Below are 57671 nucleotides of genomic sequence, written 5' to 3' on the forward strand. Positions count from 1 at the left end.
AGCAACGCAGGCGGCGGTTCATTTATCTACCACCTTGAGAATAATCAGGTTTACTTGGGCTTTGTGGTGCACTTGAACTACAAGAACCCGCATCTGTTTCCCTACATGGAATTCCAGCGGTTCAAGCATCACCCCATCGTGGCGAATCTTCTGGAGGGCGGTAAACGCATCGCTTATGGCGCGCGCGCGATCTCGGAAGGTGGATTCCAGTCGATGCCCAAGATGGTGGCGCCGGGTGTGGCGCTCTTGGGGTGCTCTGTGGGTATGGTCAACGTGCCGCGCATCAAGGGCAATCATAATGCCATGCTCTCAGGTAAAGCCGCGGCAGAGGCGGCGATGGATGCCATCGCACAAGAGCGCAGTGGCGACGAGTTGAGCGCCTATGAGGCCGAAGTGCGCACCGGCCAGATCGGCAGCGATCTGCGCAAGGTGCGCAATGTCAAACCGCTATGGTCCAAATACGGCCTGACCGCGAGCCTGATCTTGGGTGGGGTTGATATGTGGACAAATACACTTGGGTTTTCGGTTCTGGGAACATTGGGGCATGGCAAGTCAGACGCCGACGCCACAGAGGAAGCGTCCAAACATCAAACGATTGAATATCCCAAGCCAGACGGCAAGCTGTCCTTTGACCGGCTGACCAATGTCGCATTTTCCTTTACCAATCACGAAGAAAGCCAACCTGCGCATTTGACGCTCAAGGATGCGGACGTGCCCGTGAACAGTAATCTGCCAAAATTTGCCGGCCCTTCGGCGCGTTATTGCCCGGCGGGCGTCTATGAGTTTGTCGAGGAAGAGGGCAAGGACACGCGGTTTGTGATCAATTTCCAGAACTGCGTGCATTGCAAGACGTGTGACATCAAGGATCCGGCGCAAAATATCGTCTGGACGACTCCGCAAGGCGGCGATGGGCCAAATTATCCAAACATGTAACTGGATCACGCAGACGTGTGCCGGCGATGATCTGTACCAGCAGTAAAACATCGGGCGACGTCGCGATATACGGGCCGCCGGCCATTGCGCTTAAGGCTCAGCATGCTACCTTTATACAAAGGGTTGTAACCGAAAAGGCTAGGTCTCGTGTTGCGTAGAATGATGACATCCGCGGTTGCAATCGCGCTGTGCGTGGCCTGTGCTGCGCCCTTGGCGGCACAATCGAATTCGGGCTCCTATCTCGCGGCGCGCTCGGCTGCGATGCAAAGCGACTTTGATCAGGCGGCATCCTATTTCACCCAGGCGCTGACCCGCGATCCGACAAATGTCGCTCTGATGGAAAGTGTTGTTGTCTCGCAACTGGCCTTGGGGCGTGTCGATCGGGCATTGCCTGCGGCGCAGTCGCTGGTGGCTTTGGGTCAACCCAGTCAGGTCGCCGGGCTGGTTCTGACGGCGCATCGGGTCATGCAAGAGGACTACGCGGCGCTGCAGGTCAAACCGGAGGAAGGTGAGGGCATTGGGCCCCTTGTTGATGGTTTGTTGCAGGCATGGGCCTTGATGGGTGAGGGGAAAGTCTCCGACGCCCTTGTGGTTTTTGACACGGTTGCATCTGAACCGGGGCTTCAGGGTTTCGCAGCTTATCACAAGGCAATGGCTCTGGCATCGGTCGGTGACTATGAGGGCGCTGAGGATATTTTTAACTCAGATACAACAGGCACCATCATTCAGACTCGCAGGGGCGTTCTGGCCCGGACCGAAATCCTGTCTCAGCTTGGCGAGAACGAGAAAGCCTTGGCGCTCTTGCAACAAATGTTTTCGGGCGCAACCGACCCTGAAATCGAGCAAATCGTGGAAACGCTGCAAAGCGGTGAGCAACTGCCGTTCCAGCATGTGAACTCTGTCCAAGACGGCTTTGCTGAAGTGTTCTTTTCGGTGGCGGCAGCGCTGCGCTCTGAAGCCGGGCCAGAATATACGATCCTCTATGCTCAGGTTGCATTGAACCTGCGTCCGGATCATGTGGACGCCCTGCTTTTGACCGCGGAACTCTTTGAAACGCTTGAACAATACGATCAGGCAATCAACATCTACAAACGCGTCCCGGCTGACGACCCGTCTTATCACGCCGCGGAGTTGGGGCGTGCGGCGGCATTGCGTCGCTCGGACAGACCTGAAGCGGCGATTGAGGTGCTCGAGCAATTGGCACGCAGTCACGGTGCGCTGGCGACGGTTCATTCCTCGCTGGGGGATGCGCTGCGCCGCGAAGATCGTTTTGCCGAAGCCGTCGCGGCTTATGACAAGGCCGCAGCGCTTGTGGTGGATAAGGGCGGTCCGAGTTGGTTCCTGCTTTATGCTCGCGCGATCTCGCAGGAACGTCAGGGCAATTGGGAGGAGGCGGAAGCTGATTTCCGTGCGGCCCTCGAGATCAATCCAAATCAACCACAGGTCTTGAACTACCTCGGCTATTCGCTGGTTGAGAAACGCGAAAACCTGGACGAGGCTCTGGAAATGATCGAGCGCGCGATCGGGCTGAGCCCCGACAGCGGCTATATTATCGATTCGCTGGGCTGGGCGCTCTACCGGTTGGGACGCTTTGAAGAAGCGGTGCCCCATATGGAGCGCGCGGTGGAATTGATGGCGGTGGACCCGGTGGTGAATGATCATCTGGGCGATGTCTACTGGGCTGTGGGTCGCAAGCGAGAAGCGGAGTTCCAATGGGCGCGTGCGTTGTCGTTTGTGGATGAAGACGATCCCCTGGGCGAGGCCAAACCCGATCGCATCCGTCGCAAACTTGAGGTCGGATTGGATGTGGTGCTCGAAGAAGAAAGTGCCGGTCCAGAGGACGTTGCCAAGGATTGACGCCGTATTGTGACTGACATGGCGCTGCAAGCGCAGGTGTTTGCGCCTGCAAAAATCAACTTGACCCTGCATGTTACCAGGCAACGTCCTGACGGGTATCATCTTCTGGACAGTCTGGTGGTTTTTGCGGACGTCGGGGATCAGCTGACCATCGGTCCATCGGGCGCGTGTGCTATGCATGTCGACGGTCCTGAAGGCGACGCGGTTCCAGAAGGAGCGGACAATCTGGTGCTGCGCGCAGCAAGATTGTTCGGTGATCTGTCGAGTGCGGAATTTCGCCTGATGAAAAACTTGCCCGTCGCTTCAGGGGTAGGTGGGGGATCGGCGGACGCAGCAGCAGCCTATCGGGGTCTCGCGGCGCTTTGCGCCCATCAGAAGGGTACGCCCAAAGCTGATCTGCGGGACGACTCAAAATTGGAGGCGCTGCTGGCTCTGGGGGCGGATATTCCAATGTGTATAGACTGCTCCCCGGCGCGGATCAGGGGAATTGGCGAAAACATCACACCCGTGAGCAATGTACCGCCGCTGCATGCGGTGTTGGTTAATCCCCGGCGTGGCGTCTCCACCCCATCTGTTTTCAAAGCGCTGCATTGTCGGGACCACCCCGCGATGCCCGACGTTATTCCAACATTTTCAGATGCTCGCGACATGGCGTCGTGGCTAACGGGTCAGCGCAATGATCTTGAGCTTGCGGCGATGTCATTAGAGCCCGCAATTGCACAGGTCAAAGCAGCGCTTGCTGCGTGTCAGGGATGTCTTTTGGCGCGCATGTCAGGATCAGGTGCCACATGTTTTGGACTATTCTCGGACCACAGTTCTGCACAAGCCGCCGCGGCTCAGCTTGATATGTCACATCCCAATTGGTGGATAAAGCCCACGCAGCTCGGTGATCAAAGCGCGCAGGCGCGACCTCAGTTGATACGTTCAACCACGTAGTCGGCCAGATCGTTCAGCATGTCTTTGACCTCGTGATCGGGCAGGGACGTCAGGGCTGATTTTGCCACCATGGCCCATTCGCGCGCCACTGCTGCGGTATCTTTCAAGGCACCGTATTTGTGCAACAGCGCGACGGCTGTTTCCAGATCTGCGTCAGTCTGTTTGCCTTTTTCGATGGTGCGTTCCCAAAAAGCGCGCTCCTGCGTATCGGAAGCCGCCACGGCTTTGATCAGCGGCATGGTCAGTTTTCGTTCGCGAAAATCATCACCAATGTTCTTACCAATCGCGCCGATATCTCCTTGAAAATCAAGCAGATCATCAACGATCTGAAATGCGACACCCAAGGCATCCCCATACGCGAAGAGCGCGCGAACCTGTTCTTCGGGTGCGTCTGCAATCACGCCGCCCACTTGCAGGGCGGCCGAAAACAGCGCCGCCGTTTTGCCCCGCACTACTTTGAGATAAACGTCTTCCGTGGTTGCCAGATCCTGGCTCGCGGTGAGCTGTAACACCTCGCCCTCCGCAATTGTCGCAGAGGCATTTGCCAGAATATCCAAAACCCGCAAGCTCCCGGTTTCCGTCATCAATTGGAAACTGCGGGCAAAAAGATAATCACCCACCAGAACCGAGGATTTATTGTCCCAGAGCAGGTTCGCTGTCGGTCGTCCCCGCCTCTGCCCGCTCTCATCCACCACATCGTCATGCAGCAGCGTCGCCGTGTGAATGAACTCCACCGTCGCCGCCAAATTGATGTGGTAAGGACCCTCATACCCACACAAATGCGCCGCCGCGAGGGTCAGCATCGGGCGCAGGCGTTTTCCTCCGGCCTCAACCAGATGTGCGGTCACTTCGGGGATGCGGGGGGCATGTTCGGACGCCATGCGGGAGCGGATCAGATCATTCACCGCCGACATATCCTGGGCTAAAAAGCGGGCCATTCGGTCGTGGGGTTTTTGTGATTTTTCGGTCATCGTCATCAACTTCCCGTTTGCAGGCTCGACAACATGGCCAGCTTGCCCTTACATCCCTGATATGAAGGAACTTTTGCGCAGCACCGACCCGACGATCATTGCCTTTGCCACGGCCCTTCTTCAAGGCGAGGATATAGACTGCTTTGAATTGGACGTAAACATGAGCGTGCTCGAAGGCGGCATCGGAATTTTCCCGCGCAGATTGATGGTGCGACCGGATGATCACATCGCTGCCTCGCGCGTCATGCGAGATAACGACATTCCCTTGGGAAAATGACTAACGACCTGACGCAGGACGCTTTTCTGGGCGGAATGGTGCAGCTTCTTCAACCCCGCAAAGGGTATCGGGCGGGCGTCGACCCGGTTCTGTTGGCGGCCAGCGTGCCCGCTGTTGCAGGGCAAAGTGTTTTGGACCTTGGATGCGGGGTAGGCGCTGCGGCGTTATGTCTTGGCGCCCGGGTTCCCGGGCTGGCGTTAACAGGTGTGGAAATACAAGCGGATTATGCAGGCCTCGCCGAGCGCAATGGCGCGGACAGGTTAGAGGTGATTCTGGCCGATCTAAACGATCTGCCGGCAGGTTTGCGGGCACGCCAATTTGATCATGTGATTGCCAATCCACCCTATTTTGATCGCGAAGCGGGCCATGCCGGTCCGGATCTGGGCCGCGAAACCGCCCTCGCAGAAACCACCCCTTTGGCCGTTTGGATCAAGGTTGCGGCGAAACGGGTCAAGCCAAAAGGTCTGGTCCATTTTATTCACCGCGCCGAACGCATTCCCCAGATTTTGAGAGAGTTGCCCAAGTATATGGGCAGCATTGAAATTCTGCCGATCAGCCCGCGCGCGGGTCGTTTGGCAGAATTGGCGATCATACGGGCGCGCAAGAATGGGCGGGCGGCCTTTCGACTTTATCCGCCCCTGATTCTGCATGAGGGGGAGCGCCACCTCAAAGACGCTGACAGCTATGTCACGGCGGTCAAAGAGGTACTGCGCGATGGCAAGGCGCTTGATTTTTCAGCCTCGTTAATACAATCTTAACGAGAGTTGTGTGCATGCTGCTGATGCGGCGTGACTCGAAGCGCAAGGTGTGCTCCACTCGACGTCGTACCGATGCAAACAGGAGGAATGAATGAGCGTTACTGCACATGTCGAACAACTGAAGAGAAAACATCAGTCCCTGAGCGAAGCCGTAGAAGAGGCGCAACGCGCCCCCGGCATCGACGACCTTGCAATCGCTGACCTTAAGAAACAAAAACTACGGCTGAAAGAAGAAATATCGCGACTATCGGCCTAGAATCTAGACGGATAAGCTGGCGCGGGCTGCGATCACCGCCCCGCCAGTCACAAGTATTGCCGCGATACCCAGCGTGGCGGAAAGTGGCGCAACGCCAGCAACAACAAGAACCAGAGTTGAAAACAATGGTGCCGCATAGGATGCAGCGCCCAAGAGTTGTATATCGCCCTGTTTGACGCCGATATCCCACACAAAAAAGGCAAGACCCACAGGTCCGAGGCCCAGTAACACAGTGGATGCCCAGCTGGTTGCAGTGGTCGGAAATATCGTTTGTTCAAAAATAAGGTGCAGCGGTAGCGAGAGCGCCGCAGCAACAAGACAGAAAACCGTTACAGACTGAGTCGGAGCTTCGCCAACGAGACGGGAGAGGACCGAATAACTCGACCAGGTCAACGCGCAGATCAGCGCCAGAATATATCCGGGTAGATGGCTGGCCTGAAATCCATCAGCACCGCCCGAGATGAGAAGGGCTGCACCGGCAAATCCTATGGCGGCTCCGAATAGGTGTCCGCGTTTGACATGCTCCCCGGGGAGGAACCCGGAGAAAACAACGATCAACAGGGGCCAGAGATACGCGATCAACCCCGCCTCTGCGGCAGGGGCCAGCCGCAGTGCCGAAAAATACAGCGCATGGTATCCAAAAAGGCCCAGCGATCCAAAAAGGTAAACGCGCAAAGGGACCTTTCGCAATACGCCCAATCCACTTGAAAAATGTGTCCATATCAGGCCGCAACAGCCCCCGATGGCAAAGCACACTGTGTTGAGCAAGAGCGGTGGCGTTGGCGCAGTTCCAACAGTCAGCAGCGCCAACAGCGACCATAAGATCACCGCCGTGAACCCTATCAGTGTCGCGCGACGTTTCGTCATTCCTGATCCTCGCCGGATTCGAGGACTCGCATTTTGTCCGTGATATGAGTGGTTTTGCTGATCTCATACAACATCCAGTCGCGAAAAGCTTTGACCTGCGGGCGAGTCTCGGTACCTTCCGGGCATAAAAAACGAAACAGTGCGCGCGTTGAAACTGCGGTGCCATAAGGCATGATCAATCGCCCGTCGGCCACATCCTTGATCACCAGCGCACGGCGTCCGAGCACCACACCCACCCCGGCCAAAGCGGCATCAACGGCATGGTCCGCCTGACTGAACCGGGGGCCGTGGCGCGGATCGAAATCTATGCCCATGGCTGCAAACCAGGCCTTCCAATCACAGCGGGGCCGCAGGAAACTGATCGAATCATCAAAGATCAGGGGGGCGTTTCTCAGGCTCTCGGCATCAGGGTATTTTTCTGCCAGAGCTGGGGTCATGACCGGTGTCACCCACTCTTGAGCCAGAGCCAGCGAGTACAACCCGCTTTCGACGTCATTTCCGAACCGGATGGCAACGTCGATCGCGTCTCTGCCGAAGTCCATTATTTTGAGTGAGGCAGAGAAGCGCAATTCGATTTCGGGATGAGCCTGAGCAAACTCATAAAGCCGGGGCGCCAGCCATTTTGCGGTAAACGCGGGTCCGGCGGTGACAGTCAGCGTTTGTTCATCTTGCAGCCGCTGCGCCGCGCGCCATGCGTTGGACAGGGTTTGAAAACCATCAGCTGCCCCGGGCGCCAATGCCGTTCCGGCTTCGGTCAGTTCAACCGCGCGGTTCAGCCTGACAAACAGAGGAGCGCCTAAATGCTCTTCCAGTGATTTGATTTGAAAGCTCAGCGCCGCAGGTGTGACCGACAGTTCCTCGGCAGCCTTGGCAAAGGACATATGTCGCGCGGCCGCTTCAAAGGCGCGCAGGGCTGTCAGAGGCGGTAGGCGGTCAATCATTTCACACAAGTATATCTTAACTGAATGGATTAAAAGTCTCGTTTGTCAGAACTGTTTGCGAATGACATATTGAGTTCAGATCAAATGTACTGAAGTTGGAAAGGAATGACACAATGTTTGAAGCATCCACAAACACCACAACACGCAACGCAATGCAACGTGCTCACGAGGAGCGTGCGCAAGCCATGAAAGACGCATGGCACTGGTTGTTCCCCTCTTCCCGCTGACGGACTGCAGCCCTCTTACGGGATGCGAAAAGGGCCGGTTGTGATGACCGGCCCTTTTTGTCTTGTGATTTCGCCGTGCAGTTAAACGAAAAATTGCGCGCCATTGGCAGAAATCGTCGAGCCATTGATGAATCCGGACTCGTCTGATGCGAGGAAGACGACGCATCGCGCGATTTCTTCTGGCTCGCCCAAGCGCCCTGCCGGGATCTGCCCGATGATGGATTCGCGCACCTTTTCGGGGACCGCCATCACCATCTCTGTTGCGATGTAGCCGGGACAGATCGCATTGGCCGTGATGCCCGCGCGGGCCCCTTCCTGCGCCAGTGATTTCACAATCCCCAGATCGCCGGCTTTGGTAGCTGCATAGTTCACCTGTGCAAACTGACCTTTCTGGCCGTTGATCGAACTGATCACGATCACACGACCGAATTTACGCTCGCGCATGCCGGGCCAGATCGGATGAACTGTGTTGAACACGCCCGTCAGGTTGGTGTCGATGACTTCCTGCCATTGCTCTGGTGTCATTTTGTGAAATGGCGCGTCCCGCGTGATGCCCGCATTGGCCACCACCACATCAATTGGTCCAAGATCCGCTTCCACGCCCGCGATGCCCTCTTTGCAAGCGTTATAGTCTGCCACGTTCCATTTGTAGGTCTTGATGCCAGTATCTGCGGTGAATTTGGCGGCAGCTTCGTCATTGCCTGCATAGGTGGCAGCGACCGAATAACCGGCGTCTTTCAACGCGTTGGAAATCGAAGCGCCGATGCCTCGGCTGCCTCCGGTGACAAGTGCGACGCGGGACATAGGGGGTTCTCCTTTGAATTTCTGATAATCTTGTTACGCATTGATTGCTGCGTGCGCAAGATTATTGCGCACGAAAATACGTTTTCTTGCACGTGGAGCGGCGCGTCTCAGCACCGCCCGCGCGTCTCAGGGGCGCTCAAGACACATCGCAACGCCCATACCGCCACCGATGCACAGAGTCGCAAGACCCTTTTTCGCGTCGCGACGTTTCATTTCAAACAAGAGCGTGTTCAGGATGCGTGCGCCGGATGCGCCAATCGGGTGACCGATCGCGATGGCGCCGCCATTCACGTTCACAACATCCGGGTTCCAACCCATGTCTTTGTTCACGGCACAGGCCTGTGCTGCAAAGGCTTCGTTGGCCTCAACAAGATCCAGATCTTCTGCTTTCCAACCGGCTTTTTCGAGGGCTTTTCGGCTGGCGTAAATCGGGCCTGCGCCCATGATCGAGGGGTCAAGACCAACGGTGGCATAGCTCGCGATACGTGCGAGCGGCTCAATGCCACGCTTTTCCGCTTCATCTGCGGACATCATCAAGGCTGCTGCGGCACCGTCGTTCAATCCGGATGCATTGGCCGCCGTGACCGAGCCATCTTTGGTGAAGGCGGGGCGCAGTTTTTGCATGGCTTCCATCGTTGCACCGTGACGAATGTACTCATCCTGATCCACGACGGTGTCACCCTTGCGGCCCTTGACCGTAAAGGCCATGACTTCATCAGCAAACTTGCCGGCTTTTTGCGCGGCTTCGGCTTTGTTCTGGCTTGCAACGGCGAATTCGTCTTGCTGATCCCGGCTTATCTGCCATTTTTCCGCAACGTTTTCAGCAGTTTGACCCATATGGTAGCCGTTGAACGCGTCCCACAGGCCGTCCCGGATCATGGTGTCGATGTATTTCATGTCACCCATTTTGTGGCCCGCACGCAGCGCGGCGGCATGGGGTGAGAGCGTCATGTTTTCCTGACCTCCGGCAGCCACGATCGTGGCATCGCCCAACTGAATGTGTTGTGCGGCAAGTGCGACCGAGCGCAGGCCCGATCCGCAGACCTGATTGATCGACCATGCGGCACTTTCCAGCGGCAACCCTGCGTTGACATGCGCTTGGCGTGCCGGGTTTTGCCCTTGAGCGGCAGTCAGAACCTGACCAAGGATTGTCTCGGAAACCTCGGAGGCGTCGACGCCGGCCCGTGCTACAACTTCTTTGAGCACAGCAGCACCAAGATCATGCGCGGGGATGGTTGCGAAAGATCCGCCAAAACTGCCCACAGCGGTACGGGCTGCGGATGCGATTACAACATTTGTCATAGAGATATGTCCTTTGCCATTTCTGGTAAGGGACGTGTCAATCGGACCGCGTTGGTGAAGCCCGGCACCCCTACCGATAATGAACATTTCCTTAACTCATTCGCTGCGGGGCGGCAACCGAAGGAAGTATGACAAAGGAGCATTCCCGGCATGCTTTGCCGGGAGAAGGACTAGGATGCTTTGCGTGTCGCCTTCGCCTGCATCCAATAGGGACGTGTTGTCGGTTTGGCGAAATGATACCCTTGCAGGCAATCTAAACCCAGGCCGATGAGCGTTTCAGTGTCTTCCTGGTCATCTACAAACTCAGCTACAGTCAGCATGTTAAAATGCTGTGCGATGGAAACCAGTGCTGCAGTGAGAGCCTGATTGTCAGGATCATGGGCGATCCCCTGGATGAAATGGCCATCGATTTTTAGAATGTCGAAGGAGAAATCCTTGAAATAGCGCAGCGCGGTAAACCCGGCGCCAAAGTCATCCAGCGCAAAGCTGATACCTTTGGCCTGAAGTTTTTTCATGAAACTCGCCACAGCGTCTGGCGCTTTCATCGCGGAGCTTTCGGTGATTTCGATGATCAACCGTTCCGCGATCAACCCGTCGCGCGAAAGCCATCTGTTCAGCGTGCGGTGCCATTGTCGACAGTGGATCGTGCGCACCGACATATTGATCGAGAGGCGCAATTCAGGATTTTCGTGCAAGGTTCGCAACCCCTCGCCAAGGGCGAGGGTGTCCAGTTGTCGCCCCAGTTCCGTCGCTTCAACTGAATCCATGAATTTATACGCGGGAATAATCTTCCCGGTCTCATCCAATACGCGCACCAACCCTTCGTAAAAGGCGACTTTCTTGGGGTCACGCGCTTGCATGATCGGTTGATAGGCCAGTGTGACATCTTGAAGCGCAATGGCTTGGCGAACCATTTCAATAATGTTCTGATCCTGCCCTCGCCCCGCGCGAGCATCGGGATTGCAAGCGCCGTGAATCATGTCCGACCACTGTGTTTGTGTTTGAACCTGCATCGAATCCCCGCAATCAAGTGTCTCGTTACACTGACGCAAAAAACCCTACAAAATTCTAAATATTCTCATTTTGTTCTAATTTGACTCGTGCTTTAGTGCCTGAATTCTTGATCTGCATGGGGGGTAAACAGGATGGAACGATGCGGCTGGGCGGGACCGGATGAGCTCTACTTGCACTACCACGACACGGATTGGGGCGTGCCGGAATACGACAGTCGTGCGCTTTGGGAAAAGCTTGTGCTCGATGGGTTTCAAGCTGGGTTGAGCTGGCTTACCATTCTGAAAAAACGTGAAAATTTCAGATCAGCCTTCGCAGGGTTTCAGCCCGATGTTGTGGCTACGTGGGGACCGGATGATGTGGACCGTTTGCTTCAGGACGCTGGGATCATCCGTCATCGCGGCAAAATCGAAGCGACGATTTCCAATGCGAAAACTTGGCAAAAACTGGAGGCGCGTGGTGGGTTTGACCAGTTCTTATGGAATTACATGGGCGGTACTCCACTCCAAAATAGTTGGCAAACGCTGGACGATGTCCCCGCCCATACCCCGCTTTCCACGCAGATTTCAAAGGACCTCAAGAAGGAAGGCTTCAAATTTTGTGGCCCGACAATCGTATATGCGTTCATGCAGGCGGTGGGGATGGTAAACGATCATTTGGTCACCTGTCCGCGCCACGCAGATGTCGCTGAAATGGCGCGCGCAAAGACACGTTGACTCTGTCAGATAGCTGCGTATAAGCGCGGCTTCATTGGTGTTGGTGGCTCCCGCAAGGGACAGCCTGTCAGGTGCAAGCCAGAGGACAACGCCCTTCACAGCCCAACAGGGCACACACAGAAGGAGAACAGCCGTGACAAAACGCACGTCTGCCAAGCACAAAATCGACCGCCGCATGGGCGAAAACATCTGGGGCCGTCCGAAGTCCCCGGTGAACCGACGCGAATATGGCCCCGGCCAGCACGGTCAGCGCCGTAAAGGCAAGATTTCCGATTTCGGTATCCAGCTGCGCGCCAAGCAGAAGCTTAAAGGATACTACGGCGATCTGACTGAAAAACAGTTCCGCCGCATCTACGCCGAAGCTGAGCGCGTAAAAGGCGACACAGGTGAAAACCTGATTGGTTTGCTGGAGCGTCGTCTTGACGCGGTTGTGTACCGTTCGAAATTCGTAGCGACTGTTTTCGCGGCGCGTCAGTTCGTGAATCATGGCCATGTCAAAGTGAATGGCAAGAAGGTTAACATCCCATCTTACCGTATTCAGGAAGGCGACGTCATCGAAGTCCGCGATCGTTCCAAACAGATCGCTGTTCTTTTGGAAGCGACGCAATTGGCCGAACGCGATGTGCCCGACTACATCGAAGCGGATCACTCAAAAATGACGGCGAAATTCGTGCGCACCCCGGCGTTGGGCGATGTACCGTATCCGGTCATGATGGAACCAAATCTTGTGGTGGAATTTTACGCCAAGAACTAATTTTACCCGGGCCAACCGGGCAGGATTTGAAAAGGCCTCGGAATTCCGGGGCCTTTTGCATTTGGAGGGTCTGCCAGGACCTGCCGCGAAAAGTGCGATCGTTGTGAAGGTCTGCAATTCTGCACAGTGAGCGATATCCGCTGCCAAGCCACAGCGTGTCGACCCTGCAAGAGCGTGCCACGCATCTGAAGACGCAGGGTGCCAATTGCCTCTGGTGGATAATTCGACGCTGCGTTGCCTGCGATGACCCGAACAAGGCAAAAATGATCCGACACTGCCATAATCTGGCCATCTTTTACTGAAATCAACGCTCTACTGTCTTTTGATGTTGATTTCGAAACAAACCGTTGCGGGAAATGCGACTTGTTCACGAACAACTCAACGTTTAAAAATTGCGATTAGTTTCGTGTAAATCGTGTGGAGTAAGTAATGAGTTTTCTGGGTAAAGCCATGGTTTTGGCTACGACTTTCGCCTGTGCGTGGGGTGCAAATGCCGCCACGATTAGCGTGCAAAGCTTTGATGCGGCCTTGTACAACAGCAGCTTCAATACGTCCGGTGGTTCTGGCGAAGACTTTGAAAGCCTTGGCGCAACATTGGGCGAGGGCGAGGTTGGCCCGATATTTTCAACGACTGTCGGGACATTTGAAAGCCTCGGCGGCACCGGAAGCGGCGGATCCGTCATCGGGTCGGGCACCGAATTGGCCTTGCGCGACGGTTCACTGTTTGGCCGCAGCAACACGGTGCCGCAGGGCGGGTCGTGGTATCTCGACAGTAACGACACATGGGGCATCAAATGGATGGTCGATGTGGGTGGAGCGTTCAGCAGGATCTCTTTTGTAATCAATGACGCCAGCGACGCAGGTGCCTTTCTGCGGATTGATGCAGGCGGCACATCGGAGGAGTTGCGCACAGGCGGGGCTCTGGCAAATGGCAATGCTCGCGCAGTGGTGATTGATTTTGGTCAAAAGGTGACCTCCGCCGAGATCACGCTTGGCAATTTCTCAGCCTTTGGTGGTGATGAGTTCCGGCGCAATGATGGGTTCTCCATTGATGGCATTGACGTGGCCATTGTGCCGTTGCCTGCTTCGATCCTGTTGCTGGGCGCTGCCATCGGCGGGCTTGGATGGGCCGGTCGTCGCAAAGCGCGCAAGGCCTGAGCGAGCTGTCGTCACAGACACTTTCGCTCTACTGGCGGTCCCTGTGACACAACTCGCATCGAAGCGATCCGGAAAGCAGACGGGTTTTCATCTGAGATCCAAACATCCTTTCAAATCACCGATGACGACTCGACGTTGACGTGAGACCGTCCGCATCCTGTCTTGCGCGCAACCGAAGTGAGAAGGCTCGAAAAAAGGATCAGGGTTTACGCCAATCTCAGTTGTTAAAAAACCATGACCAACTTGTCTCATAAGGCGGTTTGATGGTGGTCCTCCGCGCGGCACCTCGCTAAGGTCCGCCCGGACAGGAGACTACCCGATGACCACAGCCCTTCGCCCGCAACCTGGGATCATGGACATTGCCCTTTATCAGGGTGGTGCGTCACATATCGAGGGTCAAACGGACCCGCTGAAGCTGAGCTCCAACGAGAATCCGTTTGGCACCAGCACGGACACAATTGCTGCTGTTGCACAGGCTGCAGCCGGATTGCATCGCTATCCCTCAACAGATCACGCGAGCTTGCGCGCAGCGATCGCAGAGGTGCATGGATTAGACGCGCAGCGCATCATTTGTGGTGTCGGATCGGATGAAATTCTAACGCTTTTGGCCATGGCCTATGCGGGGCCGGGCGACGAAATACTCTACACCGAGCATGGGTTTTCCCTTTACCGCATTTTTGCACTGTCGGCGGGGGCGACTCCCGTTGTGGCACCCGAATCCGATCGACGGGTTGACGTCGATGCGTTGATCGCCTTGATCACCGACGCCACGCGCTTGATCTATATTGCGAATCCAGCAAATCCGACGGGCACCGCGCTGGAGGTTGCCGAGTTAAGCCGACTGGCTGATGCCGTGCCGGCCGAGTGTTTGCTGGTGCTGGATGGGGCCTATGCGGAATTCTTTGACGGGTATGACGGCGGTGCCGCACTGGTTTCCGCGCGCGAAAATGTCGTGATGACGCGAACGTTTTCCAAACTCTATGGATTGGGCGGTTTGCGTGTCGGATGGGGGTATGCCTCGCAAGAGGTGATTGACGTGCTGAACCGGATACGTGGGCCGTTCAACATGTCCAGTGTCGCTCTTGCCGGGGCCGAATCCGCGGTTCGGGACCGAGGCTTTGTAGAGATGTGCCTGCATGAAAACGCGGAGCAACGCGCGCGCCTGACGGGCGGTTTGCACCAATTGGGCATTGCTTGCGATCCAAGTCAGGCCAATTTTGTGTTGGCGCGTTTTGCCAGTGAGGACGAAGCCATTGCCGCAGATGCGCACCTTAAATCCGCCGGGATCCTTGTGCGGTTGGTCAAAGGGTACGGCTTTCCACAAGCGCTCCGGATCACCGTGGGGCGCGCCGAAGATGTGACCCGTGTCCTTGAGGCTCTTGGAACATTTAAGGAGCCGACATGAGCGTGATTTACAACCGCGTGGCGCTGATCGGGCTGGGTCTGATTGCCTCTTCCATGTTCTGGGCGATGAAACGCAAAGGCTTGGCGGGTGAGGTCGCCGGCTATGCGCGCAGCGTCGAAACCCGCGAGACAGCGCGCCGCATTGGCCTGTGTGATCGCGTGTGTGACACCGCGGTCGAGGCCGTCGAGGGGGCTGATCTGGTGGTCCTCTGCGTTCCCGTCGGTGTGATGGGTGACGTCGTGGCTGATCTTGCCGGGGCGTTGAAGCCGGGCGCGACCGTCACGGATGTGGGATCGGTCAAACGCGACGTGATTGCCAATGTATCACCGCATCTGCCGGATCATGTCCATTTCATTCCCGGCCATCCGGTTGCAGGCACGGAACATTCCGGGCCAGAATCGGGCTTTGCCGAACTCTTTGACAACCGCTGGCTGTTGTTGGTGCCGGTGGAGGGGTCAGACCCCGACGCGGTCGCCAAACTGCGCCACCTTTGGGAAGAAATCGGCAGCAATGTGGAGGAAATGGAGGCAGATCACCATGATCTGGTTCTTGCCGTGACCAGCCACGCACCGCACCTGATTGCCTATACAATGGTGGGCGTTGCAGATGATCTGCATCGGATCACGGATACTGAGGTAATCAAATACTCCGCGGCGGGGTTTCGCGATTTCACGCGTATTGCGGCGAGCGATCCGACCATGTGGCGCGATGTCTTCCTGACAAACAAAGACGCGACGCTCGAAATCCTGGGTCGTTTTACCGAAGAGCTGTTTGCGCTGCAACGGGCGATCCGGACCGGAGACGGAGAGCACCTACACGACTATTTCACCCGTACGCGCGCGGTTCGGCGCGGTATTGTCGAGGCGGGCCAGGACACGGATGCGCCGGATTTTGGGCGCGGCAAGAGCAGCACATGAGGGTTTGGGCGCTTCTGTTTTTGCTGCTTGCGGGCATGGCATCGGCGAAGGCACCGGAAACATCGCTGCGCCCTGAAATTCGACCCGAACAAGCAGCCAGTGGCACGCAGCCGGTTCAACTCCAGGACTCTGGTGCAATACTGGCCCCCGAACGCTCAGCGGCGGCGAATGAGGCGACGTTGCGCGGCAATGGCCCGCGCATGTCTTTACGCCCGCAGTTGCGCACCCGCGCAGTGAAACGAGCAATCCGCAAACAGCAACGCCTGCGCGCCAAGGGGGCGATCTGCGGTGATCCTGACATACAGGGTGAAAGCGTCGGTCGGGTGCCGGGCCGGATTTCCGGGTGCGGTGTGCCTCAGGCGGTCAAAGTGCGCTCGGTGTCGGGCATCACGCTCAGCCAACGCGCGGTGATGGATTGCGCAACCGCTCAAGCGCTGAAAACCTGGGTGGATACCTCGGTCAAACCTGCGTTTCGCAAACAAAGGGGCGGTGTCAAAGGCCTGCGCGTGGCGGCGCACTACGCCTGTCGCACGCGCAATAATAAAAAAGGCGCGCGCATTTCCGAGCACGGCAAGGGGCGTGCGATTGACGTGTCCGGGTTTCAGATGGGTGATGGCTCAACGATCTCGGTTCTCAAAGGATGGAACGCGCGCGATACCAATCAGGCCATGCGCAAGGTTCATAGAGGGGCTTGCGGACCGTTTGGCACTGTCCTGGGGCCGAACGCGGACAGCTATCATCTGGATCACTTCCATTTTGACACGGCGCGGTATCGCAACGGCACCTATTGCCGTTAGCGCAAGATCAGGCGCGGGGCCGGGCCGAGCGGTAAGAACCCTAAAAACACCGTACCGCCACGCAAGGTCAGGGCCAGATCAAGCGTTTCAGGATTACCGGCCAACCCTGCGAACGTTGATAAGGCCTGCTCAATCTGCGGGCGCAGCGCCCCGCTGGTTTCCGCCAAAATCAGCATCGACCGCCAGTTGCGCGCCTGAACATTCAGGGTTCCGCTCGCCGTTCCTTGTACATCCACATCCAAAGCGGCGGCAAAACGCAGTTGCAAAGCACCCCATGCCGCTTCTGCGCTGTGGATGACAATCTGGCGCGGTTGCGGGCGTGATACTTCCAGTGCTGTAATGTCCCAGGAGCGGTCAAATATCACTGTGGTGTTCAGCGCAAATTGGTCAAATGTCACTGGCCAGTCCAGCGGGATGTAAAGAGCGCGGCGCGGCACCTCACCGGGTCGCAACGCATCAATACCCATCTCAAACCGGTATTTGGCGGCCATTTCGGGGTCTTGAACCACGCTCAACCGCGATGTGCCCCCGGCCAGTATGTCGCCCGCTTCCGCGTCCAGCAACCACGCGTCTGCGGTGGCCTCCATTTGTTCCAGCGCCAGGGACGCTGTGGGTGTCACCGCCAATCGCGCTTGGCCCTTTTGCATCAACAGGCGGCTGCGCCCTTCAGGGCTTGCCAGAAGGATCGGATCTTTGGGCAGATCAAGCGTCACGGTGCCCGGATCCCAGACCGGGGCCTGCACTTGCAGGCTGGATGCCTGTACTGCTGCGCCAGTGTCGGGATCGGCCAGGGCAATATCCTTGACCGTGACGCGAATGTCCTTGGGATATCCACCCGACGTAATCGCGGAAGTCTCTGCCTGCCACCCTTCGGTTTGTCGCGCGCTCAGCCAGCCCTCGATCCCGCGCGCCACACCAAATGTCGCAACGCCCCACCAGGCGCTCCAGAGCAGAGCCACCCCTAGTATCAGCCAGATAACACGCCGCATGACAGAGCCCTTTCCCTTGCCGCTGAATTGAGGTTTACGCAAAGCAGACAAGGAGAACCAGCAAGATGACAATGTGGGTATTCGGATATGGCAGCCTGTTGTGGAATCCCGGGTTTGATGTGGCTGAAAAGGTCGTGGCGACGTTGCCCGGCTATGCGCGGTCCTTTTGCATGTGGTCGATCCATCATCGCGGGACCGAAACGGATCCGGGCCTGGTGTTGGCGCTGGATGAAGAACCCGCCCATGCCTGTGAAGGCGTGGCCCTTGCTGTGGCTGCCGGGCGAGAGGCTCAAACGCTGGTCTACCTGCGCGAACGGGAATTGATATCTTCGGCCTATCTGGAGCGGGAGTTGGACATCGATCTGGTGGATGGTCGCAGGGTGAACGCGCTTTGTTATGTCATTAACCCGGGTCATGTACAGTATTGCGGCGGGATGGCCCTTGAAGAACAGGCGCAGGTCATTTCGCGCGCAACAGGAGGCATGGGGCCGAACACGGAATATCTGTATAACACGGCATCGCATCTGAGCGAGATCGGACTTCATGACCCGGATCTTGAATGGCTAAGCCAGCGGGTGCGCCACCTCACCACATAAATCCATGGCTCTGGGCTGGGTTTTCAGGTTAAGCTATGGCCAGAGCAGAACAATAAGGCGCGGGAGCAACAGCGCATGGTATTGCCAGATCACGAAGTTCGACCGGTTTTTTCACAACCGGTGCGGCAAATCTCCCTGATGTTGATCGTTCTTGGGTTGTCAGGTTTCGGCAGTTTTCTGGCCTTGCCCCGGGTGTTGCCGGTTTTTGAGGCAAACCCGTACCTCAACGGCTTTATCATCTTTGTCTTCATCCTTGGCGTTTTTGCCTGTTTTTATCAGGTGTTCCAATTGATCGGATCGGTGCGTTGGATTGAACGCTTTGCCACGGATCGGCAAGACACGAGCGTCAAGGCACCACAATTGCTCGCACCGCTTGCCTCGCTTTTGCGCTCACGTGGGGCGCGGATGCAGGTCAGTGCTTCTTCTACCCGATCCATTCTCGATTCTGTGGTGAACCGGATTGAAGAGGCGCGCGAAATCACGCGCTATATCGTCAGTATGTTGATTTTCCTGGGTCTTTTGGGGACATTCTATGGCCTTGCGACCACGGTCCCGGCCATTGTGGAAACGATTTCCAGCCTTGCACCCGAAGAGGGAGAGGGCGGGCTCGAAGTTTTTAACCGCTTGATGAGCGGGCTGCAAACGCAACTCGGCGGCATGGGTGTCGCCTTTGCCTCCTCACTTCTGGGGTTGGCAGGATCCTTGATTGTCGGTCTTTTGGAGCTTTTTGCCGGTCACGGGCAGAACCGGTTTTACCGCGAACTTGAAGAGTGGCTCAGTTCGATCACCCGGGTCGGCTTTACTTCTGGCGACGAGGCGAGCGGAGATCAGGGCGCTTTGGCGGCCGTCGTTGAACATATGGTTGAGCAGATGGAAAGCCTGCAGCTGATGTTCCAGCAATCCGATGTGAGTCGGTCTGAAGTGAACGAAAACCTTGGCACCTTGGCAAATTCAATCGAACGCATGACGCAGAAAATGGACGGGATGGACCCGGCAAGTGTGGCCCTGGAGCGGGTCGCCGCCGGTCAGGAACGGCTGATTTCTGCGTTGGAGACCCAAACCCACGGTGACGGCGGCATGGATGCGGAAAGCCGGATGCGCCTGCGCTCGATTGATGTGCAGATGTTGCGGATTCTCGAAGAGATCTCTGCCGGGCGTCAGGAAAGCATGGCTGAATTGCGCATGGATCTGTCAAAACTGACGGACGCGTTGCGGGCGGGTCGACCGCGCGCCAGTATCAAGATGAAATCCGGGGACAGCTAACATGGCTCTGTCGCGACGCACCGGTGCCCGCTTTCAAGCTTCGATCTGGCCGGGGTTTGTGGATGCGATGACCGGCTTGTTGCTGGTTCTGATGTTCGTTCTGACGATTTTCATGGTTGTGCAATTTGTGTTGACCGAACGCATCACCGGGCAGGAATCCGAGCTCGATCAACTCGCCGGAGAGGTCGCGGCTTTGGCACAAGCGCTTGGATTGGAACAACAAAGCAACAGCGATCTGAACAGCCGTGTTGGCGAATTGAGCACCTCTTTGAACGATGCGCAGGTGCGGATTGAAACACTGACGGCGACGCGGGATGCACAGGCGGCAGCACTCGATGCCGCGCAATCGCAAATCACGAGTTTTGAAGCGCAGGTTGCCGCCCTGATCACACAACGAGATACGGCACTGGGTGATGTGGCGACGTTGGAACAAACGCGCGACGCTTTGGAGCAGACCCAGGCGGAGCTGCTGAGCGAACAGGAAGCCCTTGATCTCGCACTGGCCTCGGCGCGCAGTGAAATTGATGCACAGACCGAGGCCGCGCGCCTTGCAGCCGCGCGGCGCGCGGCGCTGGATGCTCTGGTGGCGGACCTGCGCGCGCGCAACGCCGAGGCTGTGGGACAGGTTGGGCAATTGACCGCGGACTTGGAAAAAACGCAAGAGGCTCTCAGTGCAGAAGAAGCCGCAAGGCTTGCGGAGGTCGCGGCAGCTGAGTCGTTGCGGGCGCGATTGGCCGATGCTGATGCGGAATTAACGGCGATGACGCTGGCACTGGAAGCGCAACGGCAGGATGCCGAGGATACATTAACGCTGCTGGCGGCCGCCCGTGCCGCACAAGGCGATCTGGATCAGCAGTTGGCGTCGGCGCTGATCAGTCTGGAAAGTCTTGAGGAAAACGTTGCGAGCGCTGAGCAGGAAGCGGAAGCGTTGCGTCGCGCCGAAGCGGCTCTGGAAGCCGAATTGCGTGCTGCAGAAGCGGCAGCGCAGGAAACTGAGCAATCCCTGCAAGCGGGTCAAGCGGACCTGCGCGCTGAACAAGACAATTTGCGGAATCAATTGGCTGCAGCGCTTGCGGCTAAACTGGCCGCCGAAACGCTCGCCGAGGACTCCAGCAGTGAGGCCGAACGCCGCGCTGCTCTTTTGGCGCAGGCGCGTCAGTCGCTGGCACAGGAAGGCGAAATCAGTGCTGACGCCCAGCGTCAGGCTGAATTGCTCAATCAACAGGTTGCTGCATTGCGCGCACAATTGGGTGATTTGCAATCGCTTCTCGATGATGCCGTGGCGCGTGACGCTGCGTCTCAGGTCCGACTGCAATCTCTGGGGTCCGATCTCAACACCGCGCTGGCACGGGTGGCCGCAGAAGAAAGGCGCCGCGCAGCGCTTGAAGAAGCGGAAAGGATCAGGCTGGAAGCCGAAGCATTGCGACTGGCAGAGGAAGCGGCGCGTCTGACGGAGGAAACCAAGGATCTTGAGCAATACCGTTCTGAGTTTTTTGGCCGCCTGCGAGAAGTTTTGGGACGTCAGGAAGGTGTGCGAATTGAGGGAGACCGCTTTGTCTTTTCTTCCGAAGTTCTGTTTGCGCCGGGTCGCGCGGATCTTTCGTTGGAAGGGCAAAGCGAAGTTGCCAAGGTCGCGCAAATTATTTCAAGCGTAGCGGATGAGATACCGCCGGAAATCGACTGGATCATCCGCGTGGATGGGCATACGGATGACGTGCCCTTGTCAGGTTTCGGTGAATTTTCTGACAATTGGGAGTTGAGCCAAGGTCGGGCACTTTCGGTTGTGAAATTTATGGTAACTGCCCTGGGTATTCCGCCAAACCGCTTGGCCGCCAACGGTTTTGGCCAGTATCAACCCGTCGCGACGGAAGACACCGAAGCAGCGCGCGCGCTGAACCGACGGATTGAACTGAAATTCACTGAAAAATAGGTCGTGGAGCGGTTCAGGCGGGCATGGTCCCATCACCCCATCAGGTGATAGCCACAGCATTTACTCGGATGCTCAGGCCAGTCTTACGTAAAACTAATAAAACGCCCCGCTGTTGATTAACACAGCGGGGCGTTTCAGTTTGACTTTGAACAGCTTACTCTGCGGTGAGCAGAGGCGGCTTGTTGCCGGAGAGGCGCGGTTTGTCGGGCCCCTCGATCTTGAGATCAATTTCGCCGCCTTTGATGCCAACTTTGACAACGCCACCCTTTGCCAATTTGCCAAACAGCAGATCTTCGGCGAGAGGCTTCTTGATATGCTCCTGGATGACTCGGCCCAGTGGGCGCGCGCCCATTTTGGCGTCATAGCCTTTGTCGGCCAGCCATTCAGCGGCAGGTTTGGTCAGCTCAATGGTCACGTTGCGATCCATCAATTGCGCTTCCAACTGAAGCACAAACTTTTCGACCACCTGCAAAATGACCTCCTTGGGAAGCGGTGCGAAACTGATGACCGCATCCAGGCGGTTTCGGAATTCAGGTGTAAAGGTGCGCTCAATGGCGGCCGTATCTTCACCCTCGCGCCGATCTCGCCCGAAACCAATGGCTTCCTTGGCTTGTTCCGCGGCGCCGGCGTTTGACGTCATGATCAACACCACGTTACGGAAATCCACTGTGCGGCCGTTGTGATCGGTCAGTTTGCCGTGATCCATCACCTGCAACAGGATATTGTAGACATCCGGATGCGCTTTCTCCATTTCGTCAAGCAACAAGACACAATGGGGGTGTTGATCCACACCGTCCGTCAGCATGCCGCCCTGATCGAACCCGACATAACCCGGAGGGGCACCGATCAAACGGCTGACCGCGTGTTTTTCCATGTATTCCGACATATCGAAACGCAACAGTTCCACACCAAGGGTATCCGCCAATTGCTTGGCCACTTCGGTTTTGCCCACACCAGTTGGGCCTGCAAACAGGTAATTCCCAATGGGTTTCTCAGGTTCACGCAAGCCTGCGCGCGCCAGTTTGATGGCCGAGGAAAGCGCTTCAATTGCATTGTCCTGCCCAAAGACCACCCGTTTCAGCGATCCTTCGAGATCTTTCAGAACCTCGGCATCGTCCTTTGATACGTTTTTCGGTGGAATACGTGCGATCTTTGCCACCACATTTTCGATCTCTTTCGTGCCGATGGTTTTGCGACGTTTAGCCGCGACCACCAGATGTTGTGCCGCGCCTGCCTCATCAATTACGTCGATGGCCGAATCCGGCAATTTACGGTCATTGATATAGCGGGACGCCAGTTCCACGGAGGATTTGATCGCATCCGCTGTGTATTTTACCGAATGGTGATCCTCGAAATAGGGTTTCAAGCCACGGAGAATTTTCACCGCATCCTCGACAGAAGGCTCATTGACGTCAATCTTCTGGAACCGGCGGCTCAGCGCACGATCCTTTTCGAAGTGTTGACGGAATTCCTTATATGTGGTCGAGCCCATTGTCCGCAATTTCCCACCCGCAAGGGCTGGTTTGAGCAGATTGGATGCATCCATCGCCCCGCCTGACGTAGCACCGGCGCCGATTACGGTGTGAATTTCGTCGATGAACAGAACCGCGTCGTCATGCTCTTCCAGTTCGGATACGACCGCCTTGAGCCGTTCCTCAAAATCACCGCGATAGCGGGTGCCGGCCAGCAATGCGCCCATGTCCAGCGAATAAATCGTGGTGTGTTCCAAAACTTCGGGTGTCTCGCCAGCAACAATTTTACGTGCCAGACCCTCGGCGATCGCGGTTTTGCCCACGCCCGGATCACCCACCAGAAGCGGGTTATTCTTGCGGCGTCGGCAGAGTACTTGAATGCAGCGCTCGACCTCGGAATCACGCCCGATCAGCGGGTCAATATCACCTTCACGGGATTTTGCGTTCAGATCCACGCAATACTTTTCAAGAGCGCTCTCTTTTTTCTCGCCCTCCGTGACACCTTGCGTTTCTTCCTCTTGCTCGGGCGCGCCGGACACGGGCCGGGGCTCCCCAAATGCGGGATCCTTGGCCACGCCGTGGGCGATGAAATTCACCGCATCATACCGTGTCATGTCCTGTTCTTGTAGGAAATAGGCTGCATTGCTCTCGCGCTCCGCGAAAATGGCGACCAGAACGTTGGCCCCTGTCACCTCTGTGCGGCCTGAGGATTGCACATGGATCGCGGCGCGTTGAATGACGCGCTGAAAGGCCGCCGTTGGCACTGCCTCGGAGCCATCAACATCGGTGACCAGATTGCTCAGATCCTCGTCGACGAACTCGACCAGAGTGCTGCGCAGATCATCGACATCCACGCTGCAGGCTTTCATGACGCGCGTGGCGTCGGGCTCATCAATCAGGGCCAGCAGAAGATGCTCAAGTGTCGCAAATTCATGGCGGCGCGCGTTGGCAAGAGCCAAAGCAGAATGTATCGCCTGTTCAAGTGTGGTCGAAAATGAAGGCACAATAAGCGCTCCTTCTGATCGGGGTCGGTGGGGGATCTGATTCATGTCGATCCATAAGCCGACCATGGCCTCATAGTGTTAGAGTTTGGTTGATCTCAGCCCGGCTTCAAGTTTTTTCTTCACTTTCTTAGTCACAAATTGTGTGAAGAGGGTGAGAAAGGCTTTGTTTTGGGCGTTAGAATGCATCCTTTCGGGCGCGGATTTCGGCAAAGACCTGAGCATCTGTTGCGTCTGGCATGTCCAGACGGGTTCGAATGTCAGCGTTGGAGGCGCGTAAAAATGGATTTGTGGCCATTTCGAGCGCCAGGGTTGAGGGAACGGTGGGATTGCCAGCGGACCGGGCCGCAACAATCCTCTCACTCCGCGATATAAGGTCGGGATTATCAGGATCAATGGTTAACGCAAACTTAGCGTTGGACGCGGTATATTCATGTCCAGAGCAAACAATTGTGTCAGGGGGCAAAGCCGCGAGCCTGGAAAGGCTTTGCCACATCTGATCCGGCGTCCCTTCAAACAGGCGACCACATCCCAATGCCATGAGGCTGTCAGCCGTGAACACAGCTGATGCATCCGCCAGATAAAACGCGATGTGGCCGAGGGTGTGCCCCGATACATCCATGACCTGAACCGTGAGACCTGCGAAATCAAATGTCTCCCCATCCTTCAAAGCATGGTCCAGCGCGGGCAGGCGATGCGCATCCGCGGCAGCGCCGGTCACGCGGGCCTGATGATCTTCCAGCACGCGGGCGAGACCCTGCACGTGATCGGCATGATGATGCGTGATCCAAACCTCGCTCAGCGACCAGCCCCGCGCTGCCAACACCTCCAGAATGGGCGCGGCGTCGGGGATATCCACGAGTGCGGTCTGCCCGGTGCCTGTGTCATGGATCAGGAACGCATAGTTATCTGACAAACAGGGAACAGTTACGATCTCGACGGGCATGGTCATTTACCTTCACTTTTGCAAAACTGCGCACAGAGTGACCGATACCGAGGCTGGCCGCAATGCATCTGGACGTTCAGGACCTGCGTAATTTCTACTACCGCTCGGCTTTGGGGCGCGCGGCACAGGCCAGCCTGCAAAACCGCATGCGCGAGATATGGCAAGAGGCCAAGGGCCAGACGGTTGTGGGATTTGGTTTCGCCGCCCCGCTCCTGCGTCCGTATCTGACGGATGCGCGCCGCGTCATCGCGCTGATGCCCGGACCACAGGGTGTGATGCCCTGGCCGCCGGGCAAGCCAAATGTGTCTGTGCTGACCGAGGAAACGCGATGGCCGCTGGAAACCGGACATGTGGACAAGCTGGTATTGCTGCACGGGCTGGAAACATCTGAGCGCCCCTCGGAGCTTCTGGAAGAATGCTGGCGCGTGCTGGGACCGGGGGGGCGCGCGCTGTTTATTGTTCCCAACCGCGCGGGCCTGTGGGCGCGTCGGGATCGCACGCCCTTTGGCTATGGGCGCCCGTATTCCCCGGGCCAGTTGGAAACGCAATTGCGCAAACACCAGTTTTTACCGGAACGCCACGCCGGGGCGCTCTACCAAGTGCCCTCAAAACAGAAACTTTGGATGAAAACCGGCGCGGCCTTTGAAAAATTCGGACGGCGCGTGCCGACGATGATGGCAGGTGGCGCTTTCATGGTGGAGGCGACGAAACTGGTCTACCCACCCAAAGGCAAGGTCGAACCGACCCGCAAATTGCGCCCGAGTGCCGTACTGGAACCAGCGGTCAAGCCAATTTGAGCAGCGCATCCCCGACTTTCACACCCACCAGATGACTGCAAATGCCACATTTTGCCGCTTGGGAATCGCAAAATCGCGCGTTAATCGTGCCAAATCTCAACTTTTCTGAACGGTAAAACCGTCGCACCAAAGCCAAGTGCCTGAAATCAAAAAGAAAGGCGCTAAAACAGAGTTCACTATCTCATGTTGCGGGGTGTGATCCTCTCTGCTACATCACCGCTGATTTCGACGTCTTGAGTAAATTCAAGCCGCGCCAACACTCCCGGTGACGCGACTCTTTCGCATACCCGGGGCCAGAACATCGGAAGGGTGGACGTGTCAGAACCAGCTTCGATTTCCACAAGCATTGCCGGGCGCTATGCCACGGCGGTCTATGAAATTGCCAAGGACGGCAAGGCTGTTGAAAAGCTGGAGGCTGATCTTGATGCCCTGAGCGCGGCCCTTGCAGAGAGCGACGACTTTCGCGCGCTGATCCATTCACCGATCTATTCGCGGGACGCGCAGGGTGCTGCCATTGCCGCCATCGCCCAGAAAATGGGTCTGTCGGACACTGTCGCCAATACGCTGGCCTTGATGGCGCAAAACCGTCGCCTGTTTGTGCTGCCGCAACTGGTCTCTACGCTGCGCGACATCATCGCTACTGAAAAGGGTGAGGTCACGGCCGATGTCACCTCCGCAAAGGCATTGACCAAAACGCAGTCCGAAAAGCTCGCCAAATCACTAAAGGCCTCTACAGGCAAAACCGTAACACTCAATGCGACCGTGGATGAAAGCCTCATCGGCGGTCTGATTGTCAAAGTGGGTTCGCGCATGATCGACACGTCGATCCGTGCGAAACTGAATTCCCTCCAGAATGCAATGAAAGAGGTCGGATAAATGGGTATCCAAGCAGCAGAAATTTCTGCGATCCTGAAGGACCAGATCAAGAATTTCGGTCAAGAAGCCGAAGTGGCCGAAGTCGGCCGTGTGCTTTCCGTCGGTGACGGTATTGCGCGTGTCTATGGTCTGGACAATGTTCAAGCCGGTGAAATGGTCGAATTCCCCGGTGGAATTCAGGGCATGGCGCTGAACCTTGAATCCGACAACGTCGGTGTGGTTATTTTCGGCTCTGACCGGGACATCAAAGAAGGCGACACCGTCAAGCGCACGAACTCCATCGTGTCCGTGCCAACAGGTGACGAACTGCTGGGCCGTGTTGTGGATGGTTTGGGTAACCCGATTGACGGCAAGGGGCCGATTGGCGCGAAAACCTCTTCTGTTGCGGACGTCAAAGCGCCGGGCATTATCCCGCGTAAATCCGTGCATGAGCCAATGGCGACCGGCCTGAAATCCGTGGATGCGATGATCCCGATTGGCCGTGGCCAGCGCGAATTGATCATTGGCGACCGTCAGACCGGTAAAACCGCTGTGGCGCTTGACTCCATCCTGAACCAGAAGTCGATCAACGATGCGGCAGGCGATGATGAGGGCAAAAAGCTCTATTGTGTCTATGTTGCGATCGGCCAGAAGCGTTCGACCGTTGCTCAGCTTGTGAAAAAGCTCGAAGAAACCGGCGCGATTGAATATTCCATCGTTGTGGCCGCAACGGCGTCCGAGCCTGCACCGATGCAGTTCCTTGCACCTTACTCCGCGACCGCGATGGCCGAGCATTTCCGCGACAACGGCCGCCACGCGCTGATCATCTATGATGATCTTTCCAAACAGGCCGTGTCCTATCGTCAGATGTCCCTGCTTCTGCGTCGCCCACCGGGCCGTGAAGCCTATCCAGGTGACGTTTTCTATCTCCACTCCCGTTTGCTGGAACGCTCCGCGAAACTGGGTGATGACGCCGGTAACGGTTCTTTGACGGCGCTGCCGATCATTGAAACCCAAGGCGGCGACGTTTCGGCCTTTATTCCGACAAACGTGATTTCGATTACGGATGGTCAGATCTTCCTTGAAACCGAACTCTTCTACCAAGGTATCCGCCCTGCGGTGAACACTGGTCTGTCGGTGAGCCGTGTTGGCTCCTCGGCTCAGACCAAGGCGATGTCGTCGGTCGCGGGTCCGGTGAAACTGTCCCTCGCGCAGTACCGCGAAATGGCGGCCTTTGCGCAGTTTGGCTCCGACCTTGATGCCTCCACACAGCAATTGCTGGCCCGTGGTGCGCGTCTTACCGAGTTGATGAAACAGCCACAGTACTCGCCCCTGACCAACGCGGAAATCGTCTGCGTGATTTTTGCAGGAACAAACGGCTTCCTCGACAAGGTCGACGTCAAGGACGTGGGTCGTTTCGAGGCGGGCATGCTGGCGCATCTGCGTTCCAAGCATCAGCCGCTGCTGGATGACATCACCAACAATGACCGCAAGGTGAAAGACGAGCTGGCCGACAGCATCAAGGCCGCGATCACTGAATTCTCCGCTGATTTCGCTTAAGAGGTAGGCCCATGCCCAGTCTTAAGGATCTCAAAAACAGGATCGAGTCGGTCAAATCGACCCGCAAGATCACCAAGGCGATGCAAATGGTTGCAGCTGCAAAGCTGCGCCGTGCGCAAGAAGCCGCGGAGCAATCGCGCCCCTACACTGAACGGTTTAACGCCGTGATGGCCGGGCTTGCGGCCTCCGTGGGGGGCTCGGATTCTGCGCCCAAACTGCTGTCCGGAACGGGCAGCGACAAGGTGCAGCTTCTGATCGTCATGACCTCTGAACGCGGCCTCTGTGGTGGCTTCAACTCGAACATCGCAAAACTCGCCCGCACCCATGCACAAAAGCTCATGGGTGAAGGCAAAGAGGTGAAAATCCTCACTGTCGGTAAAAAAGGCCGCGACCAGATGAAGCGGGACTACGGTCAGTTCTACATCGGTCACGTCGATATGACAGAGGTCAAACGTGTCGGTTACGCCGACGCGCAGGGCATCGCCAAAGACGTTCTGGCGCGCTTTGATGGCGGTGAATTTGACGTGGCAACGCTGTTTTATGCGAAGTTCGTCAACGTCGTGACGCAAATCCCGACCGCACAACAGATCATCCCGGCCACTTTCGAAGAATCGACAGGCGATGAGGGCTCGACCCTTTTCGACTACGAACCTTCCGAGGAAGCCATTTTGGCGGATCTGCTGCCACGCGGTGTGGCCACGCAGATCTTTTCCGGCTTGCTGGAAAACGGCGCGTCCGAACAAGGCGCGCGGATGTCGGCGATGGACAATGCGACACGCAACGCGGGCGAGATGATCGACAAGCTGACCATCCAATACAACCGTTCCCGTCAGGCCGTCATCACCAACGAGCTGATCGAAATCATTTCCGGCGCGGAAGCGCTGTAGAACAAATCGGAGAAACGACATGGCAAACGCAGTCGGAAAAATCACACAGGTCATCGGCGCGGTCGTTGACGTCCAGTTCGAAGATCACCTGCCGGAGATCCTGAACGCGCTGGAAACAGACAATAATGGCAACCGCCTGGTGCTCGAAGTGGCGCAGCACTTGGGTGAAAACACCGTGCGCACCATCGCGATGGACGCCACAGAGGGCCTCGTGCGCGGTCAGAAAGTGACCGACCAGGACGGCCCGATCTCGATCCCTGTGGGCAATGCCACATTGGGTCGGATCATGAACGTTGTGGGTGAGCCCATCGACGAAAAAGGCGCCGTAGAAGCGGACGAAAAACGCTCCATCCACCAGGAAGCGCCTGCTTTCGCCGAACAATCCACGACCTCCGAAGTGCTGGAAACCGGCATCAAGGTGATCGACCTTCTGGCGCCTTACGCCAAAGGTGGTAAAATTGGCCTCTTCGGTGGTGCGGGTGTGGGTAAAACCGTTCTCATCATGGAATTGATCAACAACATCGCCAAGGTGCACTCGGGTTTCTCCGTGTTCGCCGGTGTGGGTGAGCGGACGCGTGAAGGCAACGACCTTTACCACGAGATGATCGAATCCGCCGTTATTGTGCCGGACAACCTGCCGGAATCAAAAGTGGCGTTGGTTTACGGTCAGATGAACGAACCTCCCGGTGCGCGTATGCGTGTTGCTCTGACAGGCCTTACATTGGCCGAACAGTTCCGCGACCAATCCGGGACCGACGTTTTGTTCTTTGTCGACAACATCTTCCGCTTTACACAGGCCGGTTCCGAGGTGTCCGCTCTCTTGGGTCGTATTCCTTCCGCTGTGGGCTACCAGCCGACACTGGCGACTGACATGGGCGCGATGCAGGAACGCATCACCTCCACAAAGGCCGGTTCGATTACATCTGTGCAAGCGGTCTACGTGCCTGCGGATGACCTTACCGACCCTGCGCCAGCGACATCCTTTGCGCATCTTGATGCGACAACGGTTCTGTCCCGTGCGATTTCCGAGCTGGGTATTTATCCTGCGGTGGACCCGCTCGATTCCACATCGCGTCTGATGGACCCTGCGGTTGTGGGCGATGAGCACTATCAAGTGGCGCGTGACGTTCAGGGGATCCTGCAACGTTACAAATCGCTGCAAGACATCATCGCGATCCTCGGCATGGACGAATTGTCCGAAGAAGACAAATTGACCGTGGCCCGTGCCCGGAAGATCCAGCGCTTCCTCAGCCAACCGTTTGATGTGGCCAAGGTCTTCACCGGCGCGGACGGCAAACAGGTGCCGCTCAACGAGACGATCGAGAGCTTCAAAGCGGTTGTGGCCGGTGAATACGACCACCTGCCCGAAGGTGCCTTCTATATGGTTGGCGGCATCGAAGAAGTGAAAGCCAAAGCCGAGAAAATGGCGGCAGACGCCGCTTAAGGAGCCCGTAACATGGCAGATACGACGCAATTTGATCTGGTCTCGCCCGAACGGCGGCTTGCCTCTGCGCAGGTCGTATCGGTCCAGATTCCAGGCGCTGATGGCGACATGACAGCGATGGCGGGCCACGCGCCCACCATCACGACCCTGCGTCCCGGCATTCTGAGCACGGAGGGTCCTGATGGCACATCCGAGTTTGTGGTGACGGGCGGGTTTGCTGAAATCACCGCTGCGGGTGTCACGGTGCTGGCCGAACGCGCCATGCCGCGCAGCGAGGTCACATCAGATCATCTGGCCGATCTGGTGAAAGAAGCCGAAGAAGCCCTCGCGAACGCCAAATCAACCTTTGTCAACGAACCTGGCCCCGTGGATGACGCCGCCAAACTGCTCGCCGACATGGTCGCCGTTGGGGATCACATCCGCGTTTAAGGCTTCGCGTCAAACAACACTTTTAGAAACGGCGCCGCCTGCGGTGCCGTTTTTCGTTTATACCTAACATCTGCACTGGTGCGGAACGCTCTGGCCGTTGTGTCGCAAATCTCATCTTGCGCTGAGGCATTGAGGGTTTTTTCATCTTCTCATGACACCACAACAGCAAGTCAAAAACGCGGTGGCAATGACAATGAAATTTTCCATGCAACGCGCCCTTCAGGCGGCTTTTGCGTCTTTCCTGCTGGCGATCCTGACCATCACCCAGACTGCAGAGGCGCAGCAGGCGGATACGGCGGGCAGGCTTGCGATCCAGACAATTCCCTTCCCTGCCGGGGTGGCCCGGGCGGGTGGCAATGTCAGCTATACCGCGCCGGATTTCGCGGAGCTCCGGCGGACCGTCACCTACGAAGGGCAGGCGCGCAACTACTACATCTATGCGCCGCAATCGTCGGCAAGCGCACCGCGCCAGGCCATCGTCCTGCTGCACGGCGCGCAACGGTCCGGGCGCTCGATGATTGATATGTGGCTGAGGACCGCAAACCGCCACAACATTATCCTGATTGCGCCGGATTCTTTTGGGCCGAGTTGGTCCCCTGCGGAAGATCACCCGAATTTCCTGATCACGGCGCTGCGCGACGCCCATACGCAAGCGCCGATCCAGCCCGAGCAGGTCTACTTGTTTGGTCATTCAGCCGGCGGTATCCTCGCAACCCTCTATGCGAACCGCCTTGGCACGCCCTGGAGGGCCATCGCAACGCATGCCGGGGTGCTGGATGCCGAGCAGGTTGTACCAGCACAGGTAGCGCCTCCGATGCGCCATTACATTGGCTTGAATGATCATCTGTTCTCCGGTCGCGCGGCGCAATCAACGGCGCAAGCCCTGTCCGAGGCCGGGCATGATGTTGATCTTGTGATGATCACAAGCCACACCCATTGGTATTATGATATTGGCCCGCATCTGAGCGAGGAGATCTGGAAATATTGGCAGGGGCTCGACTGAAGTCGCGCAAGGTTTCCAAACGTACTCTCTCGGTGGACTTTCCACAGTGATTATGCAAAAAGCATCTGATGCGGGGTGACTAAGTATCGCCCTTGCAGCATTAATCTATTTAGAGGGGAGATTTGGATGATCGGCATTTCGAAGATCAAATTGATACTGGCAGCCGCAGCGGTCGCCATGGCAGGAACGGCCGGCGTGCACGCAGCACCGCTGAACGGCGATGGCAATCTGCAAAACGGAGTTGTCTTTGGTTCCGGCAATGCGAACGGGTCTTTCACCGGTGTGAATGAGTTTGGCGTCGAACTCGGTTTGCGCGGAAAACAGCGCTATGATCTGTCCGGCTTACCGCAAAACATCTTCAATTACGATGGCGATCAGACGTATACCTTTGATCCGGCGCTCTCGAATGCGCCTGCGAACCGGTCCATCTGGAACTTTGAGTTTTCGATAGATGTAGGTGATACCGCAGGTGGCACGCTCGGCACCAGCGGCTGGAATTTTGCGCTGGGAATCGATACGGATCCGACCTCCGGTGTGAGCCTCGCATTTGGCTCGGCGTTTGATCCCTTGTTGTACGGCGATAATGCGGGCGGCCCGTCAGTTGCACAAAATTCGCAGAACCTCGGGTTTGGTTATACTGCTGGAAATCCGCAAGCCTTTGGCACCTATACCATTAGCCTGTTTGGCACAAACGGGTCGGATCAACTGTCAACGAGCATTGATATCGTTGTCCAGCCCGCTGTCGTTCCGCTGCCGGCTGGTGTGTTGCTTATGCTGACCGGTCTCGGCGCTTTTGGTCTGGTGGGGCGTCGTCGCAAAGCCGCCTGAACGCTACAATTGACATGCTTTACAAGGGGCGCTTCGTTCGGGAGCGCCTTTTTTGTTGACCCCTGCCAGATGCGCGCTGCTCTACGGTGATCTATTATGTTTATCAAGGGCCAGGATGCATCACACTCGTTAGCCCCGCGAAGGTGTGAGATCAGAGAATACGCACCGCGGCGACCCTGTGATGTCGCCTTGCAATAGCGCGGCGGCCGTAAGGCGATAACACTGACGTCCACGTGACCTTAACTCAGTGCTGATCCATATCCGGCACGACGGCCAAACACGGCACCTGAGGTCAGACCGGACCCGCCGGGATAGCCTGCAAAAAAGACGCCGCCCACCAATTCGCCGCAGGCAAACAGGCCGGGTATCGCCTGACCCTCTTTTGAAACAACACGCCCCATGTCGTCTACTTTGAGGCCGCCATAGGTGAAGGTAATCCCGCCCGTCACCGGGAAAGCGCGAAACGGACCTGTGTCGATTTTCTGCGCCCAGTTGGTCTTGGGCGGGGTCAGCCCATCGGCGCCTTTGCCATCCAGAGACGTGGGATCAAAAGGCACCGCCTCGTTCACCGCCTCATTATAGGCGGTGAGTGTCTCAAGAGCGGCCGTGCTGTCCACGCCCTCCATCTGAATCGCCAGCCCCTCAAGCGTGTCCGCTTCGACAAAATGAGCGTCGTGGAAACGGTATTCGCCGTAGAGCAAATCAAAGACCTTGCTGTCAAAAACCTGCCACGCAAATTGTCCGGGCTGCTCCAGAATCGCCGCACCATATTGTGCATAGGTGTAATTGCGAAAATTAGCACCCTCATCGACAAACCTTTCCCCGTTCGCGTTCAGCATCACGCCCAGAAAATAGGAAATCTTGCGATAATTCTTGCGCTCTCCGGGGGGCAGGTCGAGCCCGCCAAAATCCGCCATATGCAAATCCATGGGCGTCGCATGACAGCCTGAGTAAAGACCGTATTCTGCGGCACCCGCGCTGATCGCCATCGTCAACCCGTCCCCTGTATTATGCGGTGTGCCTCGGACTTTTGCCGCTTGCCAGTTTGGACCCATGTATTTGACGCGCATTTCTTCGCTCGCTTCAAACCCGCCGGAGGCCAGAATGACAGCATCCCCAAAAATCTCCTCCGCGCCGACGCGCACGCCAATAACGCGTTGGTCCTCCATGATCAGGTCGGTCACAGCCGCGTCATAGCGGACTGTGCCGCCCAGCCGCTCAACGGCGGCAAGTTCCATGTCAAAGAGCCCAACACCTTCGTTTTCAGCCGACAACGTCAAGCCGCCCCAAAACACATGGCGTCCATTTTTCTCGAAACTCTGACGGCTATAGATTGGCTCAAACTTTACGTCATGCGAGGCCAGCCAACGCATTGTTTCACCTGAGGTATTGATCAAAACCTGTTGCTCCGGGGACAAGGCGCGGCCATCGTTGAACCCCAAAAGGTCCGCTGCAAATTTTTCGGTGGTATAGGTGCCAAAATCGGTTTTTGGCAGACGCGCATCTGTCGGATCGCGCAACAAGGGCATCAAATCGTCCGGACCCTCATAGGCGAAGCGCATCGCCCCTGCGGTGTATTTGGTGTTGCCGCCTGCCAATGATCTGTCTGCTTTTTCTAACAGGGTGACCTGCGCACCTTTTTCAAGCGCGGCAATAGCAGCACAAAGGGCGGCATTGCCGGTTCCCACGATGATGACTGATTTTGACATTGGCATTTCCTCGTCCGTAGCATATTGTATCCAAGCGGATACAATTTAAGGTCTTAGAATGTCGGATCAGGATTTGCAAGACATGTCGCAGGGCGAGGCCGCCTATGCACAGCTCCGGGCAGCGATCCGGGAAGGTCAGTTCCAGCCCGGGGAGCGATTGCGCGAAGTGGATGTGGCCGAGCGCTTGGCGCTGTCCCGCACGCCCGTGCGTGAGGCGTTGCGCAAACTGGAAAGCGACGGGATCGTCGAACATCGCCCCCGCATTGGTGCCGTGATCCGCACCCTGTCGCGTCCCGAGGTCGTGGAGCTTTATGAAATGCGCCTCGTGTTGGAACGCACTGCCGCAGAAATGGCGGCAAAACATGCCAGTGTTGCGGAGATTGACGCGCTGGAAGGTTTGAATGCCCAAATTGGGGCCGCCAGGGATGACGCACAGAGGGCCTCTGCGCTCAATCAGAAATTCCACCACTGTATTTATCTGGCAACGCGCAACCGGTTTTTGCTGGAGTCTGCGCGCGCATTGAACAATGCGTTGATGCTGCTTGGTCCGACAACGCTGGCCGATGAAGCGCGGATCAAAACGGTTTTTGCCCAACATCAGAACATCATTGCCGCCCTGCGGGATGGTGATCCGCCGGCGGCTGGAACTGCCGCCGAAACCCACCTTCAAACGTCGTTGCGACATCGGTTGAAAGTCATGCAGGCATGATGCAGCATCTCACCGCCTTCGGCACAGCCCTTATCGGCGTGGCCGCATTCAAACTGCTGCATTTGCCACTGCCGTGGCTGTTGGGACCCATTTTTGCCTGCCTGATGGCGGCGCTCGCCGGTGTCCCGATGCGCGCGGTCAAACCGCTGAACGAGGCAATGCGCACCATCCTCGGTGTGGCGGTGGGGGCGACTTTTACCACAACCCTGCTGGCGTCCATGGTCGGGATGTGGCCGACCCTGTTGATGATCCCGGTGATGACAAGCCTGATTGGTTTGGTGGGGGTTGCGTATTTTCAGCGGCTCTGGGGATTTGATTTCGCGACAAGCTATTATGGCTCCATGCCGGGCGGGCTTCAGGACATGTTGGTGTTTGGCGAAGAGGCGGGCGGCGATGTGCGCGCGCTGTCTTTGATCCATGCAACCCGTGTCATGGTCATCGTCGTCGCACTGCCGTTCCTGCTGACGTGGGTATGGGATGCCGATCTCACCAATCCGCCGGGCGCGCCCGCCGCGACGATCGCAGGGTCACAACTTGCCTTGATGGTCTTCTGCGGGTTGGTTGGATGGCAGGTGGCCAAAAAGCTGGGCATGTTTGGCGCGTCGATCCTTGGCCCGCTCCTGTTGGCGGCAGCGCTGGCATTGACGGGCGTGTTGCAACACAGACCCCCGGCCGAAGCGATCTGGGCGGCGCAGTTCTTCATTGGCATGGGCGTGGGGTGCAAATACGCGGGCGTCACAGCGCAGGAGGTGCGCAGGGATGTGACCGCCGGTCTGGGGTTCTGCGTGATTCTGCTGCTGTTGACGGTGGTTTTCGTCGAAGTCATTCATCTCGCCGATCTCGCCCCGCCTTTGGAAACAATCCTTGCTTTTGCGCCGGGTGGGCAGGCCGAATTGACCGTTTTGGCATTGATCGTCGGGGCCGATATGGCCTTTGTCGTGGCGCATCATGTGTTACGAATCTTCGTGGTCATTCTGGGCGCGCCGCTCTTTGCAAAGCTATTTCAGGCGCAACAGAAAGTGGGCAAATGACACTTCAGGAAGACTTAACAGGACTTGCGAAAAACGGCGTCCTGCGCGCGGCGATCAACACCGGCAATCGCGCTTTGGTGCAGGTGAATGAGGGCACATTGAACGGCGTCAGCCCTGCGTTGGCCCATCGGTTGGCGGTCGAGATCGGGGCGCAATTGACGCCTGTGATCTACGACGGAGCGGGAAAAGTGTTTGCCGATGTGGATGCGGATACCTGGGACGTCGGGTTTCTGGCAATAGATGCGCTGAGGGCGGAAAAGCTATCCTTCACAGCACCTTACGTGACAATTGAGGCGACATTCGCCGTGCGCGCAAGCTCGCAGATTACAGATGTGGATGCGGTCGACCGGGCGGGTACCCGCGTTTTGACGGCCCGCGGGTCGGCCTATGACATGTATCTGACGTGGGCGTTGGAACACGCCGTTTTGGAACGTTTCGGCACACCGCCAGAGAGTTTTGCCGAATTCCAACAGGGACGCGCGGATGCCGTTGCAGGGGTACGCGCCTCACTTGAGGCGTTTTTTGCGTCAGACCCGAACGTGCGCATTTTGCCCGGCGTGCTGACCGCAGTGCATCAGGCGATGGTCTTGCCCGGACGCGTTAACCCCAGACAAGCAGCGCTTGATGATTTTGTCGTGCGCGCCATTCAGGATGGGTTTGTGGACGCGCATTTATGACCAGACCGACGGGTTGATCATATGGATCGGCGCGCCGGTGGCATAGGCGTTGATCTGATCAAAAATGTCTGAGAATTGCAGGTCAAACTCATCCTCGGTCACATAACCGATGTGCGGCGTGGCCAGCACATTGGGATGGGTCAGCAGCACGTTGTTCTGATCCCGCAAAGGTTCCTGATCAAACACATCAACTGCTGCATGGATACGATCCCGCGTAATCTCGGTCTCCAAGGCGCCGGTTTCGATCAAGCCTGACCGTGATGTATTGACCAACAACGATCGGGGGCGCATCGCGGCCAGATCGGCCGCCGTCACGATGCCGCGTGTTTCCGGTTTCAGGCGCACGTGCAGACTGACGACATCGGATGTTTCAAAGAACGCTTCGCGCGAGGCGGGCACGATTTCCCTTGCGGCTGCAGCGCGCGCGCGACCCTCTGGTGATCCCCAAAACTGCACGGTCATCCCCAGCGCTTTTGCGTATTGCGCCACCGCCCCGGCAATACGGCCATAACCGTAAAGCCCGAGCCTGCGCCCCCGCAGGGTCCGCCCGACACCGCACTGCCAGTCGCCTTGTTTCAGCGACGCCGCCTGCTGTGGGATCTGGCGATAACTGGCAAGGATCAGCGCAAGCGTGTGTTCTGCCGCTGCATAAGACGGCGTATCGGAATGCATGTTGGAGCACAGCAACACATCATGCGCGGTGCAGGCCGCCACGTCGATATGCGGATACACACTGCGTTGTGAAATCAGCTTGAGTTTGGGCAGGCGCGTCAACAGATCCGCGCTGATCTTGGTGCGCTCGCGAAACAGGACAAGCGCCTCGGCGTCTTGCACCCGTGCGGCCAATTGCGCCGGGTCCGGCTGATGATCCGTCCAGACGGTCACATCATGCGCGGCAAGCTTGTCAAAGCAGGCAAGACCGCGCAGCGTGTCAAACCAGTCATCAAGAATATGGACTTTCATCGGCTTTCAACACCGGCACTTGGGGTTGGGGTGCGCGGGGTCGGAACAAAGATGGATGCATCCAAGGATTGCAATGCTGTCTGGACCCTTTGGCGTTCGGCGAGCAGGTGATTGAATTGCACGTCACACCCCGAAATCGGCGTTGGATACCTGCTGATTTCATCGCGCAGGATTTGCCGGGCAAGGGTCAGCTCTGTGCGGGCGGCCAGAATGCAGTCTTGAAATTCATCCGTCATGGTGTGTTCCTTCAATTGTATACCATAGTATACCATAGTATACCAAAAGGGCGTCTAAGTCAATTTCCTTCCCAAACCGAGGCGGGAATAAAAACCGATCCTGCCGCCAGTTTGCGCGCCGTCCGCACCAGCCCGGCTGATTTGATGCTGAAATCCGCGACGGTCCGGGTGTACTCCACAACAACATCAATGGTGCCTGACGCATGTTCCAACACGATCTGTGCCGGGCTCGTCTCAGGCACCTTGGCCAAACCCTCGGCCACGCTGCCGGGTGTCAGCACGCAGGACGCAAGACATTGCGCGCCCGTCACCGCCATTGTGGGGTGGCATTTCCACGGCATGAAGTACCGCGTCGTAATCGTGCCGCCCTCAGTGGCCGGGGCCAGCAAACCAAATTTGGGCGTTACCGATTTTGACACATCACCCATGCCCATCAACGCGCCAGCCTGCAGCCGGATGGCTTCCATACGGGCATAAAACGCGGCGTTTTCATCCAGTTCTGCGGCAGTTTCATAGCCCGTCAATCCGAAGCTGGTGGCCTGCGCGATGACCATGGGCATGGCCACATCCATGCAGGTCACATCAATCCCGTCGATCGTGTCCACCACATTGCCAGTCGGCAGAAACGATCCGGTGACGCCCCCCACGGTCTCCATGAATTGCAAGGCAACGGGGGCTGAACGTCCCGGCACACCGTCGATCTGCGCCTCCCCCTCATAGTTGACCTCGGCCTTTGGGGTTTGCACAATCGCAGCCACCCGCGCTTCTGTGTTGACCGCGCGAATATTGACGGTGGTTTCCCCGTCCTGTGCGCCCACCAACCCCATTTCAATGGCGGCGGGGCCGACGCCGGACAGGATATTGCCGCAGGTCGGTTTGAAATCCACCAGTTGATCTTCCACGCTGACCTGCGCAAAGAAATAATCCACATCCGCCCAGGGATCGCTTGAGCGCGAGAGCATCGCCACCTTTGTGGTGACCGCAGCACCGCCCCCGATGCCATCAATGTTGAGCGGATGACCTGAGCCAACGATGGCGATCAGAACCTGCGCCAGCGCGTCCCGGTCTTCGGGAAGATCAGCGCGGTTGATGTAGGGCCCGCGCGAGGTGCCGCCGCGCATGAAGACAAACGGGATCTCGGTCTGGCTCATGTGAAGGGCCAGGGCAGGTCGGCATAGGACTGCAGCAATCCGGGTGGGAAGTCCCGGTTCAACAGCCACGCCATGCCAAGCATGAAGGAGATGCCCGCCACTGTATAGATCGCAGCAAAACCGGTACTGACGCTGGCGCGCAGCTTCATGAAGGCGAACAGGAAAACCGCTAGCGCGAGGATGAACCCAAACAGCGATGTCAGGATCAAAAGAGCGGCAAACCACGCCAGAGTGGGCCACAACCCATGCGTGGCATCGGCGTCTTCGCCGTTCTTTTCACGATCCGCAAAAATCGTATCGGTTTCCGGCTTCAGCATCATGCGGATGATCAGCAACGCACAGCCAAACAGGCACACCCCGGCCACGAACATCGGGAACACCCGGTCGCGGCTGTAGCTCGGGATCGACGCGGCATCATAAAACGCATAGGCGATGTATCCGGTGACAACGAGCATGAAAATGAACGGCGCGCGTTTGGAGCCGGATTGCACATCGCCTTCGGCCATGATGTTTTTGGCCTGCCGCAAACCCAACACGACGGAGATCACGGTGATGATGATCAGGATGATCACAATCGGGGAAAAGATATAATCAATCCCGTCGCCAAAGCTTTTGCGGAACTGGCTTTGCGCCAGTTGCACCGCTTGGTTGGCATAGGTTTCCGCCGGATTGGACAGCACAAACCCGATCAGGAAGGCCGGGCGCGACCAGTCAAAGCGGCGCATCAGCAGCCCCAGAAAACCGATGGCGAAAAGCGCCACAAGATCCATCAGGTTCTGCCCCGACTGGAAGGCCGCAAAGCTGATGATCATGAACAGGAAAGGGGCCAGCAAGGCAAAGCGGATGGTGGTCAGTTTGGCAATGCCGCCCGAGGCTGCAATGCAAATAATGGTGCCGACCACATTGGCCAGCGCCAGCAACCACACGATGGAATATGTAATATCGAGGTTGTTTTTCAACATCGCCGGGCCGACTTCGATCTGGCCCGATCCCAGCAAGGCAATGGCCCCGATGAAGATCGCCATGGAACCCGAACCGGGGATGCCAAAGAGCAATGTCGGGACCAGACCGCCGCCTTCTTTGGCGTTGTTGGAGCTTTCCGGGCCGATCACCCCGCGCACTTCGCCTTTGCCGAAGTTTGATTTGTCCTTGGTGGTTTGCACCGCGTGACCATAGGCGATCCAATCCACGACGGACCCGCCAAGGCCGGGGATGACGCCGACGACGACCCCGATGATGGAACAGCGTACAGACAGCCAGATGTTGGCGAACCAGTCCCGCACACCGTCGATCCAGCCGCCCCCCAATTGGGGTTCTTTTGAGATGGCGCGGTCCTGACGCAACAGCGAAATAATTTCGGGGATGGCAAAGATACCAAGGCCCACGATGACCAGCTTCAACCCGTCCGTCAGATAGGGGAAATCATAAGAGGACATGCGCAGATCGCCCGAGGATGCGCCCTCGCCGATGGTACCGATCAGCATGCCAAGCCCGGCGGCCACGATGCCTTTGATCGCGACGCGCCCGGCCAGAATACCCACCATCGAGAGTCCAAACACCGTGATCATCAAAAGCTCGGGCGTGCGGAATTCCAACACGATGGGGCGCGCGATCAGGATGAACACCGTCAGAAAGGATGCGCCCACAAGCCCGCCAAACAGCGAGGAGGCAAAGGCGGCAGACAAGGCCCGCGCCGCCATGCCCCTTTTGGCCATGGGGAAACCGTCCAGCACAGTGGCTTGGGAGGCGGATGATCCCGGAATCCCCATCAGAACAGAGGCAAACGTGTCGGATGTGGGGACCACGGCGACCATGCCCACCATCAGCGCGAGACCCAAAATCGGGTCCATGCCGAACATGAATGGCAAGAGCAACGACAGGCCTGCGATACCGCCCAGCCCCGGAAATACCCCGATGCACAGGCCCATCACAACGCCCAGCACCAGATATCCAATCACGACCGGTTGTAAGATCAGGCCCCATGCATCGCCTAAGGCCGGCAAAGCCTCCATGATCACTTCCATGCGCCTATCCCCCCGCTTTGCTTGTGAAAACGCCCCGCCGGGTCAGGCAGGGCGTTCGTCAAACAAAGCTTAGTTCAGGGATACGCCGTATTTTTCCTGCAGCCAGTTGACCACAAAATCCTTGGCAGCAGGGGAGACGTTCGTGCCGCTGTCCAGCGCCTTTTTGGCCGCATCGCCGGTCATCTGGGGGTATTTGCCCAGACGCTTGCCAGAGATTTCTGCGAAATCCGCGCGCGCTTTGACGTCTTCAAATGCTTTCGTGTAGGTCGCAATCGCATCGTCGGACGCACCCGCTGGCAGGAACACCATTTTCTGGGCCGGGAAGCCTGCGATGAAGAACGCTTTCCAGGCATCCCACTTTTCGCCGGAGGTTTCGCAGCCTGCTGTAGCCTCACAGACTTCCTTGAAGGTCGGAATGTCCGGGAATGTCGGATCACGCACGATGTTGCCCGCATCATCCAGCGCACCCCATGTCATCATCGGCACCGCTGTTCCGGCCTCTACCAGCGGTGTCACGCCGGAAAGAAATGAGGAGGACGTTTGATAGTCGATGTTGGCTTCGCCGCGCTCAAACATCAGACGGCCATCGCCGCGCCCCTTGATGCCCATGACGCTTTCCACGTTCAGGCCCAGCATTTCCCATGCCAGTGTTGGCACCAGATCAAGCCGTGTGGCCCCTTGGTTGCCATAGATGAAATCTTCGCCCTGCAAGGGGGCTGCGTTCAAACCGTCCATCTTGGCCGCCAGATCTGGCGTCAAATAGGCAACGCCGCCGGTGCCTGAGGCCAGAACGACGTTCCAGTCTGCATAGTTGTATTTCACCCGTGGATCACCCAGCAGGAATGGAAACTGCGTGGAACCACTGGAGCCAAAAATCAGCGTGCCATCATCGTATTCCTGGTTCTGAAAGAAGTTCGCGCCTTTGGTGGAACCGGCTCCGGGCATGAATTTCACGACAACTGTGGGCGCGCCGGGCAGGGCTTCTGACAAGAGCGGGGCGTAAAAGTTGGCCCATTTGGCCGATCCGCCGGTTTCCGAGAATGGGATGATCCACTCGACAGTTTTACCTTCCAGATCAATGCCATGACCGTCTGCTTGCGCCTGTACGGCAAAGGATGCGGCGGCTGCAGCCACAAGGCTAACGGCCACGCGACGCGTGGTTTTGAAAATGGACATATGTTCCTCCCTAAGGTGTCCTCAATTGCGTTTGAGGATCAAAATCGAATCACGAGGGGGTGTCCGCCCCCTGTTGCAGTACCCTGTATGACCTGCGAACCTTGCATGAGACTTGCAAACCCGAGATTTCTCACAATGCGGATCACATTGGTCGAAGATAACACCAGCCTCGCCAAGGGCATTTGTTACCGTCTGGAGGACGCGGGCCATGCTGTGGACATGCTGGACAATGGCACCATTGCGGCGCGATTCCTCAAGGATGATGACGCGGATCTGATCATTCTGGACATTAACCTGCCGGGCGTTGATGGTCTGACTCTGCTCAAGGATCTGCGCCGCCGGGGCGATATACGGCCGGTGATCCTGCTGACCGCGCGGGCAGAAACCGAGGACCGGGTCATTGGGCTCGATGCAGGCGCGGATGACTATCTGATCAAACCCTTCGAGATGGCAGAGCTCGAAGCGCGGGTGCGGGCCCTGTTGCGCCGCCGCGCCATTCCACAGCAACAATTGCGGGCGCTGGGCGGGTTGAATTACGATGCCAGCGCCCGGCAGCTCTTTGCCGGGGACGTTGATATCGCCCTGCCACGCCGGGAAATGTCGGTGTTTGAATGCCTGATCGAGGCCGAAGGGCGTCTGGTGTCAAAAAGCGCCATGCTGGATCATGTCTACGGTATTGGCGCTGACGTGGAGGAAAAAGTCGTCGAGGTCTATGTCTCCCGTCTGCGCCGCCGCCTGCACGAACACGGGGTGCAAATAAAAACTCGGCGCGGGCTGGGCTATCAGCTCAGCATCGAGACACCCGAATGAAACTCAACTCTCTGCGGTCCCGGTTGATCCTGATCATTTTATTGCCCTTGCTGTTGATCTCGCTTGTGGCGGGGGTCTGGCAGTTTCGCACCACCACGGACCGGGCCGCCAATATCTTTGATCGCGGCCTGCTCTCGGCAGCACTGGCCATCTCGCGCGATATTGCCGTGTCGGATGGGGATGCGCTCTCGCCTTCGACGCGGCGGCTGGTCAATGACACCTCCGGCGGCGAACTGTTTTATCACGTCTATGCCCCGGATGGGGTATTCGTCACGGGTTATTCCACGCCCCCTGTTTTGCCCCGAACCGCGCCCGCCGATCTGAGCGAGCCTTATTATTATGACGCGCTTTATCAAAGTGAACAGGTCCGCGTGCTGCGATTTCAGGATGTGACAACCGTCAGCGGTGTCTCCGGCGTTTTCAACATCACGGTCTGGCAAAGCGCCGAGGTGCGCGCGAGCTTTGCACGCGAGGTTGTGTCAAGGTCCTTTGCCGTGATCGCCCTGTTGGTCTTATGTGTGGCTCTGGTGGTCTGGTTCGGGGTGCGTCTGGGCTTGCGCCCGATGCTGGACCTCGAAGACGCCATCGCTAAACGCACCCCCAATGATCTGGAACCGATCCGCCGTCCCGTCCCGGTGGAGGCGCAACGTCTGGTGACCACTTTGAATGCCTTGCTGGATCAGGTTTCCCGCCGGATCAGCAGCAAGGATGAGTTCATCTCAAATGCCGCCCATCAGCTTCGAAATCCCGTGGCCGGGGTCCTGGCGCTCGCCGAAGCGGTGCAAAGCGCGCCCAATGAAAGGGCCGCAAAACAGCGCAGTACCGAACTTGTTCAGGCCGCGCGTGAGGCGAGCCAGTTGACCAATAAACTGCTGTCTTTTGAGCGGGCCAGCGGCACCGATGTTGCTCTGTCCGGGGAGCGCGTGGATCTGAAACCCCTTGCGGCGCGGGTGGCGGAGACCTTCCGCGCACAACACTCCCAACATAACGTGACATTGACCTGCCTCTTGCCTGAAAAAGCGGTTTTTGTGAAAGGCGATCCGGTGATGCTTCAGGAAGCCATCCTGAACCTTTTGACCAATGCCGTGGTGCATGGCGGCCCCGATCTTGGGGAAATCGAGCTGCGTTTGATCGCGGGCAGGGACAGCGCGCAGCTTTCGGTCAAGGATGACGGGCTCGGCATTCCGGTGGAAAAGCAGAACGAAGCGATCAGTCGCTTTGCCCAGGCGGGTGGGGGGCCAGGTTCCGGTCTCGGCCTGCCGATTGCCGCCAAAGTGATGGAAAATCATGGTGGAACGCTCAAGATCATGGAGCATGCGGGGGGAGGATTGATTGTTCTGTCATTCCCTTTGGCGGAGGAGATGCAACAGGCCAAAGGCCCAAATGCAGCGCGCGCCTGAGTGTTTCAAGATGCCATTTTCAGGCCACAGGCGATGACATCTCGACTGCCGACGTGCTGAAACGCGGGCTTTCAAGACGCGCATCTCTGTCACGCGCCGGGCCGAAACTGGCGCGGTATCTGATCACATGCGGGTATCTCGCCGTTTGCCCTCTGAGGGTTTGTATCGCGGCGCATGCGGGCGCTGCGCAACACCGAATTAAACGCAATCCAGACCGTGGATAGGAGATGTGCGGGCTCCCAAACGCGGCTCAGGGCATAGCGCAAGGATCTTCGCAGCAGCAGGTGCCGCCGACCTTTGTCTGTCGCCGGGGGTGATGCGGTCCTGGCGGTCGCGGAGATGGATACAGGTCGCGCACAGCTACCGCGCGCAGACACGCACCATCCGGGACGGCAACGTTGGGTATGGATCAGTTTGGGGCGCATGATCCGGTGACCGCACGCCGGGCATTGCAGTTTTTTGCCGCAGGGAGGATTGGCTGCTCCGCCATGACGGGCGGATCAGGTCGGCCTCACCCCCGCGCAGCACCGCAACATTACGCCACTCCAGCGCGTTTTCAGAGCGCCACTGGAACCTGCCGACCGCTCTCATGAAACACCACAACACGAGCTTGGCCATTTGTAATCTGCGCGGACAAGACACCATCAGATCCCGTGACCTCGGCCTGGGGGGAACCGCACCTTCCCGCCACTGCGCAACCGCGTGTCATATGGCCCCATGCTTGCACTGATTTACAGGCTGACCGATCGCTCCTGTGCCGTGAATTGCCGCCGCCACTTCACCGTCTGTTCGACAGGGCCAGCTTGATCACTCGCAACGCCGTGCATGGGCTGCTCTGCGGTCCGCTTGCCCTGAACATGCGAGGCGGCGAGACCTGCGAATTCAATCTCTCTCCTGTAAAAATCAAAAATATTCATAGTGTTACGACTATATTTTAATGTGCTGTGAAATAGTATGGATCCAGTTCTGATCATCAGGCGCCTGAACAAGACCCTGGTATCGCAGAACGCTCCGGCAGGGCGTTCACCGCGGCGGTTGTCATGCCTGGCCTTGCTGCATTGAGTATACTGATCACCGAAGTGTCTCGCCCAGCCATCGCGCACTGCCTATCGGGCTGATCTTGACGCTGGAATGACGGCCGCTGCTCAGGTATCAGCGGATCAGGATTGCGAAGGGCGCAGGAAAACACATGGATTCACTGACGCAATTTGTCCTCGGTTCGACGGTTTCCGTATTGTGCCTGGGCAAGACACTTGGACCGCGCAAAGCCGCGCTTCTGGGTGGCGTTCTCGGGACAATGCCGGATCTTGACGTTCTCATCACCTTCGACAGCCCGGTGGATGCCTTTGTCATGCATCGGGGATGGACACATTCCCTGTTTGTGCATGCGGCGATTGCACCATTTTTGGGTGAACTCCTGATGCGCGTTTTCAAATCACTTCAAGATCATCGCGTAACAGTCTGGTGGACGGTGTTTCTCTGTTTCTCGACACATGCGCTGATCGACGCAATGACCGTTTACGGCACGCGGCTGTTCTGGCCGATCTATCGTGATCCGGTGGGCGTGGGCTCCATTTTTATCATTGATCCACTCTATACCCTGCCGCTTCTGGGCGTGACAATCTGGGCCATCTTTCGGCGAGAGTGGTCTTCTGGTCTGGCACGCGGTGTGACAGCGGCGATGATCTTCAGCACGGCGTATCTGGGGCTGGGTGCGGTGCTGCAGAGTCAGGCTGAAAACCGGGCGAAGGTGATTTTTGCACGCGCCGGGGTCGCAACCGACAGCGTTTTTGCAATTGCAGCCCCCTTCAACATCGTCTTGTGGAAAGTGATCGGGCTGGAACAAGGGCAATACCACAACATTTATCTGTCGCTGTTTGACGATGATCAAACGGCGCGGGTCTATACGCATCCAAGACATCCTGAACTGATTGCCTGTCTGGAAAACGTTGATGCGTTTCAAAAGCTGGCGTGGTTCAGCAGGGGATATTACCGTGCGGAACAGCAGGGTGATGAGGTGATCGTGTCGGATCTGCGGATGGGCCTCACGCCGCGGTATGCTTTCCGATTTGCCGTTGCCCAAGCCATGGGGCATGGTCTTCGAGAGGTCCCGCCGGAGACTGCATCTGACCAGCCGCGCGCGGCTGAGGGGGATCTGGATTGGTTGGCAGAGCGCGTCCGCGGACGCCCCGCTGTGCGGCAGGCGGAAATCTCCGAAGCAGACGCGATTGAACCCGCAGATCACGCAATGTGCTGAGCATGGGACGGATCAAAGCGGCAGCCTTCTGCAAAACCGCCATGGGCTCGCCCACATAATGCGCGCCTCAGGCATGAGCGATCAAAGCTGTTCAGGCGCCTCTTTTGTCAGCAAGTTATAGCCTCTGTGACGCTCTGAATGGACGCCAAACACGCCGGTCTGACCCGCAGGCACAAACATTGTCCGTTGTGAAGCATGAACCGGGACCCAGGCACGGATCGCCCGCGCGCGGACTCTGACCGGCTCTTGACCCAAACCTCACCGGTGCGGCTTTGAACCGTCCCAAGCCTTGAAATTCTCAAAAACCCGGACAAAAAAGCCCAACGATGCCCAGCCACAGCACTTGGCGCCTGTCGTCAGATTTGTGACGCGGATCGCTTCCGTCAAAATACGGCGGCGCGACGCTTTTGGATCTGCGCGCGATCCCAAGCGCCTTCTCAAACCAAAGCCAAAGACGGGGCAGGCGAGGGGGGTGACATCTCAAAACCCTCGCACATGACCGCGCGCGCGGTGGTGTCACCCGGGGTGCGCAGAACCCATGAAGCATTGCCCGACGGGTAGAACAACGCGCGGTTGGGGTATTTATGGCTGTCGATCCGAAACACGCTATCCGCCTGCGGGAAACGGGAAACGGGATCCGGCCATCTAGGACGGGTCCGAGAGGGCGGACCATCATGCCAAACAACAAAGGGTCAGGGGCAACCCCGTCCTGACTGTAACCGGCCGCAGAAATACCGGTCGCTACAAATGCGTCCTGCCCGCCTCGCGCCATCACCCCGAGTGCGCGCAAAATCGCAAAGCGGCATCCCTCCTCAAGGAACAATACCCTCAACCCGCACCCGTCGGCGCTGCAAAAGTTCCCGGCTCAGCCCTTGTGAATGTTAAGAAATGGTAAACGCATGGAGCGCTGGCCGCCCAGCGGATTGCCTGCCAATCCTTAACAATGTGTTAATAGGTTCAGCCTAGGACAGTCTTAACAAAGGATGAATGCGCCTGGTCGGTCTTGGGCGCAGATATCCGCAGATATCCGCAGATGCAGGCATCACAGCTATGGAACACTCTTTACAAAGATTGTCTTTGGTCGACGTCCCGGAAACCGAAGACTTTGATCGCTTCACGCGGTTGGCAACGAAAATGCTGGGTGTCCCGGTGGCCCTCGTGTCCATTGTGGATTTCGACGAAGACAGGCAGTTTTTCACCAGTGCCTGTGGATTGGCGGACCCCTGGGCCAGCGCACGCCAGACGCCTCTGTCACATTCATTCTGCCAGCATGTCGTGAGCAACGATAAACCTCTGATCATCGAAGATGCCCGCGTGCATCCGCTGGTGCATGACAATCCAGCCATAGATGACCTGAACGTCATCGCCTATCTGGGTATCCCGATTGCTGCCCCTGACGGTACATGCCTTGGGGCTTTGTGCGCCATCGACAGCAAGCCTCGCATGTGGTCGCGCGAAGACGTCTGCGTGCTCACGGATCTCGCCGCCTCGGTGACCAGTCAGATCGGGCTGAGCGCGGCCCTCCTGATCAGTGAAAGCAGGAGAAAAGCAGCCACGCGCTTTGGCAATATTGTCGAAAACGCACACCATGAAGTGTTTACCTTTGACCCCGAAACATTGCTGTTCACGGGCGTGAACAAAGGTGCGCGCGAAAACCTTGGGTACAATCAACCAGAGATCAGACGCCTGACGCCTCTGGACATCATACCGGACTATGATCGTTTTGCATTCGAAGACCTCTTGCGTCCTTTGCGTCAGGGCCGGATCAGCAAGCTGGAATTCAAGACGCGACATCAACGCAAGGATGCAACCACCTATCCCGTGTCCATTCGTCTGGAACTTCAACAGGAAGCGGGCGAGCCGGTATTCATCGCCTTTTGCATCGATATTACCGAGCGTTTGCAGTTGCAGCGGGCCCTGCGCGAGAAATCTGAAAGTTTCTCGGCCTTGTTCAAGCACGCACATGAACCGATGACGATTGCAAACATTGACACAACCTTGTTGCAGGTCAATCCAGCCTGTCAGGAGCTGTTTGGGCATTCCAGCGAAGCGCTTGTCGGAACGCGCTTCATGAACCACGTCCCGCAAGAGTATCAGGCAGACATCGCGCGCAAACTTTCAGATGCCACGCCGGAAAGCCCGTTTTTCTCGAGTTTTCAGCAACAGGACGTGAACGGACAGCACAAGATCATGCATTGGTCGAACATTGTTCAATTTGTGAATGGCAAAGCCACGAAAGTTTTTTCGATCGCCAATGACGTCACCGAGTTGCATGCGGCAAAGACCCGCGCCGAAGTGAGTGCGCAGGAGGCCCGCAAGGCCATCGAAATACGCAAAGTGTTCCTTGCCAACATGAGCCATGAAGTGCGCACACCGCTCAATGCCATCATGGGTTTGTTCCAGCTCATCCAGATGGCGGATGTCCCGGAACGACAGAAAAAACAGGCTGAGGTGGGGCTTGATGCGTCGCATCACCTTTTGGCGCAGCTTGTGAATGTGTTGGAGCTGTCACGGGTTGAAGCCAATGCCGTTGAAATCACGGCCACGCCGACCGAAGTCAGGCCTTTGGCGGCACAATGGCTCGAAACGGCGACGGCCACAAACCACCGTCTGGGAAAGCCAATTGAACTGGCGCTTGAAGTGGATGAGGCGACCCCGGAATTCGCCATGCTTGATGCGCGACGCGTGACCCAGATTCTCAACAATCTGACTGACAATGCGATCAAGTTCACCACCAAGGGACGCGTGACCATTCAGGTCAGTATGGTGCCTGCAAAGGACCCCGCCGGGCCTGCACAGTTGGAGATTTCGGTGTCTGACACCGGATGTGGTATCCCAACGGACAAGCGCGACGCGGTTTTTGAGCGGTTCTTCCAGATCGATGATGCCCAGACGCGGGAAAACAGCGGGTCAGGGCTGGGTCTGGCCATCAGTCGTGAACTTGCAATGCTGATGGGGGCGACGCTTGAGGTGGCATCACCAGCGCCCGACGGTTGCTACACGACAACCTTCGCTTTACGGTTGTCGTCAGTGGATTGAACGGGACGCGTCGAATGCCCTCACCAAAGAAAATCCTGCTGGTTGAAGATGATTACTTCACGCGTTTCATGATGAAGGAAATCATTGATACGCTGGGTGTTGATGTTGATATTGCGGTGAACGGCGAGGAAGGCTGTGCGCAGCTTGACAAACAACCCGGAGAATACGGGCTGGTCTTGATGGACATTCACATGCCCAGGCTATCGGGCGTGGAGGCCACCCGCCTGATCCGTGAGAAACCGACCGACCCACCGCGCAATATCGCCATCATCGCGGTGACGGCTGACGCGCAATATCATGACAATGCGGTTGTGCGGAAACATGGCATGGACGGTTTCATCGCCAAGCCCATCACCGCGGTCGAACTGATGGGGTTGGTCGATAAATACTGTACCGCGTCCTGACGGGTGCAAAACGCAGTGCATTGGACCGTGTAGCGCGATGTGTGATGCATGCGGTCCTTTGTGCCGGCCGTGCGGTGCACGCCCAAGGGCCGATTTTGTCTTTCCGTATTTGCCTTGATCCGTCGTTGGTCAATGCCCGTCAGGGCGCAAAGGCGGTTGAAGGCTTTTGTTGTGCGGGAGGTGCGCTGGTGTATTCAGCGACCCAAATCTGCTGTCAGAACCAACGCACCCCGCGTCAATCCTTTGCTCACAAACCCCTGCGCACGCTGTTTTAACCCGGGTTTCGGTGCATGTGCGGTGTACGGATTGTGTACAGCCTGTGTACGGGGTGTGCCAAGCGTTTGGGCCATGGAATAAAGGCGTTAACCCGGCCTTTCCGGATCCAACGCCATCACCGCGCCGAAACCGTTGCGCGGGCGCTGCGTTTACTCGGCGGCATACATGCCGTCATAGATCGGGCTCAGCGTGTCGGCCTCAAATAGCGAGGACACCGAGGTCCCGCTCCAGATGTTCAGAATGGCCTGGGCAAAGACCGGCGCGGTCGGCACGATGCGGATGTTGGGTGCGGCTTTGACGGCGTCGGTGGCCGCGATTGTGTCGGTGATCACCAGCGATTTCATTACCGAATTGGTGACGCGCTCAACCGCCGGTCCGGACATGATTCCGTGGGTGATATAGGAGTGCACTTCCTTGGCACCGTTTTCCAAAAGCACCTCAGCCGCCTTGCACAGTGTCCCGGCGGTGTCGCACATGTCATCCACGATAAGACAGGTTTTCCCTGTCACATTCCCGATCACCGTCATTTCCGCGACCTCACCGGGTTTTTCGCGGCGCTTGTCCACGATGGCCAACGGTGAATTGATCCGCTTGGCCAGTTCGCGCGCGCGCGCCACGCCGCCCACATCGGGGGAGACGACCATGAGGTCGCTCATCTGGTTCTTGAAGGCGGTTTTGATATCCAGCGCAAAGATCGGCGAGGCATAAAGGTTGTCCACCGGAATGTCGAAAAACCCCTGGATCTGTGCCGCGTGCAGATCCATCGTCAGCACCCGTTCGATGCCTGTTCCCACCAGCATATTCGCCACCAGCTTGGCCGTGATCGGCGTGCGCGCCTTGGTGCGGCGGTCCTGTCTGGCATAGCCGAAATAGGGCAAGACAGCCGTGACACGGGCCGCCGAGGAGCGGCGCAGCGCGTCCGCCATGATAAGCAACTCCATCAGATTGTCATTGGCCGGGTTAGAGGTGGACTGCACGATGAACATGTCCTCACCGCGGACGTTTTCAAAGACCTCGACGAAGATCTCGCCGTCGTTGAAACGCTCCACGCGGGCGTCCACCAGCCCCACCTGTTTGCCACGGTGCATGGACATACGCCGCGCAATGGCATTGGCGAGCGGCATATTGGCATTACCGGCGATGAGTTTGGGTTCATAGAATTCTGGCATGAGGGGCGATCCTGAGGTTGCAGCGGGCAAATGTGACAGATTCGTGAAGTTGACTTCCCCTAACACGCCCTTACCAATCGGCAAAGAACGAGTCCCCCTTAAGGAGCCAATAAATGGCACATATCGACCTCTTTTTCTCAACACTGTCCCCCTATGCCTACCTGGCCGGGAATCGCGCCGAAGCGGTCGCGGCAAAACATGGTGCGAGCATCACCTACAAACCGATGGACATCATGGCGCTGTTTGGGCGCACCGGGGGAACCCCGCCCAAGGATCGTCACTTCAGCCGGGTCGAGATGCGCGCGCAGGAACTGGTGCGCCAGGCCAAGATGCTCGACATGCCGCTGAACCTCAAACCGGCCCATTGGCCCACAAATGCAGCGCCGTCTTCTTATGCGTTCATTGCGGCGCAAAACGCGGGCGGTGGCGATCTGGGCAAGCTGATGGCGGCGATCCTGCGCTCGGTCTGGGCCGATGAAAAGGACATCGCCGAGGACACGGTTGTGCGGGCCTGTCTGGAAGAGGCCGGGTTTGACCCAAGCCTTGCGGACAGTGGCATGTTGGAGGGCGCGGAGACCTATGCCGCCAACCTCGAAGAGGCGGTCGAGCGTGGTGTTTTTGGCGCCCCGTTTTACATCACGGATACGGATCAAAGGTTCTGGGGGCAGGACCGGATCGACCATCTGGACGCCCATCTCGCCGGAAAAATATGACCCCAACCTTCTACACCCATGCCCGAACTTTTGGGCATGGGACGAGAGAGGCGCTGGCGATCCATTGCACATTGGCCCATTCCGCCACGTGGCGCGGCGTGGGTCACGCGTTGGCTGATATCGCCACGCTCACGGCCATTGATCTGCCCAGTCACGGGAAAAGCGATGATTGGGATGGACAGGTTGACCTGCACCGTCTCTGCACCGATGCCGCTTTGGCGCATCTTCCCTACAAACGAGACGTGATCGGGCATTCCTTTGGGGCAACAGTCGCGCTGCGGCTGGCGGTTGAAAACCCGGACCTCGTGCGCAGCCTGACCCTTATCGAGCCTGTGTTCTTCGCAGCCGCCTGTCAGGATGCGCCTGATCAAATGCGCGCCCATGACGATGAGGCGGCCCCTTACATGGCCGCGCTTGCAACCGGGGATATGGCGCATGCGGCCCGACTTTTTAACCGGCTCTGGGGCGATGGCACCAAGTGGGACGACCTGTCTGCCAAGACGCGCCGCTCCATCACGGATCGGATGTATGTGGTGACCGGGCAATCGCCCATGATCTTTGAGGACAACGCCGGGATCATGGTGCCGGGGCGCCTAGAGCGGCTCAGCATGCTGGTTCTGCTGCTTCAGGGATCTCAGGCGCTGGACATTATAGATGCCATAAATTCAAGCCTTGCACGGCGACTGCCCAACGTCCGCCGGGCCGTCATTACAGGGGCAGGGCATATGTCGCCGCTGACCCATCCGACAGAGGTTGCCAAAGAAATCGCGGCGCTATTCGAAATGGCTGAGGAATAGATCGATCTGATCCGTTGTGATCGACCAGTCACAGACCAGCCGCGCGGCCAGCTTTTCGTCCGGGTCGCCACTTTCAAGGCCCGGTTCCCACATGTTATACATCGCGCCCGCCGCGTGCAGCCGTTGATGAATGCCGCGCGCAAATCGCACAAACACCATATTTGCTTGGGGTTCATGTAAGAAATCAGCGCCCACAGCGCGCAGACCCGCCACCAGATAGGCCGCGTTTTCATTAGACCTCTTGGCCGCATCAAGCCAGGCACCGTCTTGCAAATATCCCGCCATTTGTGCGGATAAAAACCGATGTTTGGAAAACAAATGCGCCCCGCGTTTGCGACGTAGCTCAAATTCCCACGCTTTGGCGGGATCAAAAAACACCACAGCCTCCACACCCAGACAGCCGTTTTTCGTGCCGCCAAAACAGACCACATCGACTCCGGCTTTCCACGTCATTTCAGCAGGCGTGCACCCCAGCGCCACCAGCGCATTGGCAAAGCGCGCGCCGTCCAGATGGACCGGTAAGTCAAAGGATTTGGAGACGGTGCAAAGATCGCGTAACTCCTGAATTGAATAGAGGCTGCCGCGCTCGGTCACCTGCGTGATCGATACCGGACCGCGTTCGGGTCCATGCACGCCGCGCACGCCTTCGGCCTCAACACGGGCGCGCAATCCGTCTGCTGTCATCTTGTCGGGCGTGTCCACGAGACAGAGCTTGGCGCCGCTCGAATAGAATTCGGGTGCGTTGCACTCGTCCTCTTGGATATGCGCGATCTGGCTGCAAAACACGGTCTGCCAAGGCTGCGCGTAGCACGCCAGTGCCAGCGCATTTGCCGCTGTTCCGGTTGCCACCAGATAAACGGCCGCCTCGGGGGCCTCGAAAACGCGGCGGATTTCTGCGCGGACCTCCTCCATGATCGGATCGGCCCCATAAGGCAGGGTGAACCCCTCATTGGCTGCAGTCACGCGCGCCATCACTGTGGGCAGTGCAGGCCCGGCATTGTCAGAAGAAAAATACATCAGATCGGCTCCTCGATAACATGCTCTTCCCACTCGTCTTCGGGGATGTCGAATTCACTCAGCGTCCACCCCTGCACCGAGACACCTGCATCATGCACGGATTGCGCGGTGCCGCTGATCAGCGGGTGCCAGTCGGGCAGCGGTTTGCCCTGCCACAGCAAGCGGTAGGCGCAGGTTTGCGGCATCCAATAGGCGTGGGTGTCCAGATTATCGGGCTTCAGCACAATGCAATCGGGCACAAACTGGTGGCGGTTGTCATAATGTGCACAACGGCAGTTGGAATCGTCGAGCAAGCGGCAGGCGATGCGGGTCAGGGCGACCTCGCCGCTGTCCTCGTCTTCCAGCTTGTTCAGGCAACATTTGCCGCAACCATCGCACAGGGATTCCCATTCCTTCTGGCTCATTTTGGCCAAGGGTTTGCGTTCCCAGAACCTGTCTTTCAGGCCCTTGCGATCAATCGGGTCGCTCACAGCGCGCTCAATATCTGACGCGCCTTCGCGCTGTCGGCATCCATTTGTGTGATCAACGCATCCAGCCCGTCAAATTTCACTTCCGGGCGCAGGTGTTCAACCAGCCCCACAGAGAGGGGCGTGTCATAAAGATCGCCCTGAAAATCGAAAATGAAGGTTTCGAGATTGGGTCTGTTCTCGCCAAACATTGGCCGCACACCCATCGAGGCAACACCGTGATAGCTGCCCATATGGGGGCCGTCCAACACATCGACCAGCACGGCATAGACGCCAAATGCGGGCGGGTGCAGCCCGTCGATGGACATGTTCGCCGTGGGATAACCCAATTCGCGTCCACGCTGTTCGCCGCCGATGACCGGGCCTTCGATGCGGTGCCAATGGCCCAGCATGGAGGCCGCCAATCGTGGATCACCATCGCTCAGCGCCGCGCGGATCGCGGTCGAAGAGATGGTTTTATCAGACTGCGCGATCAAGGCGGCAATGGTCACGCCAAAGCCCATGTCCCGGCCAAACTGTTGCAAGTGTTCAGCGGTGCCGGCGCGTCCTTTGCCAAAGCAGAAGTCGGCCCCGACGATCACATGCGTGAGGCCAAACCCTTCAGCGATGACCTTGCGGGCGAAATCTTCCGGGGTCAGGGCCGCGAGGGCTGCGTTGAAATTCAACTCATACAAACGGTCAACACCGAGTTTTTCCAATCGGCTGGCCCGGGCTTCACGGCTCATCAGACGGAAGGGCGGCGCACCCGGCGCAAAATGGACACGGGGATGGGGTTCAAACGTGACAATACCAAGCGGTGCATTTGGTTCGGCGCGTCGCGCAAGGTCAATGACCGACTGATGACCCAGATGCACGCCGTCAAAATTGCCGATCGCGGCGCTGGCACCACGATGATCCGGGTCAACAAACTGATAGTCGCGGATGATCTTCATGTCGCCCTGCGTACCCGCCACGGGCCGGACACGCAAGCAAACGGCGCGGTCAGTCTGACGCGTTGCGCAGGTAAATTGTCAGTCGAATTTGCGCGACGGTGCCATCACCGTGGCCTCGCCGATCAGCACCTTTTTGCCGTCAACCGCACAATGGCATTCCAGCTTTACGCGGCGCTTGGCCATTTCAATGTCGATCACCTTTACTTCGGCATAGACGAGATCCCCCGGACGCACGGGTGCGAGGAATTTTAACGATTGCCCCATATATACGGTCCCATGACCAGGGAGTTGTTCGCCAATCACCGCAGAAATCAACCCCGCGGTCAGCATCCCATGGGCGATTCGTCCCTCGAAAATCGTGTCGCGCGCGTATTCATCGTCCAGATGCACCGGATTCCGGTCGGTAGAAATCTGCGCGAACATTTCGATGTCCTCGTCTGTCACCACCTTTTGCAAGTGGCGCGACATGCCCATTTCGATGTCTTCGATGCAGATGGTGCCACGGGGCAGATTGTCCAACATGATGACCCTTCCGGTAATTTTCTGATCAATACGACGTAACTGTTGAAACTTTATTACTTCGCAGATGCAGAAAAGCAAGTAGAAAATAGGTCAGCGAAGGTACCCTATCGCATAGGTTGGATTGGACATTTCCTTTTCTAAATAAGACTTTAGGGCATCCGGATCGGGATCTGTATCCGTTTTGGTCTCGGCAGCGGCCAGCCCCCCCGAGATAAACAACGAATCGATGTCTTCGCCCATGGCCCCCGCGATGTCTGTCAGCACACCGTCACCAATGGCCAGAATGCGATTGTCGGGTACATCCGTGCCTAGGGCGGCCAATCTGCGGCGCGCCAGATCGTAGATCGGGGGATGGGGTTTTCCAAAGTAAAGGCTCTCGCCGCCCATTTCGGTGTAAAGCTGTGCCAGAGCACCGGCGCACCATTCGCGCTGTTCGCCCCTGTCCACCACGATATCGGGATTTGCGCACAAGAGTTTGAGGCCCCGCTGCTTGGCAACGAGAAACTCCGGGCGCATCACGCTCGGATCGGCAAGTGGGTCATAGGGCCCAGTACAGACAATGCCGACGGCCTCTTCCAGCGGTACACTGCGCACCGCAACCGGATTATCTACAACACCGATGGGTTCGAAAAAACGCTCATCCCCGGGGTAGCCTATGTGCCATACGGCGTCTCCGACCACGCCGCGAAACATCGCGGAACGGGCGCTGTCCCCGGACGTGGCGATGGTGTCCCAGCTGTCATCCGGCACACCAAAGGCGATGAGTTGTTTTTCGACGCCGGCGCGTGGGCGGGGCGAGTTCGTGACCAGCACGACTTTGCCGCCGGACGCGCGGTACTCTTGCAGGGCGCTGACGGCTCCCGGCAAGGCGGCCACGCCGTTGTGAACGCATCCCCAAAGGTCCACAAACAGGGCGTCATATTGAACTGAAATGTCGGAAAGTGCGTGGATGGTACGGGCCATATTTACCCCTCGTTTGTTCAGGAATTCGCGCGAAGTGCGGCTGGCGCAGTTCGGAAATTTGCAGTCAGGGGGGTCAGATCATGAAGGACGCGACGCTGCAAGCCCATCGTCGCCATCCTGCGGAGCCGTCACAACCACAATGCCATGAAAGCCAAGCCTCTGTGGTTGTGGATCGAAACTCGATGCCTGCGATGGTCTGCACTCCAATCATCGCAGCGGGCGTTCATCGTGCAACGCCCAATGCCGCGCAGCGGCGACGCAGTCCGGCAATAACGCCACCGACATCGCCAGTCCGGCAGGCATTTCGCATCTGGTTTGGCTTTGCCTGCAACCCGCATACCG

The 57671-nt window shown here is 57.6% G+C and carries 56 protein-coding genes (1 of these 56 only partly in view); 33 read left to right on the forward strand and 23 right to left on the reverse strand.

From position 1 onward, the window contains the following. The 3 genes from R8G34_19175 to R8G34_19185 form a co-directional block, all read left to right on the forward strand. Positions 1–933, forward strand: partial view of an electron transfer flavoprotein-ubiquinone oxidoreductase gene (locus R8G34_19175; GenBank protein MDW3224975.1) — the 3' portion only. The gene continues 717 nt to the left of window position 1, outside the view; the window shows 933 of its 1650 coding nt (coding positions 718–1650); its start codon lies off the left edge, out of view; it ends in the stop codon at positions 931–933. Positions 934–1092: 159 nt separating this feature from the next. Continuing rightward, positions 1093–2790 (forward strand): tetratricopeptide repeat protein, encoded by a 1698-nt coding sequence (locus tag R8G34_19180; protein ID MDW3224976.1) that lies wholly within the window; start codon positions 1093–1095, stop codon positions 2788–2790. Between the two features lie 18 nt (positions 2791–2808). Then, positions 2809–3726, forward strand: a complete 918-nt coding sequence (locus tag R8G34_19185; GenBank protein ID MDW3224977.1) for a 4-(cytidine 5'-diphospho)-2-C-methyl-D-erythritol kinase — start codon at positions 2809–2811, stop codon at positions 3724–3726. On the opposite strand, the gene R8G34_19190 is transcribed toward R8G34_19185, so the two are convergent. Beyond that, entirely contained in the window at positions 3702–4703 is a 1002-nt protein-coding gene (locus R8G34_19190; protein ID MDW3224978.1) for a polyprenyl synthetase family protein, read from the reverse strand. The genes R8G34_19185 and R8G34_19190 overlap by 25 nt on opposite strands. Positions 4704–4758: 55 nt before the next feature. On the opposite strand from R8G34_19190, the gene R8G34_19195 reads away from it, so the two are divergent. From R8G34_19195 to R8G34_19205, 3 genes are all read left to right on the forward strand, one after another. Continuing rightward, entirely contained in the window at positions 4759–4974 is a 216-nt protein-coding gene (locus R8G34_19195) for a DUF2007 domain-containing protein (protein ID MDW3224979.1), read from the forward strand. Beyond that, positions 4971–5732 (forward strand): methyltransferase, encoded by a 762-nt coding sequence (locus R8G34_19200; protein MDW3224980.1) that lies wholly within the window; start codon positions 4971–4973, stop codon positions 5730–5732. Before R8G34_19195 ends, R8G34_19200 begins: the two co-directional genes overlap by 4 nt. Before the next feature lie 91 nt (positions 5733–5823). Next, positions 5824–5988, forward strand: coding sequence for a DUF465 domain-containing protein (locus tag R8G34_19205; GenBank protein MDW3224981.1), 165 nt, complete (start codon positions 5824–5826; stop codon positions 5986–5988). Between the two features lie 3 nt (positions 5989–5991). On the opposite strand, the gene R8G34_19210 is transcribed toward R8G34_19205, so the two are convergent. The 5 genes from R8G34_19210 to R8G34_19230 form a co-directional block, all read right to left on the reverse strand. Then, positions 5992–6855 (reverse strand): EamA family transporter, encoded by an 864-nt coding sequence (locus tag R8G34_19210; protein ID MDW3224982.1) that lies wholly within the window; start codon positions 6853–6855, stop codon positions 5992–5994. Then, complete coding sequence (locus R8G34_19215; GenBank protein MDW3224983.1) at positions 6852–7796, reverse strand: transcriptional regulator GcvA; 945 nt, start codon at positions 7794–7796, stop codon at positions 6852–6854. The genes R8G34_19210 and R8G34_19215 overlap by 4 nt, the downstream gene beginning before the upstream one ends. 308 nt (positions 7797–8104) lie before the next feature. Continuing rightward, a complete protein-coding gene (gene phbB, locus R8G34_19220; protein MDW3224984.1) occupies positions 8105–8827 on the reverse strand; it encodes an acetoacetyl-CoA reductase in 723 nt (240 codons plus the stop codon). A 126-nt stretch (positions 8828–8953) separates the two neighbouring features. Continuing rightward, positions 8954–10129, reverse strand: coding sequence for an acetyl-CoA C-acetyltransferase (locus tag R8G34_19225; protein MDW3224985.1), 1176 nt, complete (start codon positions 10127–10129; stop codon positions 8954–8956). A gap of 170 nt (positions 10130–10299) precedes the next feature. Then, positions 10300–11142 (reverse strand): EAL domain-containing protein, encoded by an 843-nt coding sequence (locus tag R8G34_19230; protein MDW3224986.1) that lies wholly within the window; start codon positions 11140–11142, stop codon positions 10300–10302. A 132-nt stretch (positions 11143–11274) separates the two neighbouring features. Between R8G34_19230 and R8G34_19235 the strand changes: the two genes are divergently transcribed. From R8G34_19235 to R8G34_19260, 6 genes are all read left to right on the forward strand, one after another. Then, positions 11275–11856 carry a DNA-3-methyladenine glycosylase I gene (locus tag R8G34_19235; protein MDW3224987.1) on the forward strand — a complete coding sequence of 194 codons (582 nt, stop codon included), beginning with the start codon at positions 11275–11277 and terminating at the stop codon, positions 11854–11856. A gap of 133 nt (positions 11857–11989) precedes the next feature. After that, on the forward strand, positions 11990–12610 hold the full coding sequence (gene rpsD / locus R8G34_19240) for a 30S ribosomal protein S4 (protein MDW3224988.1): 621 nt from the start codon (positions 11990–11992) through the stop codon (positions 12608–12610). Between the two features lie 429 nt (positions 12611–13039). Then, positions 13040–13768 (forward strand): VPLPA-CTERM sorting domain-containing protein, encoded by a 729-nt coding sequence (locus tag R8G34_19245; GenBank protein ID MDW3224989.1) that lies wholly within the window; start codon positions 13040–13042, stop codon positions 13766–13768. A gap of 319 nt (positions 13769–14087) precedes the next feature. Then, complete coding sequence (hisC, locus tag R8G34_19250; GenBank protein MDW3224990.1) at positions 14088–15173, forward strand: histidinol-phosphate transaminase; 1086 nt, start codon at positions 14088–14090, stop codon at positions 15171–15173. Continuing rightward, positions 15170–16090: a prephenate/arogenate dehydrogenase family protein gene (locus tag R8G34_19255; GenBank protein ID MDW3224991.1), complete on the forward strand. Its 921-nt coding sequence runs from the start codon at positions 15170–15172 to the stop codon at positions 16088–16090. Before hisC ends, R8G34_19255 begins: the two co-directional genes overlap by 4 nt. Next, positions 16087–16887, forward strand: a complete 801-nt coding sequence (locus tag R8G34_19260; protein ID MDW3224992.1) for an extensin family protein — start codon at positions 16087–16089, stop codon at positions 16885–16887. Before R8G34_19255 ends, R8G34_19260 begins: the two co-directional genes overlap by 4 nt. Here the strand turns inward: R8G34_19260 and R8G34_19265 are convergent. Beyond that, on the reverse strand, positions 16884–17876 hold the full coding sequence (locus R8G34_19265) for a DUF2125 domain-containing protein (protein ID MDW3224993.1): 993 nt from the start codon (positions 17874–17876) through the stop codon (positions 16884–16886). The two genes, R8G34_19260 and R8G34_19265, sit on opposite strands and share 4 nt — an antisense overlap. Positions 17877–17941: 65 nt before the next feature. On the opposite strand from R8G34_19265, the gene R8G34_19270 reads away from it, so the two are divergent. The 3 genes from R8G34_19270 (at position 17942) to R8G34_19280 (ending at position 21665) form a co-directional block, all read left to right on the forward strand. Further along, a complete protein-coding gene (locus R8G34_19270) occupies positions 17942–18472 on the forward strand; it encodes a gamma-glutamylcyclotransferase (protein ID MDW3224994.1) in 531 nt (176 codons plus the stop codon). Between the two features lie 75 nt (positions 18473–18547). Next, positions 18548–19735, forward strand: coding sequence for a biopolymer transporter ExbB (locus tag R8G34_19275; protein MDW3224995.1), 1188 nt, complete (start codon positions 18548–18550; stop codon positions 19733–19735). A gap of 1 nt (position 19736) precedes the next feature. Continuing rightward, the gene (locus R8G34_19280; GenBank protein ID MDW3224996.1) at positions 19737–21665 is read left to right on the forward strand and encodes a peptidoglycan -binding protein; all 1929 of its coding nucleotides are present in this window, start codon (positions 19737–19739) and stop codon (positions 21663–21665) included. A gap of 154 nt (positions 21666–21819) precedes the next feature. Here R8G34_19280 and clpA read toward each other — a convergent pair whose 3' ends face one another. Then, on the reverse strand, positions 21820–24141 hold the full coding sequence (gene clpA / locus R8G34_19285) for an ATP-dependent Clp protease ATP-binding subunit ClpA (protein MDW3224997.1): 2322 nt from the start codon (positions 24139–24141) through the stop codon (positions 21820–21822). Positions 24142–24316: 175 nt separating this feature from the next. Continuing rightward, positions 24317–25084: a hydroxyacylglutathione hydrolase gene (gene gloB, locus R8G34_19290; protein ID MDW3224998.1), complete on the reverse strand. Its 768-nt coding sequence runs from the start codon at positions 25082–25084 to the stop codon at positions 24317–24319. A 62-nt stretch (positions 25085–25146) separates the two neighbouring features. Here gloB and R8G34_19295 point away from each other — a divergent pair, with 62 nt between their 5' ends. The 8 genes from R8G34_19295 to R8G34_19330 all read left to right on the forward strand — a co-directional run bounded on the left by R8G34_19295 (position 25147) and on the right by R8G34_19330 (position 32887). Continuing rightward, positions 25147–25881, forward strand: a complete 735-nt coding sequence (locus tag R8G34_19295) for a class I SAM-dependent methyltransferase (protein ID MDW3224999.1) — start codon at positions 25147–25149, stop codon at positions 25879–25881. 315 nt (positions 25882–26196) lie between these two features. Next, on the forward strand, positions 26197–26757 hold the full coding sequence (locus R8G34_19300) for a F0F1 ATP synthase subunit delta (GenBank protein ID MDW3225000.1): 561 nt from the start codon (positions 26197–26199) through the stop codon (positions 26755–26757). Beyond that, positions 26758–28296, forward strand: coding sequence for a F0F1 ATP synthase subunit alpha (atpA, locus tag R8G34_19305; protein MDW3225001.1), 1539 nt, complete (start codon positions 26758–26760; stop codon positions 28294–28296). 11 nt (positions 28297–28307) lie between these two features. Next, positions 28308–29183 carry a F0F1 ATP synthase subunit gamma gene (locus tag R8G34_19310; GenBank protein MDW3225002.1) on the forward strand — a complete coding sequence of 292 codons (876 nt, stop codon included), beginning with the start codon at positions 28308–28310 and terminating at the stop codon, positions 29181–29183. Positions 29184–29202: 19 nt separating this feature from the next. After that, positions 29203–30627 (forward strand): F0F1 ATP synthase subunit beta, encoded by a 1425-nt coding sequence (atpD, locus tag R8G34_19315; GenBank protein ID MDW3225003.1) that lies wholly within the window; start codon positions 29203–29205, stop codon positions 30625–30627. A gap of 12 nt (positions 30628–30639) precedes the next feature. Then, entirely contained in the window at positions 30640–31056 is a 417-nt protein-coding gene (locus R8G34_19320; protein MDW3225004.1) for a F0F1 ATP synthase subunit epsilon, read from the forward strand. Positions 31057–31207: 151 nt separating this feature from the next. Continuing rightward, positions 31208–32059, forward strand: coding sequence for an alpha/beta fold hydrolase (locus R8G34_19325; protein MDW3225005.1), 852 nt, complete (start codon positions 31208–31210; stop codon positions 32057–32059). Between the two features lie 126 nt (positions 32060–32185). After that, complete coding sequence (locus R8G34_19330; protein ID MDW3225006.1) at positions 32186–32887, forward strand: VPLPA-CTERM sorting domain-containing protein; 702 nt, start codon at positions 32186–32188, stop codon at positions 32885–32887. Positions 32888–33126: 239 nt separating this feature from the next. On the opposite strand, the gene tcuA is transcribed toward R8G34_19330, so the two are convergent. Beyond that, complete coding sequence (gene tcuA, locus R8G34_19335; GenBank protein ID MDW3225007.1) at positions 33127–34596, reverse strand: FAD-dependent tricarballylate dehydrogenase TcuA; 1470 nt, start codon at positions 34594–34596, stop codon at positions 33127–33129. Between the two features lie 58 nt (positions 34597–34654). Between tcuA and R8G34_19340 the strand changes: the two genes are divergently transcribed. From R8G34_19340 to R8G34_19350, 3 genes are read left to right on the forward strand one after another with little or no spacing between them, the layout of a single operon-like run. After that, positions 34655–35305, forward strand: a complete 651-nt coding sequence (locus R8G34_19340; GenBank protein ID MDW3225008.1) for a GntR family transcriptional regulator — start codon at positions 34655–34657, stop codon at positions 35303–35305. Then, positions 35302–36336: an AbrB family transcriptional regulator gene (locus tag R8G34_19345; GenBank protein MDW3225009.1), complete on the forward strand. Its 1035-nt coding sequence runs from the start codon at positions 35302–35304 to the stop codon at positions 36334–36336. The genes R8G34_19340 and R8G34_19345 overlap by 4 nt, the downstream gene beginning before the upstream one ends. Further along, positions 36333–37013, forward strand: coding sequence for a transporter substrate-binding domain-containing protein (locus R8G34_19350; GenBank protein MDW3225010.1), 681 nt, complete (start codon positions 36333–36335; stop codon positions 37011–37013). Before R8G34_19345 ends, R8G34_19350 begins: the two co-directional genes overlap by 4 nt. On the opposite strand, the gene R8G34_19355 is transcribed toward R8G34_19350, so the two are convergent. From R8G34_19355 to R8G34_19375, 5 genes are all read right to left on the reverse strand, one after another. Next, positions 37008–37976, reverse strand: coding sequence for a D-2-hydroxyacid dehydrogenase family protein (locus tag R8G34_19355; GenBank protein MDW3225011.1), 969 nt, complete (start codon positions 37974–37976; stop codon positions 37008–37010). The two genes, R8G34_19350 and R8G34_19355, sit on opposite strands and share 6 nt — an antisense overlap. Beyond that, on the reverse strand, positions 37973–38212 hold the full coding sequence (locus tag R8G34_19360) for a hypothetical protein (protein MDW3225012.1): 240 nt from the start codon (positions 38210–38212) through the stop codon (positions 37973–37975). The genes R8G34_19355 and R8G34_19360 overlap by 4 nt, the downstream gene beginning before the upstream one ends. Before the next feature lie 59 nt (positions 38213–38271). Continuing rightward, positions 38272–39363 carry a 4-oxalomesaconate tautomerase gene (locus R8G34_19365; protein ID MDW3225013.1) on the reverse strand — a complete coding sequence of 364 codons (1092 nt, stop codon included), beginning with the start codon at positions 39361–39363 and terminating at the stop codon, positions 38272–38274. After that, entirely contained in the window at positions 39360–41387 is a 2028-nt protein-coding gene (locus tag R8G34_19370) for a tripartite tricarboxylate transporter permease (protein MDW3225014.1), read from the reverse strand. Before R8G34_19370 ends, R8G34_19365 begins: the two co-directional genes overlap by 4 nt. A gap of 69 nt (positions 41388–41456) precedes the next feature. Next, on the reverse strand, positions 41457–42563 hold the full coding sequence (locus tag R8G34_19375) for a tricarboxylate transporter (GenBank protein MDW3225015.1): 1107 nt from the start codon (positions 42561–42563) through the stop codon (positions 41457–41459). A 105-nt stretch (positions 42564–42668) separates the two neighbouring features. Between R8G34_19375 and R8G34_19380 the strand changes: the two genes are divergently transcribed. Both R8G34_19380 and R8G34_19385 read left to right on the forward strand, forming a co-directional pair. Then, complete coding sequence (locus R8G34_19380; protein MDW3225016.1) at positions 42669–43373, forward strand: response regulator transcription factor; 705 nt, start codon at positions 42669–42671, stop codon at positions 43371–43373. Continuing rightward, positions 43370–44773, forward strand: coding sequence for a sensor histidine kinase (locus tag R8G34_19385; GenBank protein ID MDW3225017.1), 1404 nt, complete (start codon positions 43370–43372; stop codon positions 44771–44773). Before R8G34_19380 ends, R8G34_19385 begins: the two co-directional genes overlap by 4 nt. A 731-nt stretch (positions 44774–45504) precedes the next feature. Here the strand turns inward: R8G34_19385 and R8G34_19390 are convergent. Beyond that, positions 45505–45690, reverse strand: coding sequence for a hypothetical protein (locus R8G34_19390; protein ID MDW3225018.1), 186 nt, complete (start codon positions 45688–45690; stop codon positions 45505–45507). Between the two features lie 272 nt (positions 45691–45962). On the opposite strand from R8G34_19390, the gene R8G34_19395 reads away from it, so the two are divergent. Then, complete coding sequence (locus R8G34_19395; GenBank protein ID MDW3225019.1) at positions 45963–47030, forward strand: metal-dependent hydrolase; 1068 nt, start codon at positions 45963–45965, stop codon at positions 47028–47030. Positions 47031–47467: 437 nt separating this feature from the next. Here R8G34_19395 and R8G34_19400 read toward each other — a convergent pair whose 3' ends face one another. Continuing rightward, entirely contained in the window at positions 47468–47635 is a 168-nt protein-coding gene (locus R8G34_19400; protein MDW3225020.1) for a hypothetical protein, read from the reverse strand. Between the two features lie 445 nt (positions 47636–48080). Here R8G34_19400 and R8G34_19405 point away from each other — a divergent pair, with 445 nt between their 5' ends. Together R8G34_19405 and R8G34_19410 are read left to right on the forward strand one after the other, a co-directional pair. After that, complete coding sequence (locus tag R8G34_19405) at positions 48081–50069, forward strand: PAS domain S-box protein (protein MDW3225021.1); 1989 nt, start codon at positions 48081–48083, stop codon at positions 50067–50069. A gap of 14 nt (positions 50070–50083) precedes the next feature. Further along, entirely contained in the window at positions 50084–50473 is a 390-nt protein-coding gene (locus tag R8G34_19410) for a response regulator (protein ID MDW3225022.1), read from the forward strand. Between the two features lie 425 nt (positions 50474–50898). On the opposite strand, the gene R8G34_19415 is transcribed toward R8G34_19410, so the two are convergent. Beyond that, positions 50899–51918, reverse strand: coding sequence for a ribose-phosphate pyrophosphokinase (locus R8G34_19415; GenBank protein ID MDW3225023.1), 1020 nt, complete (start codon positions 51916–51918; stop codon positions 50899–50901). A gap of 113 nt (positions 51919–52031) precedes the next feature. On the opposite strand from R8G34_19415, the gene R8G34_19420 reads away from it, so the two are divergent. Both R8G34_19420 and R8G34_19425 read left to right on the forward strand, forming a co-directional pair. Further along, positions 52032–52631 carry a 2-hydroxychromene-2-carboxylate isomerase gene (locus R8G34_19420; GenBank protein MDW3225024.1) on the forward strand — a complete coding sequence of 200 codons (600 nt, stop codon included), beginning with the start codon at positions 52032–52034 and terminating at the stop codon, positions 52629–52631. Beyond that, on the forward strand, positions 52628–53428 hold the full coding sequence (locus R8G34_19425) for an alpha/beta hydrolase (GenBank protein MDW3225025.1): 801 nt from the start codon (positions 52628–52630) through the stop codon (positions 53426–53428). The genes R8G34_19420 and R8G34_19425 overlap by 4 nt, the downstream gene beginning before the upstream one ends. On the opposite strand, the gene R8G34_19430 is transcribed toward R8G34_19425, so the two are convergent. The 5 genes from R8G34_19430 to R8G34_19450 all read right to left on the reverse strand — a co-directional run bounded on the left by R8G34_19430 (position 53405) and on the right by R8G34_19450 (position 57329). Then, positions 53405–54445 carry a beta-eliminating lyase-related protein gene (locus R8G34_19430; GenBank protein ID MDW3225026.1) on the reverse strand — a complete coding sequence of 347 codons (1041 nt, stop codon included), beginning with the start codon at positions 54443–54445 and terminating at the stop codon, positions 53405–53407. The genes R8G34_19425 and R8G34_19430 overlap by 24 nt on opposite strands. Next, entirely contained in the window at positions 54445–54915 is a 471-nt protein-coding gene (locus R8G34_19435) for a YcgN family cysteine cluster protein (protein MDW3225027.1), read from the reverse strand. The genes R8G34_19430 and R8G34_19435 overlap by 1 nt, the downstream gene beginning before the upstream one ends. Continuing rightward, positions 54912–55844, reverse strand: a complete 933-nt coding sequence (locus R8G34_19440) for a bifunctional riboflavin kinase/FAD synthetase (protein MDW3225028.1) — start codon at positions 55842–55844, stop codon at positions 54912–54914. Before R8G34_19440 ends, R8G34_19435 begins: the two co-directional genes overlap by 4 nt. A 78-nt stretch (positions 55845–55922) precedes the next feature. Further along, positions 55923–56366 carry a MaoC family dehydratase gene (locus R8G34_19445; GenBank protein ID MDW3225029.1) on the reverse strand — a complete coding sequence of 148 codons (444 nt, stop codon included), beginning with the start codon at positions 56364–56366 and terminating at the stop codon, positions 55923–55925. A gap of 90 nt (positions 56367–56456) precedes the next feature. Continuing rightward, positions 56457–57329: an HAD family hydrolase gene (locus R8G34_19450; protein MDW3225030.1), complete on the reverse strand. Its 873-nt coding sequence runs from the start codon at positions 57327–57329 to the stop codon at positions 56457–56459. Positions 57330–57671 lie beyond the last annotated feature (342 nt).

This window comes from Paracoccaceae bacterium (assembly GCA_033344815.1).
Classification (GTDB): domain Bacteria; phylum Pseudomonadota; class Alphaproteobacteria; order Rhodobacterales; family Rhodobacteraceae; genus Roseobacter.

Coding starts and splice junctions, on each gene's coding strand:
- R8G34_19180 (MDW3224976.1), top strand. CDS start 1,093: ATGATGACATCCGCGGTTGCAATCGCGCTGTGCGTGGCCTGTGCTGCG.
- R8G34_19185 (MDW3224977.1), top strand. CDS start 2,809: ATGGCGCTGCAAGCGCAGGTGTTTGCGCCTGCAAAAATCAACTTGACC.
- R8G34_19190 (MDW3224978.1), bottom strand. CDS start 4,703: ATGACGATGACCGAAAAATCACAAAAACCCCACGACCGAATGGCCCGC.
- R8G34_19195 (MDW3224979.1), top strand. CDS start 4,759: ATGAAGGAACTTTTGCGCAGCACCGACCCGACGATCATTGCCTTTGCC.
- R8G34_19200 (MDW3224980.1), top strand. CDS start 4,971: ATGACTAACGACCTGACGCAGGACGCTTTTCTGGGCGGAATGGTGCAG.
- R8G34_19205 (MDW3224981.1), top strand. CDS start 5,824: ATGAGCGTTACTGCACATGTCGAACAACTGAAGAGAAAACATCAGTCC.
- R8G34_19210 (MDW3224982.1), bottom strand. CDS start 6,855: ATGACGAAACGTCGCGCGACACTGATAGGGTTCACGGCGGTGATCTTA.
- R8G34_19215 (MDW3224983.1), bottom strand. CDS start 7,796: ATGATTGACCGCCTACCGCCTCTGACAGCCCTGCGCGCCTTTGAAGCG.
- phbB (MDW3224984.1), bottom strand. CDS start 8,827: ATGTCCCGCGTCGCACTTGTCACCGGAGGCAGCCGAGGCATCGGCGCT.
- R8G34_19225 (MDW3224985.1), bottom strand. CDS start 10,129: ATGACAAATGTTGTAATCGCATCCGCAGCCCGTACCGCTGTGGGCAGT.
- R8G34_19230 (MDW3224986.1), bottom strand. CDS start 11,142: ATGCAGGTTCAAACACAAACACAGTGGTCGGACATGATTCACGGCGCT.
- R8G34_19235 (MDW3224987.1), top strand. CDS start 11,275: ATGGAACGATGCGGCTGGGCGGGACCGGATGAGCTCTACTTGCACTAC.
- R8G34_19245 (MDW3224989.1), top strand. CDS start 13,040: ATGAGTTTTCTGGGTAAAGCCATGGTTTTGGCTACGACTTTCGCCTGT.
- hisC (MDW3224990.1), top strand. CDS start 14,088: ATGACCACAGCCCTTCGCCCGCAACCTGGGATCATGGACATTGCCCTT.
- R8G34_19255 (MDW3224991.1), top strand. CDS start 15,170: ATGAGCGTGATTTACAACCGCGTGGCGCTGATCGGGCTGGGTCTGATT.
- R8G34_19260 (MDW3224992.1), top strand. CDS start 16,087: ATGAGGGTTTGGGCGCTTCTGTTTTTGCTGCTTGCGGGCATGGCATCG.
- R8G34_19265 (MDW3224993.1), bottom strand. CDS start 17,876: ATGCGGCGTGTTATCTGGCTGATACTAGGGGTGGCTCTGCTCTGGAGC.
- R8G34_19270 (MDW3224994.1), top strand. CDS start 17,942: ATGACAATGTGGGTATTCGGATATGGCAGCCTGTTGTGGAATCCCGGG.
- R8G34_19275 (MDW3224995.1), top strand. CDS start 18,548: ATGGTATTGCCAGATCACGAAGTTCGACCGGTTTTTTCACAACCGGTG.
- R8G34_19280 (MDW3224996.1), top strand. CDS start 19,737: ATGGCTCTGTCGCGACGCACCGGTGCCCGCTTTCAAGCTTCGATCTGG.
- gloB (MDW3224998.1), bottom strand. CDS start 25,084: ATGCCCGTCGAGATCGTAACTGTTCCCTGTTTGTCAGATAACTATGCG.
- R8G34_19295 (MDW3224999.1), top strand. CDS start 25,147: ATGCATCTGGACGTTCAGGACCTGCGTAATTTCTACTACCGCTCGGCT.
- atpA (MDW3225001.1), top strand. CDS start 26,758: ATGGGTATCCAAGCAGCAGAAATTTCTGCGATCCTGAAGGACCAGATC.
- R8G34_19310 (MDW3225002.1), top strand. CDS start 28,308: ATGCCCAGTCTTAAGGATCTCAAAAACAGGATCGAGTCGGTCAAATCG.
- atpD (MDW3225003.1), top strand. CDS start 29,203: ATGGCAAACGCAGTCGGAAAAATCACACAGGTCATCGGCGCGGTCGTT.
- R8G34_19320 (MDW3225004.1), top strand. CDS start 30,640: ATGGCAGATACGACGCAATTTGATCTGGTCTCGCCCGAACGGCGGCTT.
- R8G34_19325 (MDW3225005.1), top strand. CDS start 31,208: ATGACACCACAACAGCAAGTCAAAAACGCGGTGGCAATGACAATGAAA.
- R8G34_19330 (MDW3225006.1), top strand. CDS start 32,186: ATGATCGGCATTTCGAAGATCAAATTGATACTGGCAGCCGCAGCGGTC.
- tcuA (MDW3225007.1), bottom strand. CDS start 34,596: ATGTCAAAATCAGTCATCATCGTGGGAACCGGCAATGCCGCCCTTTGT.
- R8G34_19340 (MDW3225008.1), top strand. CDS start 34,655: ATGTCGGATCAGGATTTGCAAGACATGTCGCAGGGCGAGGCCGCCTAT.
- R8G34_19345 (MDW3225009.1), top strand. CDS start 35,302: ATGATGCAGCATCTCACCGCCTTCGGCACAGCCCTTATCGGCGTGGCC.
- R8G34_19350 (MDW3225010.1), top strand. CDS start 36,333: ATGACACTTCAGGAAGACTTAACAGGACTTGCGAAAAACGGCGTCCTG.
- R8G34_19355 (MDW3225011.1), bottom strand. CDS start 37,976: ATGAAAGTCCATATTCTTGATGACTGGTTTGACACGCTGCGCGGTCTT.
- R8G34_19360 (MDW3225012.1), bottom strand. CDS start 38,212: ATGACGGATGAATTTCAAGACTGCATTCTGGCCGCCCGCACAGAGCTG.
- R8G34_19365 (MDW3225013.1), bottom strand. CDS start 39,363: ATGAGCCAGACCGAGATCCCGTTTGTCTTCATGCGCGGCGGCACCTCG.
- R8G34_19370 (MDW3225014.1), bottom strand. CDS start 41,387: ATGGAAGTGATCATGGAGGCTTTGCCGGCCTTAGGCGATGCATGGGGC.
- R8G34_19375 (MDW3225015.1), bottom strand. CDS start 42,563: ATGTCCATTTTCAAAACCACGCGTCGCGTGGCCGTTAGCCTTGTGGCT.
- R8G34_19380 (MDW3225016.1), top strand. CDS start 42,669: ATGAGACTTGCAAACCCGAGATTTCTCACAATGCGGATCACATTGGTC.
- R8G34_19385 (MDW3225017.1), top strand. CDS start 43,370: ATGAAACTCAACTCTCTGCGGTCCCGGTTGATCCTGATCATTTTATTG.
- R8G34_19390 (MDW3225018.1), bottom strand. CDS start 45,690: ATGAATATTTTTGATTTTTACAGGAGAGAGATTGAATTCGCAGGTCTC.
- R8G34_19395 (MDW3225019.1), top strand. CDS start 45,963: ATGGATTCACTGACGCAATTTGTCCTCGGTTCGACGGTTTCCGTATTG.
- R8G34_19405 (MDW3225021.1), top strand. CDS start 48,081: ATGGAACACTCTTTACAAAGATTGTCTTTGGTCGACGTCCCGGAAACC.
- R8G34_19410 (MDW3225022.1), top strand. CDS start 50,084: ATGCCCTCACCAAAGAAAATCCTGCTGGTTGAAGATGATTACTTCACG.
- R8G34_19415 (MDW3225023.1), bottom strand. CDS start 51,918: ATGCCAGAATTCTATGAACCCAAACTCATCGCCGGTAATGCCAATATG.
- R8G34_19420 (MDW3225024.1), top strand. CDS start 52,032: ATGGCACATATCGACCTCTTTTTCTCAACACTGTCCCCCTATGCCTAC.
- R8G34_19425 (MDW3225025.1), top strand. CDS start 52,628: ATGACCCCAACCTTCTACACCCATGCCCGAACTTTTGGGCATGGGACG.
- R8G34_19430 (MDW3225026.1), bottom strand. CDS start 54,445: ATGTATTTTTCTTCTGACAATGCCGGGCCTGCACTGCCCACAGTGATG.
- R8G34_19440 (MDW3225028.1), bottom strand. CDS start 55,844: ATGAAGATCATCCGCGACTATCAGTTTGTTGACCCGGATCATCGTGGT.
- R8G34_19445 (MDW3225029.1), bottom strand. CDS start 56,366: ATGTTGGACAATCTGCCCCGTGGCACCATCTGCATCGAAGACATCGAA.
- R8G34_19450 (MDW3225030.1), bottom strand. CDS start 57,329: ATGGCCCGTACCATCCACGCACTTTCCGACATTTCAGTTCAATATGAC.